Origin of the sequence: Streptosporangium sp. NPDC002524, from assembly GCF_040295985.1 — a bacterium.
Lineage (GTDB): Bacteria > Actinomycetota > Actinomycetes > Streptosporangiales > Streptosporangiaceae > Streptosporangium.
The window spans coordinates 54893-108560 of the sequence record NZ_JBEOWK010000026.1; the positions used below are offsets into that span (position 1 = coordinate 54893).

Genomic DNA, 53668 nt, shown 5'->3' on the forward strand with positions numbered 1-53668 from the left:
CTCGACGAGCGCCGCCCACAGGGGACGCAGGTCCCGCAGGGTGGCCCGCTGCTTCACGTTGGTGATGAGGGCGGGGAACTTGGAGATCGACGTGCCCACGCAGATGCCCACCACGGTGATGACGAACGTGATGCCGTGCAGGAGACCGGACTCGGTCGCCTGCCACTGGGGGACGATGAGGTCGGCCAGGTTGACGACCATGACGTGCCCGCGGTTGATCACCCCGGCCGCCATGCTGATCGCCGAGACGATCATCCCGATCTTCAGCAGCTTCGGCGCCGTACGGGCGAACCGGGCGAACAGCACCCCGGCCGCGCCCAGGCAGTAGATGAGCCAGGCGTCGAACACCAGCAGGTAGATACGGCCCGCCGTGGCGGTCTCGCCCGGCTGCCCCTCGACCCAGTAGATACGGGCGCCGCGCGCCCAGAACATCGCCACCAGCACGCTGGTCACCACGGCGGCCGCCGGCCAGATCCACCGGGCCCGCGACCGGCCGCCGGCCCCACGGGTGATCGACTCCACGAACGCCAGCAGCGACGCGGCCGACAGCAGGCCGCTCAGGTGGCGAAACAGCGTCGCCCACTCCCCGCCCGTCCACCCGATCATCCACTCCACCACTGGGTTCGCACTGAACACGCGGGAGACGGCGAGCGCGGTGAACGCGCCCCACAGCATCCGGTGCCGGTGGGAGCGCAACGCCGCGGGCAATCGCCACGCGGAGATGCCCCACAGCGACACCAGCACAATCCAATCGGCCACGCTCACGCGCGGTCACCACCCATCGGGTATCCCATGACATCTCCGAGCATCGACAGCTCATCGCCCTGGCCGGCCTGCTCCGGCTGGCTGGCGCGCGTGAGGATCAGCGCCGCGAGCATCTCGGCGTGCCGTTCCTCGTGGGTGTCGTAGCGCGAGCGGGCCAGCACGCCCTCGGCCTGGCCGCCGCCGTTCAGCAGCTGCGTCAGCGCCGCTCCGACATCCCCGGTGACTTTCCCGTGGCCGAGCAGCATGTGGCTGATCTCGTGCAGCAGGATGTTGACGCGCAGCAGGCCGACCGCGCCGGGCGCGACGAAGATGTGATCGCCCCCAGCGGTGGCGATCCACAGCCCGCAGATCGCGCCGACCGCCGCGGCGGGCAGGTCGTGCAGGTACACGCGTCGGCCCCGAGCCGCCTCGACTCGGCGGAGGTACTCCTCGAAGTCGAACGGGTGGTGGGGGACTGGGACGAGATCCAGGGCAGCCGACACGGCCGGGGGAATCCGCACGTCAGAAATAGGCCTTTCCGGGCGATAAGCCCGGTCAGACTACCCGCGATTTTTTGGATCGGTGGGGTTTTGTCCCTCGAGTCCCTCGACGATTCGGGCCTGTTCGATAATCTGCGCGATCGCGGTCAAGCTCAGCTGGGACAGGCCGAGCGTGCGCTGGGCGATGTTGAGCACGCCCAGGTCCTCCATGGTTTTGCGCACCTGAGCAGCCTGGATGTCGTCGGGCGTCTGGGCGGCTGCGAGTTCCTGGAGGTCGTCGAGCACCTGGATGGCGTCGGGCACCTGGGCGTCGTCTTCGCCGGCCAGCCAGCCGACCGTCTTGTGGAGAATCCCCGCGAGCGCCGTCACCAGCTCCAGCCCCGGGTTGGTGGCCTCGCCCCTCTTGAGCTGCCCGATGTAGCCGTGGCTGGTCTTAATGCCCATCGCGGTGAGGTCCCGCGCGATCTGCCTGTCCGAGATGTTCGCCTCGGACGTGGCTCGGGTCAGACGCTCAGCGAATGTCGCCAACCGTCTTACCTCCTACCTTGAGAGCAGCGCCGATCCCACGCGCCGCGACGGACGCCTAGAGTACACAGCTGACCGTACTGGCGAGCCACAGTTGACATCATTCCTCAAATAAGGACAGGATCAACGCCCACAGTGGATACTCCAGGCGACCAAGGCAGCAGAAAGCACTTACCCAAACACATATGGCCACGATGAGCGGTGGCGGCGAGCCTCTGAGCGGGCGCCCCGACAGCCGAGCATCTCCCCCCCTTCCTTGACGGAGCTCAGCGCGTTGAACCCCGAAGACCCGGACGCGGCCGCCGACCTGCTTCTCGATCTCGTCCTGTTGGCGAGTCACGATCCCCGCGCTGACGGCTTCGAGCTCCTGCGCGCTATCCGGCGCCGCCGGGAAGTCATCCAGCGCGAGAACGATCTGCTCAGCAGGTTCGAGGACTGGGAGGTCGCCCGCCTCTACAAGCAGGGCCGCGGCATCCCGGCCAAGGTGATCGCCCGCGTCGTGGACAGGTCGAAGTCCTGGGTCTCCAACCATGCCACCAAGGGGGGTGGCAGCAGCATCGACGAGATGCTGTCCAACTCCGAGAAGCGGCTGCGGCTCGTCGCCGCCGATGAGGAAATGCCGGCCCGGGTCCGTGAGCGCGCCGCCAACCGGGCCCGCAAGCTGGGGCAGATCCTGTACCGGATGGGTGCCCGCTTCAGTGGCGCGGCGGCGGTCCTGGGCCCGATGTGGCTGGCGGTCCGCACCACGCTGGAGTCGCTCAGCGCACCTGCGAACGGCGTAGCGACCCTGGACGGGGTGGCCACCCTGGGCGGGTTCGGCACGGTCGGCTCGGTCACCACGGTCGGCTCCGTGGAGGCCTTGGGCGCCACCGGCTGGACGGCGAGCAGCGGGCCCGTCACCGCCGCGGTGACGAAGTTCGCGGCCTCGGCCATCACCAGCGTCCAGCTCGTCGCCGGGGTGTCCGCACCTGCCGCCGCGACGTTCGTGGCCGGGGTAGGGGTGGCCACCACGACGCCGGTCGTGGCGATGATCGAGGAGAGGCTGCGTCCCCCCGCCCAGGCGCCGACCGCGCTCGGGCCCGGCGACCCTGAGATCGCGCAGGTGGCTTGGGTGCCGGACGAGATGACGCCGGAAGACTCGGTGGCGCCGTGGGCGCCGGTGCCCTCGTGGGATGTGCCGGTCGTCCCGTCCGAGGTCGCGACGCCGACCCCGGGGCCCACGGCGGTGCCGGCGCCGGCGCCGTCGACGCGTCCCACCTATCCGATCAGCACGCCGCCGGTGACCATGCCCTCCGCGCAGATCTCCGCGTCGGTCAAGGCCTCGCTCCCACACCCTGCTCCGGTTCCTACCGTGACGGTCAGCGCGAAGCTGGAGACGCCCGCCCCGGCCTCGTCCGAGATCTCGCTGGAGTCGACGCAGACCCCCACGCCCACTCCGGCTCCGGAGCCCACCCCGACGCTGGAGCCGACGCCGCAGCCCGAGCCCACGCCGACGCTGGAGCCGACCGCGGAGCCCACCCCGACGCTGGAGCCGACGCCGGAGCCGGGCTCCTCCCTGCCGGAGCCGAGCAGGCCCCCGGAGCCGTACGAGACGCCCGCCGCGCCGCCGCCGGAGCCCACCGAGGCCCCGCCGCCGGAGCCGAACGTCGGCTCGAGCGAACCGCCGCTGCCGGAGCCGCCGCTGCCTTCGTGATCAGCCGGCGCCGGTGATGCCGAAGATCGTGCCGATCATGCCGCGCACCGCGGCGAGCTGCCGCTCGCCGAGGTCGCCGACCTTGCCCTTCAACCGGGCCGTCGCCACGGTGGAGATGCGGTCCAGCATCGCGGCCTGGCCGTCGCCGACGTCGATGACGAACGCGGTGAGGGTGGCGGCCATGTCGGCGGGCTCCACGTGCGCGGTGAGCACGTTGTCGCCGTACAAGGTGTGATAAAAATCCCCGCTCACGATGAGCCGGACCTCCTGGCGGTCGCCGAGCTGGACCGCCCAGAGTTCGCCGAAGCGGTGATCGCTCACGCGGCGGCCCCGCCCGCGCGGCGCTCGTCGACGGCCTGGGCGATGTCCTCGGCCATGGCGTGTTCGTCGGCCTCCTGCCCCGGGACGGCGGCCTCGCCGTAGACGACGGCGCGGGCGCGCGGGTCGTGGGTCGCGGCGATCTCCCGCAGGATGCCGCGGGTGATGAGGGTGGACACCGAGACGCCAGTGCCCTCGGCGTGGCCGCGTGCGAGCGCCAGCACCCAGGGGTCGAGGCTCACGGAGGTTTTGTCTTTCGCCATGCCGGGAGTGTACCCGCGCGGTATTACGCCATGTATGCAGCTGGGGGAGTACTTTCGAGCGGTGAAATAGTTGAAGGTTGTCCTATGCGATTCCCGCCGTTTCGGCGCCGAAATCGGGGCTCTGTAATGGTCGTTGGCGGCCGAACTCGACGCGCCGCGTGACATTGGTCGCGCATGGAAGTCAGAGGCCCTCGGAGGCTCTCAGCGCTTTCGATCTTCCCGGCGGTCCTGTCGAGCCCGCGAATACTACCGGCGGGTAGCGCTATCGGCTGTCCCGCCGTCCCCCGAGGTCAGCGGGCCGCCACGAGCACATGACCCCTGCTCGGAGCCTCATAGGAAAACATATGTTCGGAAATCGAGCTCCATCTTCCCCAGTGAATTACCCACGGGAATCCAGATTCCCACAGGTAATTCGCTAAGATCAGGGGAGCAGCCCACCCGCGTCTATGCGATGGACCCGAACCGGCTGCTCAACGCCCCAGGAAACTCAGGAAGGATCCCCCGATGCACGAGCCCACGGTCCACCTCCCGATGTGCGGCTACTGCGGCCTGGAGGTGGACGAGGACCCCCAGTCGGGTCCCTGGTTCGCCACCTCGACCGGCAGCATCATCTGCTCCGCCTCGCGCACCCAGCGCCACCGCCCGCTCCCGGCCTGACCATGAACCCCGCGACCCAACACCTCAAAGACACCCTCATCGCCCTCGGCGTTCCGCGATGCACGATCGTCACCCGGACCGACCTCGGCCTCACGTCCGCCTCGATCCAGGACTTCGCGCACCGGCGGCTCGTCGCCGACCGCGCCGCCGAGCTCGCCGAGCCGGGAAGGTACGGCGTCTACATCACCCGCTACCCGTGCGGCTGCGTCCCCGCCGTGCGGATCAACAACGACCCGGGCCACGCCGGACAGGTGACCACGATCTCCGCCGAGCCCATCGGCCACATCTGCCCGGCGGCCGCCATCCCGGCGACGGCCCACGACGTCATGGACGCGATCGTCCGTGGCGCCCAAGACTTCTTCGCGTACGAGAGGCAGCGCCACGAGGCGTGGCTGGCCTCGCCCGAGCAGGTCGAGAAGCGGGCCGCGATCAAGGCGCGCCGCTCGGAGGCCGCGAAACGCGGTTGGGACACGCGCCGGGCCGCCCTGCAGCAGGAGAAGGAGGAGCAGCTCCGCGAGGAGGAGCTGGACGAGCTGGAGAACGCCGCCAGCCGCGACGGCCAGGCGTGCCCGGCGTGGGACCTCCCCGGGCCTCCCTACCGCGGGGAGGTCCCCTGCACCCTGTACGCGGGCCACGAGGAGCCGCACGAGAACGTGCGGTACGGGCTGACGTGGGACTGGGAGAACGCGTGATGGCGCGGCGGCGCGGCAAGCGGAAGAACCCGCCGCTGATCACCCGCAAGCACGCCTCCGCCCTGGCCGTCAGCGGACCCCGCACCGTCCTGGTGGTCCACGACAGCGGCCACATCACCCTCACCACCCCCGACGCGTTCCTCACCGGCGGGGCCGGCCGCATCGCGCTGTGCCGCGCCGACCTCGACGAGGCCGGGGTCCGCTTCATCGCCGACTCCGGCGGGCGGCTCGCTCGAGGCAGCGGGGAGATCCTTGACCCGCTCCTGGCCGACGTGAACGCCTACCTCGCCGCCACCTGGACGCACGCCCGCCCGCCGCACGTCACCCACGTCCTGGCCCGCGCCGTCCTGGCGCCGGACGGCGACTACACCGCCGTGGTGCTCGACGAGGACGGCGCCGTCACCCTCGCCACCGACGACGACCTCCCCGGCCGGGGGCGGGTCCTGCTCACCCGGGCCGAGCTGAACGCCGCCGGAGTCCAAGGCTTCGGCTCCATCTCCGGGCGGATCGCCCGAGGCAGCGCTCCCCTCTTCACCGCGTTCCTCGCCGACCTCAACACCCGGCTGGCCCAAGAGTTCGCCGTCCCCGCTCCCGAGAGCTTGAGCGACTTCCTCGCTACCCTGCGCCCGCGAGAGAGGACGCCCACATGACCGACCGGCCGTACTACATCGACGACGAGCTCGTGGACCGCCGCGCCCACCGGCTCATCATCGACATCGCCCCAGCCTCCTCCGAGGAAGCCGGGCGGCCCCTCTACATCGGCTCGTGCCTGTGCGGGCAGATGGACCCGACCCCGCCGTGGGACGACTACGCCGTGTGGGAGAGGTTCGACGCCCACATGTCCGACGTGCAGGACGTCGTGCACCGCGCCGCCGAGCAGGCCGCCTACATCAGCTCCTACTACGACGTGCCCGCCCAGCTCGGCGCCCGCGTCGTCGCGGACGGCAAGCCCGGCACGATCGTCGGGTTCGACGACGCCCGGCTCCTGGTGCTCCTCGACGGCCACACCGAGCCCGCCCCCCACCACCCGACGTGGCACATGGAGTACGTCAAGGACGACCAGTGAGCACCTGGGAGGAGCGCATGGCGCAGCGGGCCCAGGCCCGCCAGACTTCCGCGCTCGAGGCCGAAACCGAGGCGTGGCAGGAGTGGGAGCGCCGCGCGGTCGCCCACGGGGAGAAGACCATGCCCGCCCTGCCTGGCGAAGAACGGGAGCTCGAAGGCTCCCACGCCGGGCACCTCGAGCACTGGTGCGGCGTCGGGTTCAGGTGCTCGTGCGGCGCGATCAGCGGGGTGACGTCCTACATCCCCACCGAGGAAGACCCCGGGCCGTGTGAGATCTGCAAGGTCCGGAAGATCGCCGGAGCAGTGGACTCACCGTGACGGACACTCTCCCGGAGCTGGTCCCGGCGGGCGGCGAACTGCTGCCCGCCGGGCCCGGCTACGACTACGACCCCGCGACCGACCCCTACCGGGTCTACCTCGACAGCCTCGACAGCGCCGAGTCACGCCGTACGATGCGCGGCTGCCTCGACCGGCTCGCCCGCATCCTCTGCGACCGGCCCACCACGGACAAGACCATCACCGGCGCCGGCTTCCACTGGCACCGGCTGCGCTACACCCACACGGTGCGGCTGCGCGTCCTGCTCCAGGAGCAGAAGACCAAGAAGGGCGAACCCTGGTCGACCAACTACGTCAACAAGCACCTCGTCGCCATGCGCAAGGTCCTGGAACACGCGTGGCAGCTCGAACAGATGACCGCCGAGGACAAGGAGCGCGCGCAGAAAGTCCCCGAGGTGAAGGGCACCCGCCTTCCGGTCGGCCAGCACGTGCCCATCGAGACCATCGGCCTGATCCTCGACGCCTGCGACGCCGACACCAAGAAACCCGCCACCACCCTGGCCGGGCTCCGCGACGGCGCGCTCATCGCCACCCTGGTCTCCACCGGCGTCCGCCGCGCCGAGGCCGCCGACGTCACCATGGCCGACTACAACCCGCGCACCAAGACGCTGCGGGTCATCGGCAAGGGCAACAAGCAGCGCGAGGTCAACCTCGCCCCGTACGCCGTCATCCGCATGGAGAAGTGGCTCGCCCGCCGAGGCCGCGGACCCGGCGCCCTGTTCCCCCGCTTCAACCGAGGATCCCGCGCGAACGGGCCCAAGATCCGCATGCGCGAGGGCCGGGCCGTGCACGTCCAACCGCAGGGCATCGCCGACATCCTCGACGCGCGCCTTACCCAAGCCGGGGTCGACGCCAGCATCAACCCCCACGACCTCCGCCGCACCTTCGTGGGTGAACTCCTCGACGCCGGCGTCGACCTCGCCACCGCGCAGGAGCTCGCCGGCCATGCCTCCCCCGCGACGACGGCCCTGTACGACCTGCGCGACGGCCGCCGCCGTGCCGCCGCCGTCGCCCTGCTCCCCGAACCTCCCGCCGCCCCCACCGGAGACGCCGCACCATGACCGCCGACCCGCGCGACCTCGCCACCACGCTTCACGAGGCCACCGCCAACCTCCACGCCTACATCGAGCACCGCGCCGAGGAGATAGCCGCCCCGCGCATCGCCCAGGCCGAGGCCGCCACCGCCGCCCAGGCCGCCGAGATGAAGACCAACTTCGACTTCGAGATGCGCCGCCTTGGAGACCTCCGCGACGAGCTGCGCCGCCACCTCCTCGTCATGGAACAGCAGAACGAGCAACTGCGATGGCTGGCCCAGTACCTGCCGGAGCCGTTGAAGCCGCTCGCGCTCGGCGCCCGCACCGCCCCCCGCCCGCCGCAGACCCTGACCGCAGACTGGTTGGCCCTGGTCGAGAAGCTCGCCGGGGAGGTGCCCGGCGGTGGCTTGCTCGCCGGGGAGGTGCCCGGCGGTGGCTTGCTCGCCGAGATCGGCGACGACCGCGGCCTGCTGATCGAGGCGGCCGCGGCGGTTGCCCGCCTCTCGCAGACGTCGGCCCCGAGGATCCAGCGGAAGATCCGGGTCGGGTTCGCCAAGGCCGCGCGACTGCTGGACCTGCTGGAGCAGTGCGGCATCGTCGGCCCGCCCCAGGAGAAAGGAACCCGGGAGGTCCTGGTCAAGATCGAGGACCTGCCCGCAGTGCTGGAGAAGCTCGGCATCACCACCCCAGAGAGGAACACCACATCATGAAGTCCGACAACACCGCCCCGCCCGTCACCGCCTCAATACGGGACTACTCGAGCGGACAGCCCATCCCCCGCAACGAATACGAGATCTTCCTCCGCAACTGGATGGACAGGGCGGGGGGCAAGGGCCAACTTCCCCTGCTCGACGCCGGGGAAGCGCACGTCGTGGCCGCGCTCCTCGACGAGCTCGCGGGCGAGTACAAGGACGAGCCCCTCGGCCGCCTGGCCCGAGAGATGGCTGTACGGATCAACGACCGGATGGGCATCTGAACATGACCCGACGCGACAGGGAACACCAGGCAGCCCGCCGCCTCACCGAACGCCACGGCGACGAGATGCCCAAGAGGCTCGCCGAGAAGTTCGACGACTACGCCATGGGCCCGCTCGACGGACTCATAGCCTGCGGCGACGCCGTACGTCGGATCAGGGAGCCAGACCAGTACGGAGTATTCCCGCCCACCAACGACCAGGACGTCGACGACGGGCTCCTCCTCCTCGTGAGAGCCCGCTGGAGTTTCGCCGTCGACCAGGTAGCCATCATCGAGCAGGCCCGAGCCAACGGGCGCACCTGGGAGGAGATAGCCGACCTCATGGGAGTCCCCGTCAGCCGCGCGAAGAACCTCCTCACTCAACTCCGCAAGCAAGCCATGCCTCTTTCCTGAACCCCGCCCCTCCCCCTCCCCTCCACCACGGTTTCGAGCGTTTCGGGAGGGGTCTACGCGCGGGCGCGCGTGCGAGGGGGTGTGTGCGGGGCTGTGGGGTGCGTGTGGGGCTCGGGCCGGTTGGTCCGGGCCCTTCGTGTGTGTGGGTGTTGTGGCTGGTGTGGGGGCCGTTTGGATGCGGCGCGACGTTAACTCGGAAATGTGCTCCACTCCTCTCCCCGGTGAGGAGAGGAAGTAGATCTACGTGGCGAAGTCCCCCCCTGCGGCTGTCCCTGTGGCTGATCCGCCGATGCCTGAGGTGTTGCCTTCGTACGGCGGGCCGTGCCCGAAGTGTGGCCATCCTTCGGCGTCGACGGAGTATCGGCCGGCGCGCGATGAGCTGAGGCCCACGTGGGGTCCCGGGCTACTGCTGGTGGAGAAGAGGGCGCTGCCGGATCGGATGATCCGCCGGTGCTTCCGGTGCCGGCACGTGTGGGCCGAGGCGCCGCTCGACGCCGCGGTGGCGGGCGCCCAGTTCGGGGTTCGGTTCGGGTTCGCGACGGGGCTGCGGTCGCGTGGGTTCGCCCGGCGGGCGGTCTTGTACGGGCGGCGCCTGGGCCTGTCGGTGGAGCTGCAGCACGATCGCGGGCTGGTCTGGCGGACGTACGTGCTGACGGCGCGCGGGCCGAGGCAGACGGTGCTGCGGTACAAGCGGGTCGTCGGCCGGGTCATCGGTGCTCTGGTGGAGCAGCGCGGCCGGGGCCGGGGGCGGGGCCGGTGAGTCGCGAGGTTCGCCGGGTCCCCCTGGACTTCGATGCGCCGCTCGGCCAGGTGTGGTCGGGGTACGTGATGCCGGAGCACCTGTGTGAGCGGCGGTGTCCGGCGTGCGAGCACGGGGTGGCTCCGTCGCGGGCGTGGCTGGAGTCGATCGTTCACCTGCTGATGTTGCTGCCGGATGAGACGGGGGCGGCCGCGGTGCGGCGGACGCGGGAGGTCGGCCGGTCTGTGCCGATGCACCCGTACCTGCGGGCCGTCAAGCGCCGCCCGGTCGGGCGGCCGGGTGAGGACATCGAGGCGCTGACGGGCGGGTTGGCTGGTCGCCCCCCACGGGAGGGGCGGCACGACGACGTCGACCGGGGTCACGCCGTGGCGGCGATCCTCGGCGCGGGCGGCCTGGACCCGGAGACGTGGGGCATCTGCGAGACGTGCGGGGGCGAGGCGACGCTCGAGGTGTGGCCGGGCCAGCGCGAGGCCGCCGAGAAATGGGAGGCGACCGAGCCGCCGGCCGGGGATGGCTGGCAGCTGTGGAACACCGCCGGTGACCCGGCGCCGTGCACGCCGGTGTTCGCGACTGAGGCCGAGTTGGTGGCGCACCTGGTCGCCGCGGACGGGTACCGGCCCGAGGCCGCCGCCCGGCTGGTCGCTGATGGCGGGTCGATCGGGTCGTTCTGGCAGATGGCCCACCCGGGCGGCGGCCGCGGGCCCATGTACGACGCGGCGCGGAACGCGGACCTGATTCCTTTCATGATCCCGGCGCGGAACGCGCTGGCGGGCGGGGGTGTGTGAGCCATGGGGAACTGCATCATCAAGGTGAACCGGGGGCCGGAGGACCTGTACGTCCGGTGGACGTCGGTGTTGGAGTCGCCGACGCACATGGGTACCCGGGCGGAGCTGACCGAGGCGATCGTGGCCTTGCACCCCACGGTCAGCGTGACGGCTCTGGGGCTCGACCAGTGGTTCGGCCGGGCCGATGAGCTGGGGTCGTCGGCGGGGATCGCGTTCGCCCGGTGGGAGTCGCTGGGGTGGACGGTCGGCCACCCGCACCGGGAGAGGCGGTGGCTGCCCCGGGCGCGGCTCGCCGAGTACACGCGCGCCGTCCTGGACGGCGACGCCCGCGCCGGGTTCGCCGCGTTCGCTCTGACGTTCCCGCCCCGCTGGGAGCCGGACCGAGCCCCGGCCGCGGATGGGCCGGACATGGCCGCGTTCCTCGAGGCGCGGCTCGCTGAGTTCACCGGGGTCGAGCGCAACCACGGGACGGAGGGGTGCGACCTGTGCGGGCACACCCCGGCCGTCCCTCTGGCGATGGTCGCCGCTCAGCGCGCGGTGATCACCCGATACCTGCGTCAGCTGAACCTCCTGTCGGACGGCCTGGGCGGGCTGCTGACCCAGCACCTGGCCGTGGACCTGGAGACGACCCTCCGCGAGTTCGCCGTGGCGTTCCACACCCACCCCGGCTACCGGTACGAGTGGAGGCCCTGATGAGCAGCAGTCGGGAGCAGGAAGCCGCGATGGTCGAGTTCTACGCCGCCCGGCTGGCGGAGGTCGAGGACGCGGCCCAGAAGGTCACCGACGAGGACTGGGACGTGATGACCGCGCCGATGGCCTACCAGGCGGTCGCGCACGCCGTGGGGAACCGGCCGGCGCGGGTGCTGGCCCGGGTCGCGTCCGAGCGGCGGCTGCTGGAGGAGTACCGGCGGGCCGTGGTCGCTCACGAGAGTCTGCGGGGGATGCCGGACTCGGCTGCGTGGGCAGCGGAGCGGGCCCGGTACCGGGGATGGCGTCATGGGTTGTGCACGGCGCTGGCGACCTTGTGTGAGACCTACAGCGACGTGCCGGGGTACCGGCCGGAGTGGGCGGCGTTCACCGCGGTGAGCCGGGCCACGCCGCGGTGGCTGGAGGACATCGCCCACCAGTGGATGACCGGCGAGTCGGTCACGGCGCGGATGCCGGCCGGGGTGCGGCGGGTGTGGGTGTCCTACGTCATGCCCTTCCCGATGAGCCCGGACGAGCCGCGCGGCACTCTGCGGTTCCGGGCCCACGCGGTGCTCGACGACGGCACGGAGCTGTCCACGCAGGCTCGGGAGTTGGAGCAGGCGTTCGTGCTGCACGCCCCGAAGGGTTCCTCAAAGGAGCCCTCAAACCCGGGCGCGGCTGGTCAGCCGTCGCTCGCCGCTGCGGGGGTGGAGTGACATGGGCTGGGATGTGGTGACCTGGGCCGCGCTGTTCGCGTCGGTCGCGGCGGTCGTGAGTTCGGTGGGTCATTTCCACCGGGCCAAGAGGTCGGCGCTCGCCGCGCAGGCCTCCGCTGACGAGGCCGAGAAAGCAGCGGACGAGGCGGAGAAGGCGGCCGCGGTGGCGGCGGCCGCGCTGATGGTGGCCCGGCGGGCGGCCGCCAGGAGGACCCGCTGATGCCCGGCCAGAGCTGCCCCGTCGACGGCCCCGAGATGCGCGGGCAGGCCGCCGCGTGACGTACGGGCAGGTCTTCCTCATCTACCTCGCCGTGGCCGTGGTGACCATCCTGATCCCCGCCCTCGTGGCAGCCCCCGGCATGGGCCGGTGGTTCCTGCCGATCACGCTGCTCGCCTTCACGGTCTACGTCGCCGGGATGGGCATCGTGCTGCACCTCCTGAGGATCGGGGTCCTGCGGTGACCCCCTCCTCCCCTCCCCCTCACCTTCCCTCGGAAAAGAAGGCTGCGCCTGTGACCTCCCGGACCTCGGCCGTGCTCGTCCTGAGCATGATGACCACGCTCCTCGTCCCACCGCTTTTCGCTCAGGACATGTTCGCCGGCAACCTCGCCGCCGTGATCATCACCTACGTGGTGGGCTCGATCATCGCCATGATCGTCATCGCGGACCTGGTGGCGCTCGCCAACGACGCCGAACGGCCCCGAGAGCAGTCCAGGCGCTCGGTCCGCAGGATCCTCAGCATCTCCTACGCCGTCACCGCGGCGGCCGCCGTGCCCCTGGTCATCGCCACCCGGTTCGACGGTGCCGTCGCGGCCGCCGCCGGCATCCTCGGCGCGTTCGCCTTGGCGCTGCCCACCGCCCGCATCCTCCTGCGCCTGGCGGAGATGGCCGGCGCCGTCGCGCCTCCGCCCATCCCCGAGGGGTGCGACGCCTACCTGCCCCTGGCCGGGTTCACCGCGCCGCGCTGGTTCCGCCTCTCCCAGGCCCGGTGTGTCCGCCGGTTCCGCACGGGCGAGGAGATCCGCGTCGGCGACGAGCACGGCAACCGGGCGGTCGGCCGAGTCCTCGGCCCGCTCGGCAACGTCCACGGCAGCAGCCCGGCGGTGCGGGGCGTCCTGGTGGAGCTCACCTCCATCACGCAGGCCGAGCCCGCCCCCGCCCCCGCATCGGATGGAGCCGCGAAGTGACCAGCGAGCCCAACCCCACGCCTCCCCTGACCGAACAGGAACCGACCTTGTCCGCCACCTTCGCCAGTCTGCGCGACTCCCTGGCCACCCTCACGATCCACATCGCGGTGTTCTTCTTCCCCTCCGTCTACGTCGCCGCCACCTTCCCCGGGAGCCTCACCGCGCTAGTCCTCGCCCAGACACTCGGCGCCGTCTGGGTGATCGTCTTCGGCAGGGTGCACCTGATCCTGGCGCGGATCGTCGGGGATCCGGACGTCGCCCGCGCCTACGAGGCCACCGCCGAGATCCTGCCGATCCGCGACGGCCTGGTGCTCGTCTTCTCCGTGGGCGCCACGGTGCTCCTGCCTCTGGCGATCGCCGCCCGGGTGCCCGGCCCCGACACCAGCCCCCTCTTCATCGGCCTGGGTGTCGGTGTCGGGTGGGGCCTCCTGGTGGGTGTCGCTCTGCGGAACCTCCTCGCCGAGGCCCGCGACGCCATCCGCCAGGCCACCCAGGAGACCGCTCCGGAGGCCGCCCTGTGAGCGAGCCCAGCGCGGCCGTGGCCGCGATCCTCGCCCACCTCGACGAGGACGAGGAGACGGCCCACGGCGCCGCCGAGGAAGCCGGGGAGGCCGAGTGGTCGCCCGGCGGGGACTACAGCGACACCGTCCGCACCGAGGAGGCCGGGATCGCCGTGGCCGCCGGCCCCTGGTCGGACGGCTTCCTGCCGGACGGGCTGCGTGACCACATCGCCCGCCACGACCCCGCCCGCACCTTGCGCCTGGTCGAGGCCCTGCGCAAGCTCCTGGAGGCTCACCTGGGGTACTACGGCGACGGAGACGACGAGTACCTGCCCGTCCCGACGATCTCGATCCTCGCGGGCATCTGGGACGACGGCGGAGCCTCCCGGGGTCCGGTCGGCGCGGTGACCGGGTGAGCGGCCGTAACCCGCTGGCCGTGCTCGTCGCCGCGGTCCTGGACGAAGACGAGCAGCTGGCCAGGCTGATCGGCCACGGCGGGTTCCACCCGCAGACCTGGCACCTCGAGCCGTCCCGCAGCGGCAGGTGGATGCGGGTGTACAGCCGGTCGCGGATGCTCGGTGACCCGCCCGAGGCGGCCGACCACGACGGGGACCCGCCTGTGGCCCTGGTGACCACCGGCCGCGGTGAGCACGAGCACATCGTCCGCCACGACCCGTCGCGCGTCCTGGACGAGGTCGCGGCCAAGCGGCGGGTCCTGGCCCGGCACCCGGGCGCGACCGCGGACAGCGAGTGCCCCGGGTGCGGCGCGCACCTGGACGGCACCTGGGTGACCCCGCCCGGCGGGACGTGTCCGGAGCTCGCCGACCTCGCCGCCCCGTACGTCAGCCCCGAGGCCAAGCGGGTGGGCTGGTGAGGTGGCCGTGGTCGCGGCGGCCCGCGCCGGAGCCTTGGCTGCCCGGGACGAAGTGGCCGCCGGTGCACCGCGGGCCGGCGGCATCGCAGGCCGTGCGCACGACGCCGGACACCAGCCCGCTGGGGCCCCCGGACCCCCACACCGACCTGATCGACGCCCCAACCCCCCAAGGAGCCCCCGAAATGACTGTGTGTAGCCACAATGGCGAGGATGTGGGTTCTCGGCCCGGGAATCCTGGCACCCCCACCCCCGTTTCGGTCACGGATCGTGACAGGGAGGAGCGGGAGAGGCGCCTCCGGGTGCGGCTGGCCGACCTTGAGCAGGCCGTCGAGGACCGGCGGGCCGGGGTCGCGGAGCGGGCGCTCCGGAAGGTCGCGGAGCTTGCCGCCCAGCACCTGGCCAGCACTCGACCCCAGGGTGGCCGGCCTGCGGTGCTCGGCTTCCTGGCGGGCGGGCCTGCGGTGGCGCACCTGGCCGAGCTGGTGCTGGCCATCACCGGGCCGCCGCCCGGCCGCGCCGGGGCGGAGTTCGCCGACCTGCGTCCCCCCGACGAGCCGCCCCAGAGCAGCACCCCTGAGGCCGCCCCAGCTCACCCCGCCCCGGTGGAGAGCGTCGAGGAGGGGTGGGTGGACGTGACGCAGAGGCCGAAGTGGACGCAGGTCCTCCTCGCCGTCGAGAAGCGCTACCCGCTCATGGGCGAACTGTTCCTGAAGCACTGCACCGCGGCCGACATGGACGAGGGAGGAGCCTTCGCCGAGGAGCGCACGGTACGGGTCACGTTCGACAGCTTCGACGCCCTGGATCAGTGCTTCCTCCTGCGCGGTCATGCCCTCCTGGCCGAAGTGCTCCACGAGTTCTTCGGCCGGCGGTGGAAGGTCGAGTTCCGCATTGCGCCGGAGCCGTCCCAGAGCGGCCCCGCGGCCGCGCCCTCGCCCGCGCCCTCGATGCCCTTGTACACCTGGATGGCGGCCCTCGACGTCCTCAAGCAGCGCGAGCCGTGGGTATGGGCCTTCCTCGCCTGGTACTGCGTCGGCATCTCCGTGGGTACGGACGAGGCCCTCGACGACGGCAAGTCCAAGATGGTGCTCACCTTCGACCACCCCAACACCATGAACCTGTTCTTCCTGCGCAAGGAGGGAGAGCGCCGGTTCCCGCAGATCCTCGAGCAGGTGCTCGCCGAGGTCACCGGCTGGGAATGGTGGGTCGCCGCCGAGGCCGCCGCTCCGCCGACCGCCCCGGCTCCGGCCGACGAGGTGCTCATCAAGGAGCGGATGCGGCAGCGGCTGGCCGAGCGCGGTCAGCAGGACCCGGCCGCCGCCGCGCCGCCCGCGCCCTCGGCGTCGGTGGCTTCGGACACTTGGCTGGCCGCGCTCGACCTCGTCAAGCAGCGCGAGCCGCTCGTGTGGAACTTCCTCGCCCGGCACTGCGTCGGCCTGACCGCGGACCCGGGTACAGCCCCGGGGGCCGACCCGCCGAAGCTGATGCTCACCTTCGAGAACCATGAGGCCGCGCGGACGTTCTCCGAGCGCTTCGTCATCTACCCGGGCAGGGTCCAGGAGTATTGGCGGATCCTCGGCGAGGCGCTCAGGGAGGTCACCGGCCAGCAGTGGCTCCTGAGGGGCGCGGGGCCCACCGTGCCTCTGGTCTACAAGCTGGCCCAGCAGGAGCAGGCCCGCCAGGAGCAGGCCCGCACCGGCGGCGGGTTCGGCGCCGCCCTGGAGCAGCTGCGCGCGGGCCGGCGCGTCGCCCGCGAAGGCTGGAACGGCCACGGCATGTTCGTCGTCCTCCAGAAGGGCTACCCGGACGGCATTCCGATCAACAAGAACACCGCTGAGGCCACCGGCATGGTCGAGGGCACCGTGTGCGCGTTCCGGCCGTACCTGATGATGAAGACGGCCAACGACGAGTTCGTCCCATGGGTCGCCAGCCAGAGCGACCTCCTCGCCGAGGACTGGGCGGTCGTCGAATGACGAACACCACGGTCGGCATCGACTTCGACGTGCCCCTCCACCGCTACCGGCAGGGCTGGCACGACGGCACCATCTACGACGAGCCCACGCCGGGCGGGCTCGAGGCGCTGCGCACCCTCATGGGCCAGCACGCCGTGTTCATCTTCACCGCCCGCAACGACCTCCAGGCCGTCGCCGCGTGGCTGATCCGCCACGGCATCCCCGCCGCCACCCTGTACGACCTGCGCATGGCTGAGGGCCTGCAGTACTCGATCGGCACGTTCTGGACGCGGCGCGACGTCGTCCTCGTCACCGACCAGAAGTATCCCGCGGTCGCCTACATCGACGACCGGGGCATCCGGTGGGAGTCGTGGCCGCAGGCTCTCGCCGACCTGCGGGCCGTCCTGGGCGAGGATGACCGTCTCACCGCTGGGGAGCTCCTCGCCGCCGCCGCGCAACGGGTCATGGACGCCGAGGACGGGCCGACCGCCGAGGAGGTGGAGCTCGCCGCCCACCGGGTGATGCGGGCCGTCCTGAGCGACCGCGAGCTGAAGATCGCCTACCAGCGGCTGACGCTCGCGCTGCAGCGCTCCCAGATGACCGACTGGACCGCCGACTCGGGCGACGACGAGCTCGGCATCCTGCGCCTGTCCTGCGGCCACGCCAAGCTCTGGCACCCCAGCCTCGTGGTCGTCGACGGGACGACCCTGTGCGCGCCCTGCGGTGAGCAGCGCACCGCGACCCGCATCGTCCACACCCCCACCACCCCCGCCCCTGCCATCTCGAAGGAGACCCCCTGATGACGACGCAGCCGTACGAGCACACCAGCCCCGGCGGGAACAGCCTGACGGTCGGCCCCGCACTCGCGCCCACCGGCGGCCGCGCCGCCCTGCTGAGCGTCACCTCGAACGTGTCGGGGCCCCGGCAGAGCAAGAACATCCCCGCCGCCGACGTCGGCCAGTTGGTGGGCGCGCTGTACACGGCGGTCGGGCGCGACGTGATCGTCGCCGACCGCCTCCCCGAGAAGGAGCCCAACCTGTGGGAGGGCGGCGGCGGCACGGCCCGCGCCAGCGGCGGCAAGGTCCACTTCCAGGTCGACGACGATGACGACGACATGGGCGACGACGACGTGAACATGACGCTGGAGCCCGACGAGGCCGAGCAGGCCGGGATCGCGCTGATCCTCGCCGCCCGCGCCGCCCGCCGGCAGCCGTCCCCCCACCGGGTCCTGGACCTGGCCCGGACCCTCACCAGCCTTGACCCCGGCTGGCCGAGCGCCGCGCCGGGCGAGCGCCACATCACCGTGGCCGAGGGGCTCCTGACGAACTTCGAGATCCGCGCCCGGGAGGACGTGTGACCATCCCCGCGGCTGCTCAGAACCCGTTCATCACCCGCGCGGAGTACCTCCGCTCCCTCAGTGACATCGCCGCTTCCACCCCCTCACAGGAGATCCCCCGGATGACCCCGGCCGCCACGGACGACATAGAGCCCCTCCTGGCCTACAACACTCCTTCCGACGTGAACGGGCTGGAGGTGCTCGTCTCGCCCTCGGCCTACAACAAGGGCGCCGTGCTGAGCGTCGTCTCCGGCGACAAGGTGGACAGGCTGAGCACGATGGTGCTGGACGACGACCTCGACCGGGTCGTGACCACCATGTACAAGGCGGCCGGCCGCGACGTCGTCATCACCGACCGCGTCGCCGAGATCGAGCCCGGGGCCTGGAGAGGCGGCGGCGGCGCGGCCAGCGTGTCCAACGGGGCGGTGCGCTTCAACCACGACCGCGTCGAGTGGGACATGCACCCTGATGCCGCCGAGCAGATGGGGGCCGCGCTGATCCTCGCCGCCCGCGCGACGCGGCGGCGGCCGCCGTACGCAGCGATCCGCGAACTGGCCACGGCGCTCGCCCGCAGAGACGAGCGCTGGGACCTGGTCGAGCCCGGGGACCATCACGTGAACATGGCCGAGGGGATCCTCCTCGCCTTCACCCTCACCCCCCGGGATGACGTGTGAAGCGGCCCGCGACGCACAGCTACAGGATCCACGTGGAGAAGGTCGGGCTCATCACCTGGCGGGCCCAGGTGATGTTCTCCGGCTCGCCGGAATGGAAGCTGCGCGGCGGCTTCCCGGGGCGTCACGGCTTCACCCGGACGCAGGCGCTCCGACGTATTCATCGGCTGTGTGACCGCAACGACGCAGCTCCAGCGCGTGTGATCGGAACCGTCTACTACGGCGGGGAGGACGTGTGATCTTCGCTCTGCAGGTCCTGTTCGTCTGGGTGTGCGCGGTCCTCGCGCTGTTCTCCATGATGGGCTGCCTCGGCCTCGGCAACCTCGTGCTCTCGGCCTCCGGGCACGGCACCTGGCGGACGCATCTGGCGCTGTGGGTCACCTGCCTGGTCGTAGCCCTCACCTGCCTGTCGGTCATGCCTCGCTATATCGGCGACAGCCCGGACGGGGACCGGTGGGTCTTCTGCGACACGCGGCCCTGCCCGCCGGTGGAGGGATCATGACCGTCATCGCTGGACTCGTCCACGAGGACCGCGTGCTCCTGGGCGGCGACACCGCGCCCGCGTCCGCGCTGGAGGAGCTGCGCCACCTCGCCCAGCCGAAGGTGTTCGGCCTCGGCCCGTACGTGCTCGGGTTCACCGGCGCCTACCGGCCGGAGACGATCTTGAAGTACATGCTCAAGGAGCGCGAGCGGCGATACCTGCTCGCAGCGCCCCCTGAGGGATCGGCCGAAGACGTCCACCACTTCGTGATCACGAAGCTCGTGCCCGTGCTGCGCAAGTGCCTGAGCGGCGCCAGGGACGCAAACAAGGAGGAGCGCAAGAGCCGGACCGAGGGGACGTTCCTGCTCGGGGTCCGTGGCCAGCTGTTCACGATCGAGGCCCGCCACGACGCCGAGTACGAGGTCGAGGAGTGCACCGAGGAGTTCACCGCCCTCGGGGCCGGCGCCCCCGCCGCGCTCGCCGCGCTCCACGCCACGGCCGGTCTCGGCCTGGGACCGACAGACCGGCTCAGCCGGGCGCTGTCGGCCGCCAACCGGTTCGCCGACGAGGTGCAAGGTCCCTTCTACGTGGCGATCGAGGCTCGGTGAGGACGCGGTGCCCGGAGTGCGGGGCGGCCCGGCCCGAGGAGGGGCACCGGCCGGGCTGCGTGCGGCTGTGCCCGCGCTGCCTGTCCGGTGACCTGGTCGAGTGGTCGTGGTCGATGCACGACTGGAGGGGCCGCTACCGGTGCGGGCACGTCGTCCACCTCGACCTGGCCCAGCTCTTCGAGCACGCCGAGGAGAACCGGCGGCGGCGCGCGGAAGCCGAGCGGGCCGCCCAGGTGCGGGAGGCGGCGCGGATCATCCGCGAGCACCTGGACGCGACGCGGCTTCTGGTGCTGCTCGGGTTGCTGTCGCCGGGGGAGGCGCTCGAGCCGACGTTCGGGGCGGACCGGACCCGCTGGTCACAGCGGCTGCCCGTCGCGTGGCCGTGGAGGTTGGGCCGGGGTGAGCCGCTGCGGTCCGGGGCCGGGTGGGTGGAGAACACGACCGGGCGGCCTGAGCCGGTCTTCGCCGCTGGTCACCCTCTCCTGCGGGGGAGCCTGTCCGACCCCGCAGGTTGACCTCGCGAACTCGATCAATGTAAGCGCCATAGGCCAAAATCAGTGTAAGATGAGGGGGGGTGTTCTGTGGCCGTTCCGGTCCTGGGCCGTCCAGGCAGGCACCCCTCTCCCTTCCTGCAGAGATGGAGCGCACCCATGACGCACGACCAGGACGTCCTCGACGACTACCGCCGCCAGGAGCAGGCCGCCCGGCTCGGCTGGACGGCCGCGCACGCCGCGGCGGTGAGCCTGGCCGCTGCCGGCGAGCTCCACCAGGACGGGCGCGGCTTCTACCGCAGCGGCGTGCGCGGCGGCCGGGGCCGGGCGGTGTCCCGTACCCGGGTCCAGGTCCTAGAGGCCGCGGGCTTCCTGACGACGGGCGGCGGCCCGGTGACCCTCACGGCGGACGGCCGGCAAGCGCTGATCGCGTGGAACGCCGTCGACGTCGCCCCGGCCGCCGAGGAGGCCAAGGAGCTGCCGCCGCTGTACGGCGGGCAGGAAGCCGCGCGCCGCTACCAGGTGTGGCAGGCCAACATGGCGCGCGGGGAGGCGGAGTCGCGCGCCCGGCTGCAGGAGGCGATCGCGGTGGCCGAGGCGAGCTACCAGGCCGAGCAGGTGCTGCTCGAGCAGCGCGCCGCCGAGCGGGCCGGGCGCCGGTTCGCCTCCGCGGCCGCGGCGTGGGATGCGATCAACGGCCCCGCCGAGGCCTTCGTCTACACCGACGACGGCACCGTCGAGACCCACACCGGCGTCTCCCCCGAGGACCTGGACGCGCACACCGTCCCGGCGCCGCGCGTGGCGCCGGTCGCTCCGCTGCGCCGCCTCCTGCCGACCCGCCCCGCGCGTCGGCCGCTGGTCCGCCCGGCCGCCGAGCAGCGCCGCCCGCGCACGCTGACGCGCACCCACCCCGGCGGCCACCGCGTCGACCGGCCCCACCGTGGCCAGCCGCCCCGCCTGGCCACCCGCTGACCTCCCCTCGGGGTGCCGGCGCCTTCACCCGGGCACCGGCCCCGGGGCTCCGTGCAACCCACCGACCAGCCGAGGAACCGACATGATCGCTACCGCTCCCCCTCCTCCTGACGAACGGCCAGGGGAGAAGACCCTCACCATCATCTGCGCCTTCGACGGCGCCGAGGCCGAGCAGGTCCGCCGCGAGGCAGGCCTGACTCGCGGCAACTCCATCTACCCCGTCTCCGCGGAGTCCTTCCACGGGCTCTTGCGGGTGGAGGTGTACGTGATTGAGACGCCCCGCTTCTGCGAGCGCCCGGACGCCGGCCTCATCCTCCGGCAGCTGCGCTCGTGCTGCGCCGTGCAGAAGCCGCACCCCAGCCAGAGAGAGAAGCGATGACCACCGACATGCCGCCCCGCCCGCTCGCCTACACGGCGATCTGCGCCTTCGACGAGGCCGAGGCCAGGCAGGTGCAGCGCGTGCTCGACCTCGACGACTCCGAGGCTGGGTACGTACGAAACCTGATCGCCGCGCAGGCCATCCACGTCCTGGGCCTCAACGTGATCGAGACCCCGAGCTTCGCCCAGCGGCCGGATGCCGTCGAGATCCGCCAGGCCCTGCGCGTGGCCGAGGAGCTCGGCACCACCACCATCGTGGCCACCGTGGTGGATCTTGAGACCGACCCCGGCCGCGCGATGGTCGCGTTCTTCGCGGCCCGGCTCGACGAGCGCCAGGCCGCCGCGGAGAAGACCAGCGACACCGAGTACGCCTGGAACGTCGACCGCTCCATCACTGACGGCTCCGTCAAGCACGCCGACCTGTATCCCCCCTCCTGGGCGTTGCGTGACATCGCCGCGGGCCGGGAGCTGATCCGCCAGTACGAGGAAGCGCGGGAGTACTACGAGAAGCGGACGAGTGCCCCGGCCGGGGAGCTGCACGGCTTGTATGCCGCGCTCGCGCTGCGGGTGTCGGTCTACCGCGGGCAGCACCCGGCCTACGACAGCAGTTGGAAGCCGTGACGCCCGCCGAGGTGATCGCCGGCGTTCTGCGCCACGTCGAGGGTGAGGGGATCGGCTACGCCGAGGCGGCGGCGCTCGCGGGCGACGTCCTGCGCGCCCTCGCCGTACGGGGCATGGTCGTCGTGGACCGCGCCGAGCTCTCCCAGACGATCGACGAGGCTGAGACCTTTCGCCACGACTGCGGCGGCGACGCGGAGGACGAGGCCCGCCTGGAGCGGCTGCGCGCGGTGGTGGCCGCGGCTGTCGTCAGCGAGGACGAGCGGGCCCTGCAGCAGGACAGGGAACGTTCGGTCTTCCTGGAGACGCTCCGTGCGGCCATAGACAAGACGCTCGCGGGGCCGGTGTACTCGCCGGCGCTCTTGACGGAGCCCATCAGATGGATGTCGCCTGCGGAGTGGGCGCGTCACTCGGGTCCGCCGGAGCCGCGCCCGGCGCCCCTGCTCCTGGCGAAGGCCGTGCAGACCTGCTCGGCGTGTCCATCGGAGTGGAGTGCCTGGACCACGGCAGGCCAGTACCTCTACCTGCGCTACCGGTCCGGCATCGGGACCGTCGACGCCTACCCCGGCCCCGACCCCAGCACCTGGGCGGACGTCCCGAATGGTCTCCTCGCGCGCTTCGGCGAGCCGGGCATGGACGGGGACATCGCCCTGGAGGACTTCCTCGCCGCCTCAGGCCTGGAGCTGGCGCCGGGAGCGGAGATCTCCAGCGTGGTGCGGGTGCCCATGGGTGAGTGGCGCCATGCCCGCGATCCGCAGGGCCGTGTCGTGTGGGTGACCTTTGGCGATGGGGGCGTGCTGGGGGGCGTCGAACTGCTCTGAGGCGCGGGTGTGGGCCAGGTCACATGGTTTGTGCACTGGCGGTGCTGAAGCCGACCGAAGCCGATCGGACACTGATGAAGCCGATCGGAGGCTCATCTCGGCAGGGGAGCCGGGGGCCGTTGAGCGGGTCCTGCCCGCTCCCGTCTCTTCTTCTGCCGATGGGCTCACACACTTACACCCCTCGCCCCCCGTTAATTGGACATTCGTAAGGATCATATGCCAATATACGTGTGAGCAAGAGGGGTGGGCGGGTCCAGCGCCACAAGCCCCCCTGCACACCCCCGCCACTCCCACACCCGAGGTGAGACCACGTGAGCCGCGCCAGCGACGTCGACCAGCTCGTCCGCAAGGCATGCAAAGAGCACAAGTTCGACGCGGTCAAGCTCGGCCGCGAGTGGGTCGTCACCAACTCGGCCACCGGCCGGACGGTGACCGTCCCCTTGAAGGCCATCGGCCAGAACCTGAGCAGCTACCGCAACCGGCTCACGCGCCTGGCCCACCCCCTGGAGGCGGACGCCCCCACCACCGCCGACGACGACGCCCAGGAGGACCTCGACATGGCGAGCCCCATCCAGACCCTGCTTGAGCGCGCCGACGCCTCCGGCGTGGCCGTCCGCATCCGCGGCGGACTCCTCCAGGTGTCCGCCGCAGACCCCAGCGGCGAGGCCTTGGCCCGGCTGATCCGCGACCGCGCCCCCGAGGTCTACGCCCACTTCGCCCCCGCCACCCACACCGAAAGCGAAAGCATGCCCACGATCATGGAAACCGCCCACATCACCCCGGCCACCCCCGCCCGGGACCTGCTCACCGACGCCCGCCTCGTGTGGGACCTGGTCCGCGACGAAGCCGCCGACCGGGGGGACAAGCCCGGCAGCAACGCCGGGCAGCCCGGCGTGCTGTGGCACGGCGCCATGGGGCAGCAGATCCGCACCCTGTGCCCGGAGTGGGACGACGAGTACGTCCGGCAGATCAGCGTCTTCCTGACCAACGCCGGGCTGTGGAAGTGCCAGGACAAGCAGGCCAAGCCCTCCCCGATCTGGTGGCTGCGCAACGAGTGGCGCGACGTCCCCGCCAGCGAGCGCAGGCCGGTGCCGACCCCGCCCCCCGCCAAGGCCGCCAAGGCCGCCAAGACGACCAGCCCCGCCGCTGCGGCCCCCGCACCGCCCGCCCCGGTCGACGATGCCGAGATCACCCGCGTGATCGAGATCCTCAACGCCGCCCGCGCCGCCACGGCCCGCATCACCGTCCTGGAGGACGACATCGTCGCCAGGACGGTCCGCATCCACGAACTCAGCGACCAGGTGACCGCCCTGGAAGAGGAGGTCACCGACCTGCGCAAGGAAAACGCCGCCCTCGCCGACGAGGCGGCCAAGGTGCCCGCCCTGGAGGCCAAGATCAGCCGCTACGAAGCCGCCGCCGCGATCTTCCGGGGCGACCTTCCCTGACCCGTCACCACCTCGTACGGGCGGCCCTGACCGGGGCCGCCCGTACCGGCATTTCCCCACCGAACCGGAAGGAAGAACTGTGAGCATCCTCAAGGACCTGGAAGGGCTGTGCCCGCCCGGGACTCGCCCGTACCGGTGGGCCCGCGAGATCGTGGCCACCGACCTCCTGGCCCAGGACCGCGACAGGGCTCTCGCCCGCGTGACCGAGCGGCTCGCCGAGCTCCTCGACAACCAGCCCTTCATCACCTACGTCCATGACCTGACCGACGACGACACCGCCGAGGGCGGCGATCTGGAGTGGGCTCTGTGGTCGCTGCAGAGCGGATACACCGCGGTGTACGCCGTAGCCCTGCGCGCGGTCCCCGGCGCCACCGAGCAGATCGTGTACCGGGCCGCGCCGGACGTGCCGAACGGGTGGGTGCCGGAGGGGTGGGAGGGCCGGTGGGTCGACCGGGCGAGCATGAACGGTGAGCCGCTGGTAGTCGTGCCCCCGGTGGACGGATGGGGGTACGGTGTCGGCCGGCCGACCGGCCGGGTCGAGTTCAACGAGGGTGGGCAGGTGGCCGAGGTGTACGAGGTGACCAAGGACGTGATGGTGTGAGCCGTATCTACTTCGCCTCCCCCTCGGGGCAGGCCGAGCTGCTCGGGCCGGAGTACGCGCGGCTCAGCAGGCTGTGCCGGCGCATCGCGGAAGGACTGATGGACCCCAGAGGGGTCGACATCCTCGAACGGCTCCAGGAGATGGTGCCGCCCAGCCACTCCTTGTCCCGGCAGCGCGTCACCGATACCGATCTGGAGCAACTCGACCGGTGGGCGTCGTCCTACCTCACCGCGTTCCACCTCGGTGACGATGGGCTCATGGTGTACGGCAGGCACCCCGGCCAGGCCTACGGGGGGCGGCCGGTGGCGACGTTCGACCTGGCGTTCAACACGGCGCTGCAGGTCGGCTCCGACACAGTGAAGCTCGCCGCCCGCATCTACGGCCAGGCCGAGATCCACGGCTACGTCGAGGGTCCGAACCGGGCGTGGCTGGCCGGTCTCATCGACCGAGGCTTGGCCGAGGGCGTGCTGCGGCGGGGGTTCTCCGTCACCAGCGGGAGCGCCACCTCGTGGCTGGAAACCGGGTGGCGGGAAGTCGCCGAGTTCCTGCGCTCCCGCGACGACGAGCCGGTCGTCATGAACGGCAGCTTGGCCGGCAACTTCTTCCCCTCCGTGGCCACCTCCGGCTGGACGCCGCCGGAGGGCACCGACCCGATCCCGGCCTCCTGGCGCGACTACCCGGCGGCGTGGGAGGAGCTGGGGGAAGACGAGCGCGACAGCTACCGGGAGGAGGAGCGTGAGGAGCTGTTCGACGCCCTGGACGTCGCCGAGCAGTGGCGGGTCGGCATGCAGGAGCTGCGCCGCCTGTCGAAGACGCAGCGGCTGGAGCTGGAGCCGGACGGGTGGGATGACTTCCGGTACGGGCACCGCCTGTCGGTCCTGGATCTGCAGGCCGAGGACTGGCGGATCCGGTTCGAGCGGGCGCTGGACGCACAGGCCGCGCAGGTCGCCTCATGAGCGCGGCCGCCGGAGTCGAGTGGTTCGGGCCGCAAGAGCTGCGCGAGCTCCTGGCCGCGGTCGGGGAGCACCTGGGCGCCGCACGCTGGGAATCCCGGTATGAGTCCGGCGCTGTAACCCTGTACGGCCAGGCGTGGCTCTCCCCGAGGGACTACGAGCGGCTGTCGGCCAGCGAGATACGGCGGGCCCTGTACGACAAGGCCGAGCGGGTACTCGCCACGGTGGAGACATGCGGGTGGCCGCCGGTCGCACAGCCCCATGTGGAAGTCCTGCCCCTGCCCGTGGACGCGCCGATGTGGGGTGCGAGTCGTCCCGGCCTGCGGATGACGTTCTACCTGGCTTCGCGCCGTACGGTGAACCCCCCGGATGAAGGATCGGAGCGCACCCGATGAGCCGCTACGCCTGGTCCACCCGCGAGGAGTGGGCCGCCGCTGCCGAGCATTCGGTGCGGAGTTTCTGCCTGCCGTTGGAGCGCGTCCCGGCCGGGCACGAGCACTATCTCACCGCGGCGGAGCTGGCCGAGATGGACGCGCTGTACGTGGCGCTGTCCACGGCTGTGCGAGCTCCCCTCACCGCGGAGATCCGGCGGCTCAAGGCCCTGCTGCCCGCGCCGATCCCGGCGAAGCCACTTGATCGGGCCCGATGGTACGACGGCCTCACCGTCGAGCAGCAGGCCGCGTGGCAGAGCCTGCGGGACCTGCGGAACGCCCGGCTCGTGATCGGGCGCCGCGCGCAAGGGCAGACCTACCAGCTGATCGGGTGGGCGCGGTTCCCGCTGTCGTTCAGCGTGCTGTCGCCCGAGGTCGCCCCGTTCGTTGCCGACGCCGAGGGCCTGGCCCGCCTCGCCGAGCTGGAGGGAAAGTACACCCGGCTCCGAGAGCAGGCCGCCCAGGACGCGCTCGATGCGGCGATCGCCGAGGCGGTGAGAGTCCGAAATTCTGACGAGGGCTGGGCCGTGGAGGTGGAGCGACGTCGGCAAATCGACGATGGCCCGCTCCTCACCTACCAACGGCCGGCCGATCCCCGCGAACGGGGAGACAGCCGCCCAGCCGATGGTGAACGCTGACCCTGGCGGGCACCGCGGCCCGCCCCGTACCCGCTCTGGAGGATCCTGTGACCGACACTGAGACCGAGACGTACCCGTACCGGGTGGTCGACGGCAGGGGAGACGGCTGGCTGTCGGTGAAGCCGCACACCGAGGAGGACAAGGCGCTCGGCGTGCCCGTCGTCTACCAGGGCAGGCCGGGCCAGCCGAACACGACTCTTGAGGCGCTGACCGCCGAGCGGGGCCCGGTGCGCCCGGTCGTGCTCCCCTCGGACGACGACGACGAGGCGCTCCGCCAGGCGCTGACCGGCGCGGGCAGGAAGGCGGCGGGCACGCTGGCCGCCGCCCTGTACCGGGTCGCTTGCAAGGCCTCGGACGCGGCGGGCAGGCGGGCGCCGGACCTTCTTGTGGCGGGGCGGCCCGGGTCGTGGGAGTCCGCCTCCATGCGGCAACTGACCTGGGAGATCGGATCCGACATCAAGCCCAAGTGGGTCGACGCCGCGGCGTTGGGCGTGCTCGAGGAGATCCTGACCCGGTGGGTCCTGAGCCCCGACTCCTTCGTGGAGGTCGCTGAGAACCTCGCCAGCGTGTTCGGCCCCGTGGTCGACGCCGCCGGCGGGTGGGAGAAGGTCGCTGACCAGTGGCTGGTGGCCGCCGACGCCAAGGCCGGCGGCGCCTTCCGCAACTATCTGGCCAGCTGCGCCGACACGTACGGGCCCAGTTCCTGGTGATCAGGTCCCCCGGCCCGGCCCGGTGTCTGCTGTGCGGGCTCCTGGGCTATGCCACGCCGGTGTCCGGGGATGCGGGCGCGTTCCGGTGCTCGCGGTGCGAGGGGATCACCTACACGTGGGTGGACCCGCTGCGGAGGCGGGCGCCGCGCGACCTGGTGTGGGATCCGGGCATCACCTACCGGTGCCCGTTCTGCGGGGAGGAGGGCCACTTCGCCGCGGCTCACCCGTTCGCCTCGTCCGCTCCGGTGATGGAGGCCCCGCCGCGCGGGCACACGGTTGTGGTCCTCGATGAGCGGACGGGGCTGCAGGCCGACTTCTGCCCGGTCAACAACCCCGCCTCGGCCCGGTACGTGCCGCCGCCGCCCGCGTTTGAGTAGTTCAATTGGGTGCCGCCGCGGTGTATCAAACTGCGGTCAGGCCCGGCGGGTGAGGAGCCAGGCGGTCACGGTGGTCTCGTGCCACTTGGGCTTGCGGCTGTTCTTCCCGGCGTCGGGCTGCGGGGCTTGCTCGCGTGCGACGTAGCCGGTGAAGGTGGTGGTGGCGATCCTCGCCCGGTCGGCGACTTCCTGGGTGTCGAGCATGTGGTCGCCGAGGTCGATGTTCTGCTCGGCGAGGGCGGCGAGGATCTCGGCCCGGTTGTCGAGGAAGTTCGTCGCGTAGTCGCGCAGGTCGCCGACCTGGCCTAAGAGCTCCATCGTCGCGGCGGTCACGTGGCGTCTGCGCTGGTCCTCGCGCAGGTTGTAGGAGGGGGTGCTGCGCGTCGACCACGCGCCGTCCAGGCTGAGGCGCAGCGCCGCGGCGGCGATGGTCTCGTCGGTGTCCCACTCCAGGTGCCCGCTGGCCGCGCCGATGGCCAGCAGCATCATGACGGTCGGGGCGGCTTCGTGGGCGCCGGCGATGAGCTTCCCGTAGCGGTCGCCGTCGCCGAGGCTCGGGTAGATCGCGGCGACGACGTCCCAGATGTTCGCCCCCCACTTCAGGCCCTCGTCGTTGGTGGGGCTGCTGGCGCGCAGCAGGGAGGTCTGGAGCTCGATGTAGCCGTGCTGGTCGGCCAGGTGGCCGTGGTATTCGACGGGGCCGATGCGGCGCCAGGTGAGGATCTCGTCGCCGTCCTCGGTGGTGTCTTGGGCGGTGATGGCGTAGATCGTCACGGAGCTGGTGGCGTGGGCGGCGAGGTCGGCGAGGATCGCGGCCGCGGTGTGCTTGTGCCGGGCGAGGAGGCGGTCGTGGTCGCGGCGGGCCTGGTGGTGGGCGGCGATGAGTGGGTGGCGCGGGTGGCTGATCTTGGTGGGCTGGGAGGTCATGCCAGCACCGTACAGTGCTACCGCTGTAGAGCACAGTGGTAGCACTGTAAAAACTCGGCAGCTGCAAGATCAGCCATCCGGATCCATCCGGATGGATCCGGAGTCGTCCCACCTTCCCCCGAGCACTCCGGATCCATCCGGATCTATCCGTAGCCGTCCCATCTCCTCCGGAGCGCTCCGGAGCCGTCCCAGGGCAGGCCTCGGCGCCGGGGTCAGACGGCTTCCTCGCACACCGCGAACGGCTTCTCGCACACGCCGCACAGGACCGGCCCGTCGTCGATGACCTTCGGGGTGAGCTGGAGCTTGCGCGGCGGGATGCACCCGCACTCGACGCCGTAGCGCTGGCCGCTGCGGTGGGGCTTCTGAGGCGGCTTCGGCGGCGTGACCTCGCCGAGCTCGACGGCCCCCACGACCTCTCCCCCGCCCTCGTCGCCGTCGCCTCCCGAGACGGTCCCCAAGGTGCCGTCACGCTTGCCGCTCGCGATCTCGGCGATCACGATGTCGATATCCGGGAGATGGGCGACCGCCGCGGCGGCGTCCAGGGCGGCGATGGTATCGGCGTAGACCATGGCGGTGCCGTCGCCGAGCCTGCAGTTGGAGTACCCCCGATCCTTGGTCGGCTCGGCTGGCGCTGTCAGGCCGAGCTCGACGGCCAGGTTGCGGAACCTGCCGTTGTGGTAGCGCTTGCCGGACCGGCTGGTGTCCTTGATCTTCCGGACGGCGGCGAGGGCGTGGGCGGCCTCGTGCAGCATCGTCTCGAGTGTCCGGCGGCCGCCGTGGTGGAGGAGTTCGCCGGCCAGGAACAGCTCGGGGACGCGGCCGGAGCCGTCCGTGAGGGTCCAGCGCTCCGCCCAGTGGTATCCCCACACGTCGCCGCCTCGCTGCGCGGACGGGCCGGTGATCATCACGACGTCGGGCACCTCGGAGTGCTTGTTCTGGATGTCGGCCCATGCCGCCTCCAGTGCGGTGATGATCCGTGATCCGACGTCCGGCATGCTGACCCCTCTCATTATTGGCATGTACATGCCAACACTATCGGGGCGAACGGCGCCGGAGAACAAAGAACCGGCTGACCCGCGCTCCCCACGGAACGCGAATCAGCCGGTCCTTCGGGGCTGTAGCAAGTCAGCCCAGGCCGTAGCAGGTCGGCCGCGCGCCCCTCATGGCGCTCATAGGTGACGCCCATCGGCCCCGCGAGGTTCACAGCCCACTCCACCCGATACGGATCTCTCCACCAGTTGGCATGTACACGCCAACATCATCGGGGTGAGCGGCGCCCGCGCCGGAGACCGCGAGATGCCGGCAAGACGGTAACCCGCCGATGGTCTACTGTGCGATCCGCGCTTCCACGCTGGGCATGCGTGCGTCGGCGAGGCACCCGGGCACGGGCACGCCTGCTGACCGCTGACGGGAGTCCCGGGAACTTCCGGAGGGTGAGGGTTCGTAGTCCCTCGGGCGCTCCACAACGCGCGCCGCGCGGCGCGCGTTGTGGAGTACGACGTGCGCCGCGTACGCGGGCCAGGCCGCCGGGATCGGCGGCGTCCCAGGGGCAGAGAACAGCTGAAATCGTCGCCGCCGCCGGGTACTATCCGGGGTGGGAGTCTCACGCCTTCCTGCCTTCTCGCTGGAGCCAGCGCGCCTACGCCGCGCCCGGTGACGAGGACAAGTCTTCTCAGAAGTCCGCGTGTGTTCCCCGCTGAGCCATGGTCATGTCGTTGACGATCCTGCGCGGGGGTGCGTAGGGCCTTCGCCACAAAGGACATCACCATGACCGGCAACAAGAAGCTCTATGACGCCGCCAAGGCGCTCGCCGCGGCAGAGGGCATCCCTTTCACCCGGGCCCGTACCCGCATCCTGGCCGACCTGGCGGCGGCGAAGCAGAGCGGCCACCAGCAGAGCGGCCACCAGCATCCCGCTTCGGATCTCGGCTTTCTGGCCGATGCGCCGTACGAGCAGGCGGACCTGGAGCTCGCCGCCGCCCTGGTGGGCGCGTGCCGCGCCGGCTGCTCGTCGTGCCAGGCCACCCTCATCCCGAAGGTGCTCGCCGGCAACCGCGCCACGGTCGGCGCCCTGGCCACCATCTCCGCCCTGATGCCCGCCCCCATGGGCCTCAGCAGCGCCGTCCCCCGGCCGGTCCGGGAGTGGAACCCGCTCGCCCGCCAGGCGCTCGAGGACGACAACGGCGCCGCGGCCCTCGCCGCCCTGGAGGCCATGACGCCCGACGACCTCGACACCATCCTGGACTTCACCCTCAACATGTGGGCCTTCAGCGGCGCCAGCATCAAGCCGGTCGTGCTCGACCTGGACGACCCGGACGTCGAGGACGAGCTGGGGCCGGTGTACACGCTGCTGCCCGGCATAGAACAGACTCCGCACGGGCCGCTGCCGCTCCTGCTCCTGGAGCCGGAGACCAATCCCGCCGGCGCCGAGGACCTGAGTACCCGCTGCGCCTGGCCGCGCTGGGACGCTCCCCCGGTGCCCGGCTCAGATCCCGTCTTCCCCGACCCCGACCCCCGGTGGCGGGTCCGGTTGAACATCGGAGGTCGGGCCGTCGAGGAGATAGCCCGTGTGGATGACGAGGGGTTCGACGACATCACCGTGTGGAGGGCGCCCGAGCCCCTGGTGCGGATGCCCGACGAGTGGTGGGACCTCGTGGATCGCGTTCAGCATGTGCTGCTGTGCGGGCCGGTCTTCGCACACGGGCGTGCTTCTGCGGCCGAGGCGCTGGCGGCAGCCGCCGCTACTAGCACCGGCGTGATGGCCGTGCTCGCCACGACGAGCTTCTGGTGACCACCGAACAGGCGCCCGCTGTGGCTCGGCGCCGGACCACCGCCCACAGCGCCACCCAGCTCCGCCTCGCGCTGGGATGGACCGAGGACCAGCTGAACCGGGCCCGCGCCGCCGCCCTCATCCCCGACCCTGACCTGAAGACACCGCGGTGGTCTGGCCCGGTCGTGGACGACCTCGTGGCCCGACGCGCCGACCTCCTGGAGCAACTCCCCGACGACCTGTCCGACTCGCAGTTCATGACGTTGCTCGGGGTGGGGTACGGGGACTGGCGGCGTGGCCGCGACGCCGGGCTCATCCCCGACCCCGACCGGCACCCGTACCCGTATTGGACGCGCGCCCTGGCCGAGGAGGTGGCTGGCCGTTCCCAGGAGATCCGCCAGGCGATCCCGCCGCCGCCGATGGGAGCTCGGCGCTGCGCCGAGCTGCTGGGGGAGCTGACCGGCCTGGAGGTCACCTACGACGACATCACCGACCTGGCCAAGCGTGGCCTGGTCACGGCGGTCGGCGAGTACAAGGGGTGGGCCTTGTACGATGTCGCCGAGCTGCGCACCGTTGCGACCGACCCCGAGCGGCTGGCCGTGCTCACCGAGGTGATCGGCGCCCGTACGGCGTGGCTGGCCGACTCCATCCTCCCCGCCGACGCCGCCGCCTGGCTGCGCTGGCAGGAGGACGACCTGGCCCGGGTGGCCGACGAGCGTGACATCGAGCTGGGCCGGTTCGGCCGCTACAGCCGAGCCGACATCGCCCTGTTGTCGGGGGATGAGGAGTTCGTCGAGCAGGTCCGCCGCGAGCGTCTGCTCGGCCCGAACGAGTCGGCCGTCCATTTGGAGATGAGACGGACCGATTTCGACTACATCGTGGCCGCCGGGTGGGTGGAGCCCAGCCTGTACGTCACCCGCGAGGTGGGCAGGCGCAGCACCGTGGAGGTTCCGCTATATGCCGTGGGCGACCTGGAGGACGTCTTGGCCGAGGTGCCCGGTGTGGACTGGGAGGCGGTCCGGGCGGCTAAGCCCGGGGAGCCGTCGCCGCTGCGTGAGCACACCCGGTTGCCGGCCACCCGCGCGGCGGCGATCCGCGCCTTCTGCGGCGACCTCGGCCACACCTACTCAGTGGAGGTGTGGCCCTCTTGGCGACGGCTGCGCCAGCGGTGGACCGTCGACTGGGAGCAGCGCGCGGACGGTCACCCCACCGAAGAGGAGGTCGCCGCCGCGCTCGCCAAGCACCGCGGTGCCGGCCCGTACGCAGAGGAGATCATCCTGTCCACCGCAGTGGGGGAAGTGGTCCGCTGGGCCCGGACCTGCCAGCAGCCCGGCGAGGCGGTGATCCTCGACACCGAGACCACCAGCTTGGACGGCGTTATCGTCGAGATCGCCATTGTGGACGCGTTCGACGGCAGAGTCTTGGTGAACGCCTTGGTTAACCCGGGCGGGGTGCCTGTGGAGGCTGGGGCGCGCGCTGTGCATGGCATCACCGATGCGGCGCTGGCGGGTGCGCCGTCGTGGGAGCAGGTGCTGCCCGACGTCCTGGCGGCTGTCGGGACACGCCGGATTTTGGCCTACAACGCGTCCTTCGATGAAAAGGCGGTGCGGGCCACTCACGCCCACGCCGGGCTGGATCCCGCGGTCCTGCCCGCCGCCGGCCGGTGGGAGTGCCTGATGGAGGCGCGCTCCACCTGGGCCCGCGTCAGCCGATGGTTCCCGCTGAACGGTGGCCACCGCGCGCTCGGCGACGCCCAAGCGGCGCACAAGGTGCTGATGAGCATCGGCACGCCCTGCTCATGACGAGGTCCGGCCGGGAGACGACCGCTCTCGTCTCCCGGCCGGACCGGTCGCGGCCGGTGTTGGCTACGCCTTCACCATCCGGCGGGCGTACGGCCGCGTCTGGCCCCGCGAGCGTCCCCCTCCGACGCCCGCGGGGTGGTCGGTGTGGGGCTCAGTGGTCGCGGCCCAGCAGCATGTGAGGGTAGCCGCGGGTGACGAGCTCGCCTCGGGGTCGGCGACGGGGCTCTCGTACTCGTCGGCGTGGGTCTTGGCCACGGCGTCGACGGGGTGCCACAGCTTGAAATTGACGGACGAGCCGCCGTTGGACTTGCGGACGCGCAGCCACTCGGAGACGACCTCCTGGTCCAGAAAGTCGCGGTGGGGCGCGTTGTAGTAGGTGTCCACCTGGTGGCTGATCGGGCCCGGCTTGGCGTCCAGCGCCATGAGGGCGTCTTGGAGGGCGGTGAGGGCGGCGGGGTCCTCGATCTGGTACTTGCGTTCGACCTCGATGTGCTTCACTGGTGTCCTTCCTGAACGGGTCCGCTGGTCGTGGGCAGGGTAGGCGGTATCGGCCAGGTGCCAGGCCGAAACCGGGGAAGGGAGTCGACGACCCGCGCGGCCTCCTCGGTGACGTTGCGCAGCAGGGTCACCTCGTCGCTGGTGAGCGGGGCGCCCAGGCAGGTGAGGTTCATGCTGATCTGCGCCGCGTCGCGGAACCCGACCAGGACGGGCGCCTGCGGGGCGTGCTGCAGGGCGTAGCGCAGCGCGACCCGCACCAGGTCGGCGCGGTCAAAGCTGAAGAACGCGGCGACATCGGCCAGCGCCTCGTGGACGGCGCGGATGACGGCCGGCTGGAACTGCGGGTCGATGCTGCGGTGGTCGCTGCTGGAGACGTTGCGGATCAGGTCGGGGGTGTGGGAGCCGGTGAGGAGTCCTTGGGCGAGCGGCTGCTTGATGATCACTTCGACGTCGTGGGCCGCCGCGAACTCGAAGACGTCGGTCTCCCCGCTGTGGTATCGGCGGGAGAGCAGGTTGTGGCGAACGGCCAAGACCTTCGGGCGCAGCGTGAAGAACAGGTGCAGGAACCGGCGGGCCTGGCCGGCGCGGCCGGAAAGCTCGGAGCTGACCGTCCACTCCTCGGCCCATTCCTGGGCCCACGCGTGCGGGGCGCGCATCCCGACCGCGCCGATGAGGCCTTCTTCCTGGAAGGCGCGCATCTGCTCGGCCGCCGCCCCCAGGTAGCGGTCCCCGGGCCCGAAGTCGGCCGAGTGCAGGAAGTACACATCCAGCCGGTCCAGGCCGAGGTTGGTCAGGGTCGTCTCCAGCTGGTGACGCATCTGCATGGGGGCGTACGGGTGGGCGGCGGTGCCGGCGAAGTAGCCGACTTTGCTGGAGATCACCACGTCCTTGCGGGGCAGCTGCGTCAAGAGGCGCTTGAGGAGGCGCCCGAGGAGCCGTTCGGAGGCGCCGAGGCCGTAGACGTCGGCGGTGTCGAAGAAGTTCACGCCGAGCTCGGCCGCGGCCTCCAGAGCGGCGTAGGCCTTGTCGGGGTCGACGCCGTCCCAGCCGATGGGGACGCCGCGGTTGGTGGCCGATCCGCCGATGGTCCAGCAGCCGGCACCGATCGCCGAGACGGTGCGGCCGGCGAGGCGGCGGGGCTCGAAGGTCAGGAGAGAAGAAGGAGTCACGGTGCCTTTCCAGATCGAGAGGGGTCAGGTGCCGCAGGGGTGCCTGCGTTGATGAGATGCCACGGCCGGGAGGCGGCGGCCCACTGGTCGTACTGGTGGGTCAGAGCGGCGGCCTGGGCGGTGGGGAGGGCGGCGCACACCTCGGCCACCGTGGTGGTCATGCGCTGCCGGAGCCGGCCGAGCGTGCCCTCGCAGAGGCCTTCGCAGATGCGATCCAGCGTCGTGAGGGAGACGACGTCGTAGCCGCCGTCCAGGACGGCCAGCATCCCGTCGAGCAGGTCGGCCGCCGCCTCTTTGAGGACGTCGCGGGCTTGGCGGACCGTGTCGCGGGCGGCCCCGTCCAGGACCTGCTCCAGCTCCTCGAGGGTGTGGTCGAGGGGGAAGTTGCGACTCACCCACCGCTGGGCCCATTCGGTGAGGATCCCGATCCGCGCGTCGGCGTAGGTGTCAGGCATCGTCGTCTCCTGGCATTCCCGGTCGTCGGGGTGCGCCGCGTCCTTCGTGTGGCGGGGATTTTCCTGGGGGCCGCGCCCCGGTGTCCTGCCCTTCATCACCTGCGCTCCACTCACTCGCTTGGCGTCTGAAAGTCCGGGACGCGGCTCTCCCATCTGGCAGAACCCCCCGGCCCTGGGATGGGGGCCGGTTACGACGGGGACCTGCCAGAGCCGAACAGCCGGGAGCCCGCAGGGGCATGCGGGCTCCCGGCGCCCCTTGAAACCAGATGACCTCTGGTGTTCCCTTCAAGGGGCCTTTTCGGGTGGTCACATGAGGGAGGCCAGCCAGTCGCGGCCCACGAGGGCGGCGCGCGTATTGGCTTCTCGGTTGCCCGGCGGGCCGAACCGGGCCTTGTGGATGCGCCGCAGCGTCCACAGGGCGGCCAGCGCGGCAACAGGGCCTCGGGGGGCGTCTCGCCAGGCGGGTACCGCCTGCAGCAGCGCTGTGGCCTGCGAGGCGGAGTGGCCGGCCATGATGAGGCGGGGGCACAGCATCGCCGCGTCGAGCCAGGCCGCGCCGCGCGCCGCGAGCATCCAGCTGGTGACGTAGGCCCGGTTCTTCTCGTTGCGTTTGCGGCCCTTGACGATCCGCAGGTTGCGGCTGCTGAGGTTGTAGTGCAGCAGCGTGTCCCCGTCCAGCGCCTGGGGGGTGAACCCGTCCAGTGCCGTCTTGAAAAGCGTCCGGTACTTCGGGTCCTGGATCGGCCCGCTGAGCACCTCCTCGGCCTGAGACATGATCAGGGGGAAGTTCTCGGCGATACCCGGCGCTTCTTCCCGTGCGGGGCAGGGGGTGAGCATCTGGTTGAGGGTGGCCACCGCTTCGGTGACGAGCGGGATGTCCGGTGAGCCGGGGGTGAGGTCTGCGGATCGGCCGCTGAGTTGTTCGTGGATGAGCAGCAGCCAGCTTTCGGCGTCGGCCGACCACAGCATCTTCGCCACCGGTAGGTCCGGCGGGAGGCTGGCGAACACCGTGCCCGCCCACCGCGCCCGTCCGTACCGGGGCGCGTCGGGGTCGTTGTCCAGGAGCGCCGTGAAGAACACGCTGTCGTGCTCGGTGTGCAGGCGGACCGCGACGCCCCGGCCGGGGTCTCTGCCCACGGACTCGGCTTTGAGAATCGGGCCGATCCGCTGCTCGACGGCTTCTCGCACCGTTGGGGGCAGGTCTTCCCACTGTGGTCTCACACGGTCCTCCAACGAGTTCGGTGGTGAAGGGGTGGTTCACGGGCGGGCCCGCTCGGTTCCCGTGACGGGCCCGCCCGCTTCGTGTGCCTCCCTCGCCCGGATCGGCCGAAGGCGCACGAGTGGGACAGCGCGGCGACCCGGGCATGCCCTGCGCGGGTCGCCGCACTGCGTTCAGGGGGTCTGCAGCTGCTCGTCCGTCAGCCTGCGGCGCACGGCGAGCTGATCGGCGATCTGGCCGGCGGCGGCGTCTATCTCGGCCTCGGTGTCGGCGGGCGCCTCGAACTTCGCGCTGCCCGCGTCTCGTTTCCGCCAGCAGTAGGACAGGCCTTCCACGCTGGCCTTGGGCTGGACATCTATCTCGTCGACGTACAGCACGGGCTCCCCTCCGTGGTAACTCACCGTGGGGTAGAGCCTTCGGGTGTGCAGGCGGTCGCGCAGGCGGTTGAGGGCGTGGCTGGCGTCGACCAGGTTCAGTTTCCGGTCTGCCGGCGCCGTGCGGTGGGTCGGGGGCGTCGTGCGGTAGGTCGTCACCAGAGATAGCCCTTTCTGCACAAGAAAGACAAGGAAGACAAGAAGCCGAAAAGGCGCATAAGCCATCAGGCGGGCATAAGAGGCGCGTTCGGTATTGCCTTAGGTGCCATAGTGGAGGGACGCCCATCGCCCATCTAGAGCCCTGTATTGGCTGATCGCATTAGCCAAAATGGCCAATACAGCTGGGAGGCCGCCATGCCCCGTCGCCCGGACCCGGTTGACCCCACAACGTCCCCCGCTGCCCTTTTCGGCGCAGCCTTACGGCAGTGGAGAAACACCTTTGGGGGGTCCCTGCCGAGCGTCGCGGAGGAAATCAACAGCGATTTCTCGGTACTCGGCCGGTGGGAACGCGGCGAGCGCCTTCCTCCGATCGAAGCCGTGGAACGCCTTGACCGGCTTTATCGCGCTGGCGGCTTCCTGACCTCTCTGCATGGGCTCGTCTACGCTGCCAAAACCAGGTCGGTGCCGCTGGCAGGAACCTCCGCCGTGCCTGATCCTGTCGTCATGGACTCAGCACGAAGACGTCTACTTCTGGGGGCCGCGACGGCAGGCGTGTCAGCTGCTCTACTCCCAGGTCTGGAGCAGCTACGCACCATCGTGGACGACCGGCTCGGCGGTCCTGACCTGGACGCCTGGGAAGACATCGCGTGGGAGCACGCCCACAGCATCACCCTCCGGCCCCTGGCCCAGGTGATCGGCGACCTGTCGGTCGACCTCCTGAACCTGCACCAAGTCCTGGCCTCGGTGCCTAGCCGCGAAGCAGCCAGCTGGGCGCGGGTCAACGCCCGGCTGACGTTCCTGCTGGCCCTGGTTCTCGGAATCGCCGGACACGCTCGCGAGTCACGGGACTGGTGGACATCTGCTCGCCGGGCAGCTGCTCAGACCGGCGACGACGAGTTCGTCGCCGCGGCTTACGCCTACGAGGCTGTGCAGGCGCTCTACGAAGGCCGGCCTTTGGCGTTGGTGGTGTCGCGCGCAGATAAGGCTCTCGCTCTCACCGTTGACCGGCCGGGCCGTGCCGCAGCCGAGGCGTTCGGTGCCCGTGCTCACGCACTCGCGCTCATGGGAGATCACGCAGGGGCGCGTGCCAGCGTGGACCAGCAGGCTGACGTGTTCGCCACGCTCCACGAGTCCGTCACCGGCGATGAGACCCTGGAGGGCTGGGCGGAGCTCCGGCTGCTGCACACCCGCTCTCTGGTCCTGACCCTGACCGGGGACTCCGCAGCAGCGTCCGCGCAGCAGGAGGCACTTCGCTCCTACCCGCCCAACCACAAGCGGCAAATCGCGCAGATTCGTCTCCACCAGGCAACATCGGCAGTCCTGGACGGAGACGTCATCGAAGGGCTGAACCATGCCGCCGCGATCGTGGGGAGCATCGCCCCGGAGGACATGTCACCATTTGTGCTGCACGTCGCTCGCGGTGTGGCCAACGCCGCCCCGCCAGACCATAAGGCGCAACCCGCCATATCCGCGTATCGAGAGCGGCTTTCCCTGACAGCAGCAAAAGAGGACTCGTGACCGATATCGAATACCAGTACTTGACTGGCAAGGACGCAGCTGTGGTACTCGCCGAGGAGTACGTGAGCCTGTACCGGGAGAATTACGCCGAACCGCCGTATTTGTCCGGGCCGCTCTACAGCCGCGAGAGGTTTCTTGAGCGCACGGGCCAGCAGGTGACGAGCGACAGTTTCACCCTGGTGTCGGCGCGATCCGGGGCAAAGCTCGTGGGCTTCAGCTTCGGCTTCGCGTTCGCGGCGGGCCGGTGGTGGGGCGGAGAAGCCACCGTCCCCGCCCCGGAAGTCGTGGCCGCGCCGAAGTTCGCGGTGATCGAGCTGGACGTCCACCAGGACTACCGGCGGCGCGGTATCGGCCGGCAGCTCCTGGAGACGCTGCTCGCCCAGCAGCCCGCGCCCTACGCGACGCTGCTGGCCGATCCCGACGCTCCCGCGCACGCCATGTACCAGCGGTGGGGATGGCAGTTGGTAGGCCCCGTACGGCCCGCTCCCGACGCCCGAGCTTCCGACGCCATGGTGATAGCCCTCGGTTGAGAACCCTCATGCCCCCGCGCCCTGCACGGCCTCGTCCCGCCCTCACCGTCCCCGCAGGCACTCCCCGCGAGGAGATCGAGCGCCTGGGCGTGCTGCACTCCCTGGCCGCGCTCGGCGAGGGCATCTGCCCGGCATGCGGAGAAGACCTCCGCCCGGCGGTCGGCGACTCGCAGCAGACCCCCGGCGCCGGGCGGCTGCGGCTGTACTGCCGCTCCTGCCCGTGCTACTGGCAGGCCGACCACGAAGCCCAGGAAGTGACGTGGGAGGCCCTGGGCTCCTAATGGGGGCTTGGACACGCGGAGTCGTTTTCCCCTCGCTGCTCGCAATCTGATTCTGATTGCGCTACGTTGTCGATCACTAGTGACAGGAGGAGCAGGAGATGGCGCAGCCACACAAGGGCGACCGGTCCGTCACGACGTTCCGCACAGCCGAAGATCTGAAGACCCGCATGGTGGCTCAGTCCAAAGCCACTGGCTCTGCTGACATGACTGCCTACCTGGACCGTCTGATGTCCGCGCTGCACCCTGACCCGAAGCGCCACCCCGAGGCGGCCGAAGCCGCCGGGTCGGTGGTAGCCGCGCTGCTGGCCGCTGCCCGCGACATGGAGACCAAGGACCTGCTGGCTGCCCGCGACCAGCTCACCCTGTCACTGTCCGACGATGACCACGCGGCGGCGTAGCCGCTCGTAAGGAGACTCAAGACCAGCCGGGGACGGCGCACAACTTCATACGACCAAAGGAAAAGGCCCCCGCGCCAAATGCTTGCCGGCTACCGGCGCGAGGACCTTCTTAGGTAGACATCCGGTCCGGCTCGTGTCGGCCGAGGCTTTTTCGTGCCGTGCCGGTGTCCAGAGGTCTGGGGACCATGGTAGACGATGGATTCCCGGGCGGGAAAGTCATGCCCGAAATCGGCGTGTCCCACCTTGCCCGGCTTACGACCGGACCCTCCGTCGTCGCGTCGACGTCGGCGGGGATGTACGACCGTCTCGACCCGGACACGGTGATCCCTGATCACCTGTCGCGGGCGCCGTCGCGGGCGTTTTGGCTGCGCGTCGTCGAGGAGCTCGACGACGCCGGTTCCCGGCGCGCGGACTGGTGGGCCCGCACCAGGGCGGTGGTGTGGCAGGTGGCCACGCGTACCGGCGCCGACCGGGTGACGTCCCCGCGCCTGGGCGCGACCTGGGCCGTGCTCGCCGAGACGTCCGGGGTATCTCGGTCCACGCTCGCCGATCGGCTGCGGTGGCTGCAGGCGCGCGGCCTCCTGGTCGTGCTCACCCCCGGCTCCACGGTGCGCTACCGGCGCGGCACCGCCTCCGGCCTGATCGACGACGGGCTCGGCAATCTCGCCGCCGAGTACATCCTGACGGTGCCCCTCGAGGCCTTCGCCGCCCTGGACGACGCCGACATCGCCGAGCTGTTCCCCATCGAGGAGGCCCCCCCTGCCGATGACTGGCGGGACGTGCCCTGGCCTGCGGAAACGCTGCCTGTGGATCTAACTCGGACCCCCACAAGCCTCTCCGGGGTTGCTCTGAGCGAAGAAAGTGACGCCTCCCCGGGCGCGGGCGCGCGTCGTACGCCCGCGATACCACGCCCGCAGTGGTCGGCCACCGCAACGCCCGGCACCAAAAAGGAAATGTTGCTCGCGTGCGAGCGGCTGCGGGCCGAGGACCCGATGCTGCGCAAGCTGTCGGCGCTGCGGCTCCGCTCGCTGCTGCGGCGCTTGTTCGGCGCCGGGGCGACGATCCGCGACGTGTGGCACGTCCTGAACCACCAGCCGGACGGGCGGGCCTGGACGGTCTCCCGCGACCTGTACTCGGTGCCCGGGTGGGTGCGGTGGAGGGTCCGAGCGTGGCTCGACAACGACGGCGCCCTGAAAGCGACGCTGCCGTCGTTGCGCAGCGCGGCCTGCGCCGCCGCACAGCTCGCTGAGCAGAAAGCCCGGCGTGCCGACTTCGCGGCCCGGTCCGCGAAGAGTCTGGGTGGCCCCATCCCGGCACAGCCCCGTCTGTCTCGGGCCGAGGCACTGGCACCGCTCACCCAGTCCGGGTCGATCACATCGGCAACCAACGACTACCTGGCAGCTCGGGCCACGATGGAGGCTCGTCTGGCGGAACGGAGAACCTGTGCCTGAGAATCCCCCTCCTCGGTTCAACAACGTCAGCGACGCCGCAGCTTGGGCGCGGTACCTGCTGGTAGCCAACTCGCCCAGGGCCGAGAAGATGATCCGGCACCGGCAGGCCGAAGCGCAGCGCAGAGCAGTCGGCCGCGATGCCGACCCTCTGCGGTGGCAGAAAGCCGACGCCGCGGCGCAGGCCTCCATCGAGAGCCAGCGGTTGTTGTCGGAAAGCGGAGTGCCGCCGGTTGAGGAAACCGTTGACGACGCTGAGCAGCAACGGCGCCTGTCGTTGGCGCGAGCTCGTACCCGTGCCCGGATGGAGCGAGCCAACCGCACCAGCGAGCCCGAATAGGGGTGTGCGACGTGCCGCCCTTTATGACGTAGATCACAGCAACTCCCAGTGCTGGGCGATGCTGGCAGCAACTGGTAGTTGGAATGCGCGGGCCCCGGGCCCCGCCAGTACGGCGGGAGCTCCCGGGGCCCACTTCCGGACGTCACCGCAGTGCGCCGGCAAGCACTCCCCTGGCCCCGTTGTATCCGCGGGTGGCCTTGAGCTACGCGAGTCGGCCAGACTCGCCAGGGGGCGTTCGCAGGAACGCGGGACGTCGGGCGGCCGGCCCAGCTGCCCCGCACCCACCGTCAGGGTGACCGGACTCGAACCGGCGACCTCCGGGCCCCACGGCCCGGCGCGCTAAGCCACGCTGCGCTACACCCCTTGGGAGCGCCCGTCTCTCCCCGGTTCGACGTTCCAGGCCTTCACGGCGCGGGTGACGTCCCCCGCGCTGCCAGGGTCCTGCTATCAGGCGATCTCATGCTAGCCGCTCCGGTCACCTGAGGCCTGGGGGGAAATTCGCGAGGGGAACGCCCGCCCGATAGGTCTGCAGGAGCCGCTCGTTGCGCTCGTTGAGGCGCTGCTCGGCCTCGGCGACCGTAGGGGTCCCGTACACGACGCTGCGGAGGATCCGCTCGCGCTGCTCGGGGGCGATCTCCTCGTCTTCGAGGATCACCTCCAGGCGGGTCATCAGGTCGCGGATCTGGTTGAGCTGCTGGAAGTACACGGGCTCGCGTCCGTACATCTCCGCCGCGCCGGTACGCCGCAGGTAGCTCTCCCATATCTGCCTAGCGCTCACGCCTGTCTCCCTCGGGGTGGTTGCCGGCTCGTCGGATCCCTATCGGACCACATCGCCGGGCCGCCGGGGAACCGCAGCGTCGGGCAGGCGCCCGGGCGGCGCTGGCGAGGCTCTGACCTGGGGATGCGACGTTAACTCTCCTTTGTGCTTGTCTCCGCCTCGGCTTCGTACCGCGCGGGCGGGCCCCGGGGATCCCGGGACGACGGCACGCGCAGAAAAAGCCACCCCCGTAGGCGTGCAAAGGATTGGAAATCGGTAAGCGTGCTATACCATAAGAAGTGCTTCGGTGAGGGACTGCGATCTCGCCGGCCGGTTTCCCGCCCCCAGGAAGGCCACTCCCATGACCCTCTTCAACCAGCAGCTCGGCCCCATCACGGCGAGCGCTCAGGAGTTTTTCGACCTCACCGTCGCCGAGCGGCTGATCGCCGCGGTGTGGACCCTGAAGCAGGAGGCCGGGCACGACTGCCCCGGCTGGAGGTTCGACGCGCGCGACCCGCGCATCATCTGCTCCTGCGGCACCCCCCTGTACGAGGTCACCGCCCCGGTGCTCGCCTCGTAGGCCCGTGAGCCGCGAACCGTGCTGGCTCAGCGACTGCTCCAGACCCCACCACGCGCGGGGCCTGTGCAGCCCCTGCTACCGCCGGTTCGCGGCCAACGGCATCCCGTTCCCCCGCCCCTCCCGGGCGGCCCCCGCCGCGGCCGCGCCGCCGAAGCGCTCCGGAGCGGCCGACCGCTACCGCCGGTTCCTGGAACTGGACGGCCTCGGCTGGAGCGCCCGACGCATCGCCACCGAGATGAACCTCTCGACCCGCACCATCAAGCGCTACCGGGCCGGAGCCCGCCAGAGCACCCCACCCAAGGAGGTGACAGTGACCGCGAAGCAGGACCCGATCCCCGGACTCGGCCTCGACCTGGCCGACGCCCGCCACCGCGACAACCTCGCCCGCCACCTGCTCAAAGTCGCCCTGCACCTGGCGTGCATGGTCCGCGACGAGGAGCCCGCCGCCGTCGCCGCCTACCTCTCCGAACTCCCCCAGGTCGAGCGCGACCACCTGCCGATCATCCTCGCCGCCCTGGTCGACGTCGACCGGACCGAGGAGGAGCTCCTGGCGTGGATCACCTGGGACGCCCACGGCCGCGCCCTGCCCGGAGCGCCGGCCACCCCGGCGCCGCCGACCGCCGAGCACGCCCGGCCCCGGCCGCTGCGCCCGATGAAGCCCGTCGAGGCCTGCCCCAGCCTGGCCGCCGCCAAGCGGCACCGCGAGCAGGGCGAGCCGCTGTGCGACGGCTGCCGCGAGACCGAGACCGCCTACAACCGCGCCTACGAGCGCAACCACCGCAAGCCCCGAAAGCCCCGCAAGAAGCAGCGCGCCCGCACCACGCGGGCCCGCACCACGTAGTCCCATCCCGATCTACCAGGAGACACACCGCATGAACCGCTCGTTCCTCGTCCGTATCGCCCTCGTCGGCGTGATGGTCCTCGGCCTCCTGGTGGCGTGCGCCGCCACCGAGGAGCAGCCCGCGTGCGCCGCGACCGCCGCCGGTCCCGGCCCCGGCGGACCTGGCCCCGGCTCCAGCTCCAACTCCGGCGGCAACCGCAGCACCAGCGGCGGCGGCGGTAGCACCGGCGGCGGCGGAGGTAAGCCGGCCCTCGTCACCTCCGTCCAGAAGCCCGCCAACAACGCCCCGCCCAAGACGACGTATCAGTCCAACCAGCAGGTGGCTCCGCCCAAGACCATCATCCAGCGCGACACGACCGGGCAGCGCAGCACCGCCCGGGAGCCGCGCCGCGTCTATCCGCCGCAGCCGACCCCCGCGTATCGCGGTGACCTGCGCTACTACGCTGGGTGGCCCGGCTACTACGTGGTCGGCACCTGGCCGATCGGCTATGCCGAGCACTACGGCTGCACGGTGACCGGCATCGAGTCTGCCCCCTTCACCCCGGACTTTCCTTAATCGTAAGGAAGGTATACCTTTGGTTGCGTGAGCGAGGGGGAGCGATCCTCTCGCCCCGGCCGCCCCAACAAGCCCGCCAATGAGCTCCGGAGCGTTCCCCATGGCCCTTGCCTCTTATCTGCACCCCGCCCAGTCCGAAGTCCAGCAGGTCGTCACCCGCATCCAGAACGACCCGGACCTGAGCCTGATGGACGACCCCGAAGACCTGGCCCCCGTGGTCACCGCGATCATGCGCCGCTACACCCTCACCCCGCGAAGCGACGGCGTGAAGCACTCTCCGGCCTCTCCCCCCTCGCCCGAAAAGGCCTTCACGCTCGTTCCCCGCAGCTGGTTCGGATGGTTCATCGTCTCCTGCCTTGGCTGGCTCCTCATCCGGATCATCCACGACATCCTCACCTGACACCGCCCCGGCGGCGGGCCGCCCAGCCCGCCGCCAGCACCTTCCCTCTCCCGTCCCGAAAGGCCTCCCCCGTGTTCTTCCCCCGCGGCTGGATCGCGTGGTTCCTCTTCGTCACCGTCCTCGCCCTGGCCGCCCTCGGGGTCCTCGGCTGGGGGTTCATCGCGATCGTCAACCACGTCACCGGCTGACACCCTGGCCCGCCCGCCGCCGGCCTCCTCCCCCTCCCGCCCTGAGGAGAGATCACCTTGGACCAGCCCCCCGCACACGACACCCCCGACGAGCCCCCCGTCACCCACCTCGCAACCCTCCAGTTCGCCAACGGCGGCCTGTTCGACTCCATCCCGGTCGGCAACGTCTGCCTGGTGCGCCGCACCCGCCAGGGCACGCCCGGCCCCACCCTGTGCGACATCGACCGCTTCGACGACGCGACGCCCGGGTGGAGCGTCGGCGGCGGCTGCCACGCCCCCGGCATGGTCCACACCCCGTGCCCGGGATGCCTCGACGTCGCCCGCCAGGACTACCCCGGCCTGCCCGTGGCCGGGTTCCTGCCGCTGGCCGAGCCGTTCGCCGAAGCCCTCGGCGTGACGGCCTACGGCCACAGCAACAGCGTCCCGACCACCAAGGAGGTCACCGCCGATGCGTGACTCGTACATCTATCCCGACAAGCACGGCACCCGCCTGGCCATCGAGGAGACCACCCTCGGCGATGCACTGCTGACCTTGAGCAGAGACGGCGAGCACCCCGCGTCCGTGAGCGTCATCGTGCCCGCCCGGGACGCGGTGACCGTGGCCGACGAGATCCTCAAGGCCTCCGGCGCCCCGCGGTACATCCTCCTGCCCCGGCCGGACGCCGAGGTCGCCGACCGGGTCAACACCGCCTTTGGCGTGCTGAAGGCCGAGGGCGGCAAGGTCGTCCACGAGTGCGGCAACTGCGGAGAGCCCTCCGGCGACGCCGTCGACCCCGAGACCGCCCGGCAGATCGCCGCCGCGCTCGCCCTCGTGTCCATGCACGCCGAGGCCAACCCCGAGCCGGAGTTCGCCCTCGCGCTGCACTTCCACGCCGAGCTGTGCAGGGGCTCCCACATCGGAGTGCGGGCCTGCGGCTGCCTGGTCTACGCCCGCCTCGCCATCGCCGCCCTCACCGAGAACAAGGACCTGATCCGATGAGCACCGAGCACACCACCGAGACCGTCGCCGCTGTCATCGCCAACCACGACGGCGCATACGACTACAGCGCCGACGTGTGGGTATCGGCCCGCAGGATCGGCGACACGGTCGAGATCGGCCTCCGCCCGGCCGTCAAGGGCGAGACGACCCCGTTCCGGGTGCACGTCTTCCCCGTCACCCCCGAGCCGCCAGTGGCCACCGACCCGGTCGACCTCGACCCCACGATCGCCCGCGAGCTCGCCTACGCCGAAGTCGGACAGACCCGCGAGGGCTGGACGGTCATCGAGCGCCAGGACACCGGCCAGCCCCAGGGAGAGTTCCGCTACTGGCTGGTCATCAGCAACGAGGCGGGCCAGCACTTCGGCGCCATGTACGGCCAGATCCGGGCCGGGTACCACAGCGCCAAGCTGTGGGAGTACCGCGTCCCCACCCGTTTCGACCCGGTGGTTCGCCACACGAAGGTCGTCCAGGTCGACTCGTGGCTCACCCGCCCCGAGCTGATCAAGATTCACACCTGGGATGAGCTGGTCTTCGGCGGGTTCATCTGCACGTTCTGCACCCCTCCCGAGGGTGACCCGGACACCACCGTCATGTGGCCGTGCCCGCCGCTACGCCTGGCGGGCATGACCGACAAGGAGGCCATCGACCTCATCGTCGCGCACCGCGCGGCCATCGAGGAGCAGGCCCGCCGCGCCGCTCAGAAAGAGGCGAAGGCCGATGACTGAGCCCCTGTCCGGCGACCGGCTCGCCGAGATCGAAGCCCGCGATGAGGCGGCCACGGACGGTCTGTGGCAGCACGACGGCCCGTACTGCTGCCCGTTCGACACGAGCGCCACCCCGCACATGACCGGTGTGATCACCGCAGGCGAGGAGCGTACGCCCGTGCTGGTCCCGGCCTGCAGCAACCCGCGCGGCGAGCAGGACCTGGCCGCCGCTGTGCACGCCCGTCGAGACGTGCGGGACCTGCTGGCCGAGGTGAAGCGACTCACCCGCGAGCTCGCCGACCTCCAGGGTCAGAACGCCCAGACCGAAGCGAACTTCGAGGTCTACGTCGAGGACGCGATCTCCCGGGAGAAGGAGATGCGCGCCGAGGAGCGGGCCCGCTGCGTCGCCGAGCTCCGCACCTACTCGGCCGAGGAGATGGACCCCGCCGTGGTCCAGTACGGCGCCGGCAACGAGGGCGCGCTCGCCACCATCGCTTACGCCGCCACGATGGCGAAGGCCGCGCGGCTCCTGGAGACCGGAGAGCTGCGCGCGGCCGCCGACGCTGATGTTCGTCTGGTCGACAGCCCGAACGGTGGTGGGTGATGACGCTCACCTCCCCCACCCAGCTCGCCGGAATCCGGAAGCGTGTCGCCGAGACGGCGAAGACCTGCGCGCTCACGGGCGGCCAGCCCAGCCAGATGGCCGAAGACCAGGAGCAGCTCCTGGCCGACGTCGACCAGCTCCGCGCCATCCTGGAGCGGCTCATCCCCTCCGCCCACGACACCGACTCCTCGGCCTGCCGGGAGCGTGCCGCCCGCCAGGAGCGGCTCAGCCCCTGCCAGCAGAGCGAGGCGGAGTACGACGACGAATGCCCGGCGTGTGAAGCGCTGACCGTCTTGGACCCGAGGGTGCGTCGTGGCTGAACGGCGCCCGGGAGGCGGGAACGACCGCGAGAAGTACACGGCCGCGGTGGGTGCCGTTCTCTCTGCTGGCCTGCTCAAAGACGCCCAGGCCGTCACCGCGAACCTGGCCCGCAACATCGGCGAGCAGGCCGCCGTCTGCCTCGTCCACACCGGCGCGCTCCTCCAGCACGCCGCCGGGGCCGGCCTCATCGCGCCCGCCGGCGACCTGGCGGCCGACGCCGAGCAGCTCGCCAGCCTCCACCCCGGCCTCGCCTCGCTCGTCGACCCTGCGGTCAATCCCGCGCTCCACACCGACACCGCGGCGATCGGCGACCTGTGGGCCCGCTACGACGTCACCGACCGCCCCTACCGGCCTGATGGCTACCTGATCGGCGACCTCTACCAGCAGCTCAGCGTCGAAGCCAGAAAAGGCCGGGCGCTCTGCCAGACCCCGCAGTTCGTCACCGAACTGCTGCTCGACATCAGCTTCGACCACGCCTACCGCGAGCACGGCCCCCACATCCGCATGATCGACCCCACGTGCGGCACCGGCCACATCCTGGTCGAGTCCCTCGTGCGCGCCAGCTCACTGCAGCAGTTCGGGTTCGGCCGCGCCCAGGCGCCGGCCCTGCCCGTACGCACCGAGCCCTTGGCGCGAATCACCGCCGCCCTGGCGACGGTCCACGGCGTCGACCTCGACCCGTACGCCGCCCTCATCGCCCGGTACCGGCTCCTCGTCATGGCCCGCGCCATGCTGCGCGCGCACCGCTACGAGCCGTCCCCCGCGGACCTGGCGGGCCTGCCGCTGAACGTCGCCGCCGCCGACTCGCTCCTGGCCGTCGACGAGCCGCTACTGGAGCGCGGCACCTACCACGCGGTGATCGCCAACCCGCCGTACATCACGGTGAAGGACGCCGCCGTCAACGCCGCCATCCGGGCCCGCTACCGGGAGGTGTGCAACGGCAAGTACTCCCTGGCCCTGCCGTGCCACGCCCTCATGAACGATCTCCTCGTGCCCGGCGGCTGGTGCGCTCAACTCACCGCCAGCTCCTTCATGAAGAGGGAGTTCGGCAGGGCGTACGTCGAGGACTACCTGACCCAGTACGACCTGCGCTGGGTCATCGACACCTCGGGGGCGTACATCCCCGGGCACGGCACCCCCACCGTCATCCTCGTCAACCGCAACCAGGCTCCGACCAGCGACACCGTCCACACCATCCTGGGCAACAGGGGCGAGCCCCGCCAGCCCGAAGACCCCGCCCGCGGCCTCGTCTGGCAAGCCATCGCCGAGAGCGTCCGCAGCCGGGAAGCCCAGGCCCGGTTCGAGCAAGCCCTGGATGCGCTCCGCCCCGCCGCCGAGCCGCCCGCGCCCGCCGCCCCGGCGCCCGCCGCGCCCCGCGCCTACACCCAGCCCACCCTCTTCGACCTCACGGAGCGAGCAGCATGAGCGACCGCGAGAAGTACCAGGAGGCGCTGCGCAAGCAGCAGGAGGCCGGCGAGCTGTCCCCCACGCCGATCCCCTGGCGGATCACCACGGCGCTGGACGCGCGCAAGCTGTACGGCCCCGAGGTCGACCGCGCCCTCGGCGGCGAGGAGCCCATGGTCGACCAGTGGGAGAGCGGCGAGCTGGTCCCCACCCCCGAGCAGATCGTCAAGCTGGCCCGGCTCACCGGCTGGCCGGTCGGGTTCTTCTACCGGCCGCTGGTGGCCCACGAGCGCATGACCGCGACCGTGTGCCGCCGCACCGGGCCGCGCAGCACACGGTGCCAGCGGGTCACGCTCGGCCCGCCCGAGCCGGTCGCGCCGGTCATCCCCATCGCCCAGCAGCCCCGCCCGCAGACGCCCGCCCTGCTCTCGCTGCGGCCCGCGTACTGGCGCTGCCTCATCCCCGGGTGCCGGACCCGCGGCCGCCCCCAACCGGCGCCGACCGGGCCCGCCGCCGGAGCCACGTTCGCCAGCCACTACCAGGACTTCCACCAGGCGGCCGAGCAGAACGCCGCCGCCCCCTCCTGACCGCTCGCGGGCGGTGCGGATCCTCCCCGCCGCCCGCGAGCTCCAACCCGTTTTCTGGAAGGACACGCCGCGTGGACGATGTGGCCTGGGTGCACACCCTCGTTTTCCCGCCGGGCCTGGAGACCATGAACTCCAACCACCGGCGTAACCGCTACGAGGCCAACCGGCTGACGCAGATGTGGAAGGGGACGGCGATCACGCTGGCGCGGGCGGCGCGGATCCCCCGGCTGGAGCGGACGTTCGTCGTGTCGGAGTTCCGGCCTCCACGCCAGGGGACACGCGACGCGGCGAACCTGTATCCCACGGTCAAGGCCTGCCTGGATGGGATAGTGGTGGCCGGAGTGCTGGCCGACGACAGCCAGACCTACGTGCAGGGGCCGTTCCCGAAGCTCGGTCTGGTCTTCAAGGACCGCGTCAGGGACCCGCTCAAGCGAGGGCAGATGTTGATCCACCTGCATCCGTGGCGTGACGACATGACACACGTCACACCCCTCTAAGTGACACATCGTTTCCGTAATTAGTAAGTGACGTATACCATGAGGCGGGGAGCGCGGGGTCGCGTCCCCCGCCTCGCCCCGTTTATACGGGAGGATCACCACAGCCCCAGGAACCGAAGGACCGCCATGACCACCGCCAAGACCACCAAGCAAGTCGTCGACCAGATCGCCGCGGCGCACAAAGCCGTCAAGGACGCCCGCGACAAGCACGCCCAGGCCGCCCACCAGCGCAACCTCGCCGGCCTTGTCCTCGTGCGCCGGCACAAGCACAAGCCCACCCACGTCTACCAGAGCATGGGCGTCTCCAAGACCATGTGGGACCAGCGCATCGTCCCCCGCGCGCCCGTCGACGACAAGCTCCCCAAGTGGTCGGAGAAGCAGGCGAGACAGATCATCGCCACCAAGGTCAAAGAGATCCTCGCCCTCTCCGCCGACGAGGCCGAGGCCGCCAAGAAGCGCATCGCCGGCGTCCACGCCCTCAGCAGCGGCAAGATCGACAAGGTCCGGTGGATCAACTCCCAGATCGCGGCCAGCACCGGACTGACCAAGACGCAGGTCGGCGACGACCTCAAGGCCGACCCGCCAGCGGAAGTGCCTCACATGGAAGCCCGCCGCGACGAAGAGGAGACCACCGGGCAGTGGGTGCCGTTGCCGGCCATGGCCGAGCGGCTCGGTACCCCGCTCGAGCGGCTGGTCGCCGCCCTGGAGGAGGCGCGCGCCCTCGGCGAGTCTGTCCCCGCCTCCGGCCGGGGCCGCGGGCGCCTGCTGGTGATCGACGCCGAAGAGACGACCACCTGGTGGGTCGAGGGCAAGTTCGGGTGGTGGACCACGCGCGACTTGGCCGTCGAGCTCCCCGGCGCGACCTACGACAAGGTCCGCGGCCGCCTGCGCACCGCCAAGGCCAACGGCACCGAGCCCGAGCGCGCGCTGGTGCACGGCGTCACCCGCTACGAGCCCGACGCCGCGCGGACCTGGTGGGCCGACAGCGAGACCAACCTCGGCCGCCGCGCCACCGAAGGGCCCGACCAGCGAGGCCTGACCATCACCCAGCTCGCCGACAAGCTGACCGAGCTCACGCACACCGCGGTGAGCCGCGACCAGGTCAAGCAGCGGCTGCGCGCGGCCCGCGCCAAGGACGCCGAGCCCAAGCACACGGTCAACGAGGCCGGGCACCGCCTGTACGACTGGACCGCGATCCTGAAGTTCTGGCAGGGGTTGACCCCGATCGCGCAGGCCGACCCCGGCCAGGAGGGATCCGACCTCTTCCTGTCGCCGCGGACCTTCAACTCCCTGACCCGGGCGGACATCCACACGATGGAGCAGCTCGCCGCACTGACCGAGGAGCAGCTGCTCGACATCAAGAACCTGGGCCCGGCCCAGATCGTCGAGATCAAGCAGGCGCTGGCGAACAAGGGACTCCTCCTCGCCTCCGGCGGCTAAGCCAGCCAAGACCTTCAGCGACAGAGCCCCGGGTGGACCTTAACCGCCCGGGGCTCAACCATGTCCGGCCGTGCTCACCAGCGACGTCCGACCCGCGCGCCACCCCGGTGTCTACGCTCGCACCTTCACCCCCGCCACTACGGCGGTGCGTCGGCACGGCGAGCGCCCATGACGCTGCTGGTCACGCCCACGGCGATCGCCGAGCCGGGCGACAATCACTCCAAGCTCGCCAAGCACATGTTCGACGAGCTGATGAGTTTGCCGCCCGAGGACCGGCGGCCCATCCTCGAAGACCTCGCCGAGGAAGAGGCGCGGCAGGTCTACGCCGCCGCCTACCGGGTGGCCGGCACGTCCTTCGCGCTGTGGGTGGACGACCCGGTCGGATTCTGCCAGCAGATCCTCGGCTCCTCGGCGTGGTCGGTGCCGCGCCAGTTCATGACCGCGCTGACCGAGCACAAGCAGGTCGCCGTCCCGTCCTGCTTCGGATCCTCGAAGACCTTCTCCTGCGGGCAGATGGTCCTGTGGTTCTCCCTGGTCAACCCGGTCGGCTCCACCACCGTGGTGACGCTCGCCCCGCTGTGGCGCCAGGTCTCGCGCCAGCTGTGGCCTGAGGTCCGCGGCGCCCACACCCGCGCCGGCATGCCCGGCATCGTCGACACCGCGCAGTACAAGCTCCCCAACGCCGCCGGGGTCGAGACCGTGGTGGCGTACGGCATCGCGGCCGCGCCGTACAACGAAGCGGCGGTCCAGGGTATCCACGCCGCCCAGCTGCTCCTGGTGGTCGAGGAGGCCGGCGGGATCGCCCACACGATCGGGGACAACCTCGCGGGTCTGATGGTCGGTGACGGCGCGCGGATGATCTGCATCGGCAACCCGCCGACCGATGAGCAGGGGTCGTGGTTCGAGAAGTACTGCGAAGACCCCGACGTCCACACCATCCCCATCAGCGCGTACTCCACCCCGAACCTGACCGGTGAGCAGTTCGGCGAGTGCGGCAGCTGCCCCGGAGGCGGCCACTCCCCGGCCAAGCACATGGTCGACCGCACATGGATCGAGCGCACCACCCGCATCCACGGCCCGAAGAGCAACTACGTCAGAGCCAAGATCCACGCCAAGTTCCCCAAGGGGGTCGCCAACGCGACGATCCCCGCGGACTGGGTGGTGGCCGCCCGCACCCAGGACGAGCCCGAGGTCGGCGTCCGCCTGTGCGACCTCGGCCTGCCCGACGAGACCGACGAGTGGAAGGTCCAGCACGGCGACTGGGTGCGGCTCGGCGTGGACGTCGCCGCGGCCGGCGGCGACGAGATGGTCATCGCGCGGATCGTCGGTGATCTGTGGACCGTCGAACACACCAGCTCCGGGCCGGAGAACGCCGACCCCGTCCAGGTGGCCGGGCAGATCCTGACGCAGATCCGCCGCGCCCAGGCGCTGCGCGGGGCGCTCGGCACCTACGAGCCAGTCCGTGTCAAGATCGACGGCATCGGGCTCGGCTGGGGTGTGGCCGGTCTGCTCGCCGCGTGGGGGCGCGAGGACCACCACCAGGCGGAGATCGTGTCGGTCATCGTGTCGGAATCCCCCGAGGGAGAGCCGGACGAGGCGACGCTGCGGCCCATGCTCAAACGGGACGAGATGTGGCTGGGCGGTAGAACCCTGGTGCAGCCCGATCAATACGGGGTGACGTCCGCGCGCCTGCGGGTGGACGACATGACGGCCGCGCAGTTGTCGGCGCCGAAATTGTCG

General features: G+C 71.1%; 74 protein-coding genes and 1 tRNA gene (2 of these 75 cut by a window edge). 61 read left to right on the plus strand and 14 right to left on the minus strand.

Translation table 11 applies throughout. The features are described 5' to 3' along the window. The 3 genes in view from ABT053_RS34280 to ABT053_RS34290 are tightly spaced (at most 57 nt apart) and all read right to left on the minus strand, a layout consistent with a single transcriptional unit that may run on beyond the window. Positions 1-759, minus strand: partial view of an MAB_1171c family putative transporter gene (locus ABT053_RS34280; RefSeq protein ID WP_350974851.1) — the 5' portion only. It extends 345 nt beyond the left edge of the window; 759 of the gene's 1104 nt are visible here — the first part of the coding sequence; the start codon lies at positions 757-759; its stop codon lies beyond the left edge, outside the window. A 2-nt stretch (positions 760-761) separates the two neighbouring features. Beyond that, complete coding sequence (locus tag ABT053_RS34285; RefSeq protein WP_350974853.1) at positions 762-1247, minus strand: hypothetical protein; 486 nt, start codon at positions 1245-1247, stop codon at positions 762-764. A gap of 57 nt (positions 1248-1304) precedes the next feature. Further along, a complete protein-coding gene (locus tag ABT053_RS34290) occupies positions 1305-1772 on the minus strand; it encodes a hypothetical protein (protein WP_350974854.1) in 468 nt (155 codons plus the stop codon). A 271-nt stretch (positions 1773-2043) separates the two neighbouring features. On the opposite strand from ABT053_RS34290, the gene ABT053_RS34295 reads away from it, so the two are divergent. Then, positions 2044-3462, plus strand: a complete 1419-nt coding sequence (locus ABT053_RS34295; RefSeq protein WP_350974855.1) for a hypothetical protein — start codon at positions 2044-2046, stop codon at positions 3460-3462. On the opposite strand, the gene ABT053_RS34300 is transcribed toward ABT053_RS34295, so the two are convergent. Then, complete coding sequence (locus tag ABT053_RS34300) at positions 3463-3783, minus strand: type II toxin-antitoxin system PemK/MazF family toxin (protein WP_350974856.1); 321 nt, start codon at positions 3781-3783, stop codon at positions 3463-3465. It lies immediately after the preceding gene. Continuing rightward, entirely contained in the window at positions 3780-4043 is a 264-nt protein-coding gene (locus ABT053_RS34305; protein ID WP_350974857.1) for a hypothetical protein, read from the minus strand. Before ABT053_RS34305 ends, ABT053_RS34300 begins: the two co-directional genes overlap by 4 nt. Positions 4044-4547: 504 nt before the next feature. On the opposite strand from ABT053_RS34305, the gene ABT053_RS34310 reads away from it, so the two are divergent. The 38 genes from ABT053_RS34310 (at position 4548) to ABT053_RS34495 (ending at position 28183) form a co-directional block, all read left to right on the plus strand. Further along, positions 4548-4700 (plus strand): hypothetical protein, encoded by a 153-nt coding sequence (locus tag ABT053_RS34310; protein WP_350974859.1) that lies wholly within the window; start codon positions 4548-4550, stop codon positions 4698-4700. A 2-nt stretch (positions 4701-4702) separates the two neighbouring features. Next, the gene (locus ABT053_RS34315) at positions 4703-5392 is read left to right on the plus strand and encodes a hypothetical protein (protein ID WP_350974861.1); all 690 of its coding nucleotides are present in this window, start codon (positions 4703-4705) and stop codon (positions 5390-5392) included. Next, the gene (locus ABT053_RS34320) at positions 5392-6042 is read left to right on the plus strand and encodes a hypothetical protein (protein WP_350974863.1); all 651 of its coding nucleotides are present in this window, start codon (positions 5392-5394) and stop codon (positions 6040-6042) included. The genes ABT053_RS34315 and ABT053_RS34320 overlap by 1 nt, the downstream gene beginning before the upstream one ends. After that, entirely contained in the window at positions 6039-6458 is a 420-nt protein-coding gene (locus ABT053_RS34325; protein ID WP_350974865.1) for a hypothetical protein, read from the plus strand. Before ABT053_RS34320 ends, ABT053_RS34325 begins: the two co-directional genes overlap by 4 nt. Continuing rightward, the gene (locus ABT053_RS34330) at positions 6455-6775 is read left to right on the plus strand and encodes a hypothetical protein (RefSeq protein ID WP_350974866.1); all 321 of its coding nucleotides are present in this window, start codon (positions 6455-6457) and stop codon (positions 6773-6775) included. Before ABT053_RS34325 ends, ABT053_RS34330 begins: the two co-directional genes overlap by 4 nt. Next, positions 6772-7854 carry a tyrosine-type recombinase/integrase gene (locus tag ABT053_RS34335; RefSeq protein WP_350974867.1) on the plus strand — a complete coding sequence of 361 codons (1083 nt, stop codon included), beginning with the start codon at positions 6772-6774 and terminating at the stop codon, positions 7852-7854. The genes ABT053_RS34330 and ABT053_RS34335 overlap by 4 nt, the downstream gene beginning before the upstream one ends. Beyond that, positions 7851-8537, plus strand: a complete 687-nt coding sequence (locus tag ABT053_RS34340) for a DNA translocase FtsK (RefSeq protein WP_350974869.1) — start codon at positions 7851-7853, stop codon at positions 8535-8537. Before ABT053_RS34335 ends, ABT053_RS34340 begins: the two co-directional genes overlap by 4 nt. After that, complete coding sequence (locus ABT053_RS34345; protein ID WP_350974871.1) at positions 8534-8803, plus strand: hypothetical protein; 270 nt, start codon at positions 8534-8536, stop codon at positions 8801-8803. Before ABT053_RS34340 ends, ABT053_RS34345 begins: the two co-directional genes overlap by 4 nt. Positions 8804-8805: 2 nt before the next feature. Further along, a complete protein-coding gene (locus ABT053_RS34350) occupies positions 8806-9195 on the plus strand; it encodes a hypothetical protein (protein ID WP_350974873.1) in 390 nt (129 codons plus the stop codon). A 412-nt stretch (positions 9196-9607) separates the two neighbouring features. Next, positions 9608-9955 (plus strand): hypothetical protein, encoded by a 348-nt coding sequence (locus ABT053_RS34355; protein WP_350974875.1) that lies wholly within the window; start codon positions 9608-9610, stop codon positions 9953-9955. After that, positions 9952-10740, plus strand: a complete 789-nt coding sequence (locus ABT053_RS34360; RefSeq protein ID WP_350974876.1) for a hypothetical protein — start codon at positions 9952-9954, stop codon at positions 10738-10740. Before ABT053_RS34355 ends, ABT053_RS34360 begins: the two co-directional genes overlap by 4 nt. A gap of 3 nt (positions 10741-10743) precedes the next feature. After that, complete coding sequence (locus tag ABT053_RS34365; RefSeq protein WP_350974878.1) at positions 10744-11433, plus strand: DUF6221 family protein; 690 nt, start codon at positions 10744-10746, stop codon at positions 11431-11433. Continuing rightward, complete coding sequence (locus ABT053_RS34370; protein WP_350974880.1) at positions 11433-12143, plus strand: DUF6221 family protein; 711 nt, start codon at positions 11433-11435, stop codon at positions 12141-12143. Before ABT053_RS34365 ends, ABT053_RS34370 begins: the two co-directional genes overlap by 1 nt. Before the next feature lies 1 nt (position 12144). Continuing rightward, complete coding sequence (locus ABT053_RS34375) at positions 12145-12363, plus strand: hypothetical protein (protein ID WP_350974882.1); 219 nt, start codon at positions 12145-12147, stop codon at positions 12361-12363. 55 nt (positions 12364-12418) lie between these two features. Further along, the gene (locus ABT053_RS34380; protein WP_350974884.1) at positions 12419-12604 is read left to right on the plus strand and encodes a hypothetical protein; all 186 of its coding nucleotides are present in this window, start codon (positions 12419-12421) and stop codon (positions 12602-12604) included. Positions 12605-12654: 50 nt separating this feature from the next. Further along, positions 12655-13329 carry a hypothetical protein gene (locus tag ABT053_RS34385; protein WP_350974885.1) on the plus strand — a complete coding sequence of 225 codons (675 nt, stop codon included), beginning with the start codon at positions 12655-12657 and terminating at the stop codon, positions 13327-13329. After that, positions 13326-13850 carry a hypothetical protein gene (locus ABT053_RS34390; protein ID WP_350974887.1) on the plus strand — a complete coding sequence of 175 codons (525 nt, stop codon included), beginning with the start codon at positions 13326-13328 and terminating at the stop codon, positions 13848-13850. Before ABT053_RS34385 ends, ABT053_RS34390 begins: the two co-directional genes overlap by 4 nt. Then, on the plus strand, positions 13847-14245 hold the full coding sequence (locus ABT053_RS34395; RefSeq protein WP_350974888.1) for a DUF6221 family protein: 399 nt from the start codon (positions 13847-13849) through the stop codon (positions 14243-14245). Before ABT053_RS34390 ends, ABT053_RS34395 begins: the two co-directional genes overlap by 4 nt. Continuing rightward, positions 14242-14703, plus strand: coding sequence for a DUF6221 family protein (locus ABT053_RS34400; protein ID WP_350974889.1), 462 nt, complete (start codon positions 14242-14244; stop codon positions 14701-14703). Before ABT053_RS34395 ends, ABT053_RS34400 begins: the two co-directional genes overlap by 4 nt. Positions 14704-15002: 299 nt before the next feature. Then, complete coding sequence (locus tag ABT053_RS34405) at positions 15003-16673, plus strand: Thoeris anti-defense Tad2 family protein (RefSeq protein WP_350974891.1); 1671 nt, start codon at positions 15003-15005, stop codon at positions 16671-16673. Beyond that, positions 16670-17452 (plus strand): hypothetical protein, encoded by a 783-nt coding sequence (locus ABT053_RS34410; protein ID WP_350974892.1) that lies wholly within the window; start codon positions 16670-16672, stop codon positions 17450-17452. Before ABT053_RS34405 ends, ABT053_RS34410 begins: the two co-directional genes overlap by 4 nt. After that, complete coding sequence (locus ABT053_RS34415; protein ID WP_350974895.1) at positions 17452-18009, plus strand: hypothetical protein; 558 nt, start codon at positions 17452-17454, stop codon at positions 18007-18009. Before ABT053_RS34410 ends, ABT053_RS34415 begins: the two co-directional genes overlap by 1 nt. Further along, a complete protein-coding gene (locus tag ABT053_RS34420) occupies positions 18006-18662 on the plus strand; it encodes a hypothetical protein (protein WP_350974897.1) in 657 nt (218 codons plus the stop codon). The genes ABT053_RS34415 and ABT053_RS34420 overlap by 4 nt, the downstream gene beginning before the upstream one ends. 32 nt (positions 18663-18694) lie before the next feature. Continuing rightward, positions 18695-18898 (plus strand): hypothetical protein, encoded by a 204-nt coding sequence (locus ABT053_RS34425; protein ID WP_350974899.1) that lies wholly within the window; start codon positions 18695-18697, stop codon positions 18896-18898. Then, a complete protein-coding gene (locus ABT053_RS34430) occupies positions 18895-19161 on the plus strand; it encodes a hypothetical protein (protein WP_350974901.1) in 267 nt (88 codons plus the stop codon). Before ABT053_RS34425 ends, ABT053_RS34430 begins: the two co-directional genes overlap by 4 nt. Beyond that, on the plus strand, positions 19158-19748 hold the full coding sequence (locus ABT053_RS34435; protein WP_350974903.1) for a hypothetical protein: 591 nt from the start codon (positions 19158-19160) through the stop codon (positions 19746-19748). The genes ABT053_RS34430 and ABT053_RS34435 overlap by 4 nt, the downstream gene beginning before the upstream one ends. Then, a complete protein-coding gene (locus ABT053_RS34440; RefSeq protein ID WP_350974905.1) occupies positions 19745-20263 on the plus strand; it encodes a hypothetical protein in 519 nt (172 codons plus the stop codon). Before ABT053_RS34435 ends, ABT053_RS34440 begins: the two co-directional genes overlap by 4 nt. A 135-nt stretch (positions 20264-20398) precedes the next feature. Then, positions 20399-21211 carry a hypothetical protein gene (locus tag ABT053_RS34445; RefSeq protein ID WP_350974906.1) on the plus strand — a complete coding sequence of 271 codons (813 nt, stop codon included), beginning with the start codon at positions 20399-20401 and terminating at the stop codon, positions 21209-21211. A gap of 82 nt (positions 21212-21293) precedes the next feature. Next, entirely contained in the window at positions 21294-21590 is a 297-nt protein-coding gene (locus tag ABT053_RS34450) for a hypothetical protein (protein WP_350974907.1), read from the plus strand. Then, positions 21587-22210, plus strand: a complete 624-nt coding sequence (locus ABT053_RS34455) for a DUF6221 family protein (RefSeq protein WP_350974909.1) — start codon at positions 21587-21589, stop codon at positions 22208-22210. The genes ABT053_RS34450 and ABT053_RS34455 overlap by 4 nt, the downstream gene beginning before the upstream one ends. Then, complete coding sequence (locus tag ABT053_RS34460) at positions 22198-23028, plus strand: hypothetical protein (protein ID WP_350974910.1); 831 nt, start codon at positions 22198-22200, stop codon at positions 23026-23028. The genes ABT053_RS34455 and ABT053_RS34460 overlap by 13 nt, the downstream gene beginning before the upstream one ends. A 311-nt stretch (positions 23029-23339) precedes the next feature. Then, entirely contained in the window at positions 23340-24473 is a 1134-nt protein-coding gene (locus ABT053_RS34465) for a hypothetical protein (RefSeq protein WP_350974911.1), read from the plus strand. Positions 24474-24552: 79 nt separating this feature from the next. Next, a complete protein-coding gene (locus ABT053_RS34470; protein WP_350974912.1) occupies positions 24553-25074 on the plus strand; it encodes a hypothetical protein in 522 nt (173 codons plus the stop codon). Then, the gene (locus tag ABT053_RS34475) at positions 25071-26030 is read left to right on the plus strand and encodes a hypothetical protein (protein ID WP_350974914.1); all 960 of its coding nucleotides are present in this window, start codon (positions 25071-25073) and stop codon (positions 26028-26030) included. Before ABT053_RS34470 ends, ABT053_RS34475 begins: the two co-directional genes overlap by 4 nt. Continuing rightward, positions 26027-26422: a hypothetical protein gene (locus tag ABT053_RS34480; RefSeq protein ID WP_350974915.1), complete on the plus strand. Its 396-nt coding sequence runs from the start codon at positions 26027-26029 to the stop codon at positions 26420-26422. The genes ABT053_RS34475 and ABT053_RS34480 overlap by 4 nt, the downstream gene beginning before the upstream one ends. Beyond that, entirely contained in the window at positions 26419-27096 is a 678-nt protein-coding gene (locus ABT053_RS34485; RefSeq protein WP_350974916.1) for a hypothetical protein, read from the plus strand. Before ABT053_RS34480 ends, ABT053_RS34485 begins: the two co-directional genes overlap by 4 nt. A gap of 47 nt (positions 27097-27143) precedes the next feature. Next, positions 27144-27806: a hypothetical protein gene (locus tag ABT053_RS34490; protein ID WP_350974918.1), complete on the plus strand. Its 663-nt coding sequence runs from the start codon at positions 27144-27146 to the stop codon at positions 27804-27806. Positions 27807-27865: 59 nt separating this feature from the next. Further along, positions 27866-28183: a hypothetical protein gene (locus ABT053_RS34495; protein WP_350974919.1), complete on the plus strand. Its 318-nt coding sequence runs from the start codon at positions 27866-27868 to the stop codon at positions 28181-28183. 36 nt (positions 28184-28219) lie between these two features. Here ABT053_RS34495 and ABT053_RS34500 read toward each other — a convergent pair whose 3' ends face one another. Beyond that, positions 28220-29110 (minus strand): hypothetical protein, encoded by an 891-nt coding sequence (locus ABT053_RS34500; protein ID WP_350974920.1) that lies wholly within the window; start codon positions 29108-29110, stop codon positions 28220-28222. 212 nt (positions 29111-29322) lie between these two features. Beyond that, positions 29323-30105, minus strand: a complete 783-nt coding sequence (locus tag ABT053_RS34505) for a hypothetical protein (RefSeq protein ID WP_350974922.1) — start codon at positions 30103-30105, stop codon at positions 29323-29325. A gap of 772 nt (positions 30106-30877) precedes the next feature. Between ABT053_RS34505 and ABT053_RS34510 the strand changes: the two genes are divergently transcribed. Then, on the plus strand, positions 30878-31900 hold the full coding sequence (locus ABT053_RS34510) for a hypothetical protein (RefSeq protein WP_350974923.1): 1023 nt from the start codon (positions 30878-30880) through the stop codon (positions 31898-31900). Next, complete coding sequence (locus ABT053_RS34515) at positions 31897-33681, plus strand: 3'-5' exonuclease (RefSeq protein WP_350974925.1); 1785 nt, start codon at positions 31897-31899, stop codon at positions 33679-33681. Before ABT053_RS34510 ends, ABT053_RS34515 begins: the two co-directional genes overlap by 4 nt. A 63-nt stretch (positions 33682-33744) precedes the next feature. Here ABT053_RS34515 and ABT053_RS34520 read toward each other — a convergent pair whose 3' ends face one another. From ABT053_RS34520 to ABT053_RS34540, 5 genes are all read right to left on the minus strand, one after another. Next, a complete protein-coding gene (locus ABT053_RS34520) occupies positions 33745-34179 on the minus strand; it encodes a CYTH domain-containing protein (RefSeq protein ID WP_350974928.1) in 435 nt (144 codons plus the stop codon). Further along, positions 34176-35348, minus strand: a complete 1173-nt coding sequence (locus ABT053_RS34525; RefSeq protein WP_350974929.1) for an aldo/keto reductase — start codon at positions 35346-35348, stop codon at positions 34176-34178. The genes ABT053_RS34520 and ABT053_RS34525 overlap by 4 nt, the downstream gene beginning before the upstream one ends. Continuing rightward, positions 35345-35803, minus strand: coding sequence for a hypothetical protein (locus tag ABT053_RS34530; protein ID WP_350974931.1), 459 nt, complete (start codon positions 35801-35803; stop codon positions 35345-35347). The genes ABT053_RS34525 and ABT053_RS34530 overlap by 4 nt, the downstream gene beginning before the upstream one ends. Before the next feature lie 306 nt (positions 35804-36109). Further along, a complete protein-coding gene (locus ABT053_RS34535) occupies positions 36110-37024 on the minus strand; it encodes a hypothetical protein (protein ID WP_350974933.1) in 915 nt (304 codons plus the stop codon). A 171-nt stretch (positions 37025-37195) separates the two neighbouring features. Beyond that, a complete protein-coding gene (locus ABT053_RS34540) occupies positions 37196-37555 on the minus strand; it encodes a hypothetical protein (RefSeq protein WP_350974935.1) in 360 nt (119 codons plus the stop codon). A gap of 195 nt (positions 37556-37750) precedes the next feature. On the opposite strand from ABT053_RS34540, the gene ABT053_RS34545 reads away from it, so the two are divergent. The 6 genes from ABT053_RS34545 to ABT053_RS34570 all read left to right on the plus strand — a co-directional run bounded on the left by ABT053_RS34545 (position 37751) and on the right by ABT053_RS34570 (position 42070). After that, positions 37751-39073: a helix-turn-helix domain-containing protein gene (locus ABT053_RS34545; RefSeq protein WP_350975004.1), complete on the plus strand. Its 1323-nt coding sequence runs from the start codon at positions 37751-37753 to the stop codon at positions 39071-39073. Beyond that, on the plus strand, positions 39070-39603 hold the full coding sequence (locus ABT053_RS34550) for a GNAT family N-acetyltransferase (protein WP_350974937.1): 534 nt from the start codon (positions 39070-39072) through the stop codon (positions 39601-39603). The genes ABT053_RS34545 and ABT053_RS34550 overlap by 4 nt, the downstream gene beginning before the upstream one ends. Positions 39604-39611: 8 nt before the next feature. Continuing rightward, positions 39612-39884 (plus strand): hypothetical protein, encoded by a 273-nt coding sequence (locus tag ABT053_RS34555; RefSeq protein ID WP_350974939.1) that lies wholly within the window; start codon positions 39612-39614, stop codon positions 39882-39884. 98 nt (positions 39885-39982) lie between these two features. Continuing rightward, positions 39983-40282: a hypothetical protein gene (locus ABT053_RS34560; RefSeq protein ID WP_350974940.1), complete on the plus strand. Its 300-nt coding sequence runs from the start codon at positions 39983-39985 to the stop codon at positions 40280-40282. Positions 40283-40500: 218 nt separating this feature from the next. Beyond that, positions 40501-41733, plus strand: a complete 1233-nt coding sequence (locus ABT053_RS34565; protein WP_350974942.1) for a hypothetical protein — start codon at positions 40501-40503, stop codon at positions 41731-41733. Beyond that, a complete protein-coding gene (locus ABT053_RS34570; RefSeq protein ID WP_350974944.1) occupies positions 41726-42070 on the plus strand; it encodes a hypothetical protein in 345 nt (114 codons plus the stop codon). The genes ABT053_RS34565 and ABT053_RS34570 overlap by 8 nt, the downstream gene beginning before the upstream one ends. Before the next feature lie 287 nt (positions 42071-42357). On the opposite strand, the gene ABT053_RS34575 is transcribed toward ABT053_RS34570, so the two are convergent. Both ABT053_RS34575 and ABT053_RS34580 read right to left on the minus strand, forming a co-directional pair. Beyond that, a tRNA-His gene (locus ABT053_RS34575) sits at positions 42358-42434 on the minus strand. 111 nt (positions 42435-42545) lie between these two features. Then, entirely contained in the window at positions 42546-42848 is a 303-nt protein-coding gene (locus ABT053_RS34580; protein ID WP_350974946.1) for a hypothetical protein, read from the minus strand. Between the two features lie 286 nt (positions 42849-43134). Here ABT053_RS34580 and ABT053_RS34585 point away from each other — a divergent pair, with 286 nt between their 5' ends. The 14 genes from ABT053_RS34585 to ABT053_RS34650 form a co-directional block, all read left to right on the plus strand. After that, entirely contained in the window at positions 43135-43407 is a 273-nt protein-coding gene (locus ABT053_RS34585) for a hypothetical protein (protein WP_350974948.1), read from the plus strand. Between the two features lie 4 nt (positions 43408-43411). Further along, a complete protein-coding gene (locus ABT053_RS34590) occupies positions 43412-44248 on the plus strand; it encodes a hypothetical protein (protein WP_350974949.1) in 837 nt (278 codons plus the stop codon). A gap of 31 nt (positions 44249-44279) precedes the next feature. Further along, positions 44280-44804: a hypothetical protein gene (locus ABT053_RS34595; RefSeq protein ID WP_350974950.1), complete on the plus strand. Its 525-nt coding sequence runs from the start codon at positions 44280-44282 to the stop codon at positions 44802-44804. A gap of 100 nt (positions 44805-44904) precedes the next feature. Next, on the plus strand, positions 44905-45204 hold the full coding sequence (locus ABT053_RS34600) for a hypothetical protein (protein ID WP_350974952.1): 300 nt from the start codon (positions 44905-44907) through the stop codon (positions 45202-45204). Positions 45205-45449: 245 nt separating this feature from the next. Further along, positions 45450-45848: a hypothetical protein gene (locus tag ABT053_RS34605; protein ID WP_350974954.1), complete on the plus strand. Its 399-nt coding sequence runs from the start codon at positions 45450-45452 to the stop codon at positions 45846-45848. Beyond that, positions 45841-46371 carry a hypothetical protein gene (locus ABT053_RS34610; protein ID WP_350974955.1) on the plus strand — a complete coding sequence of 177 codons (531 nt, stop codon included), beginning with the start codon at positions 45841-45843 and terminating at the stop codon, positions 46369-46371. Before ABT053_RS34605 ends, ABT053_RS34610 begins: the two co-directional genes overlap by 8 nt. Continuing rightward, positions 46368-47096 (plus strand): hypothetical protein, encoded by a 729-nt coding sequence (locus ABT053_RS34615; RefSeq protein ID WP_350974957.1) that lies wholly within the window; start codon positions 46368-46370, stop codon positions 47094-47096. The genes ABT053_RS34610 and ABT053_RS34615 overlap by 4 nt, the downstream gene beginning before the upstream one ends. Continuing rightward, positions 47089-47679, plus strand: a complete 591-nt coding sequence (locus tag ABT053_RS34620) for a hypothetical protein (RefSeq protein WP_350974958.1) — start codon at positions 47089-47091, stop codon at positions 47677-47679. Before ABT053_RS34615 ends, ABT053_RS34620 begins: the two co-directional genes overlap by 8 nt. Next, positions 47679-47999 carry a hypothetical protein gene (locus ABT053_RS34625; RefSeq protein ID WP_350974959.1) on the plus strand — a complete coding sequence of 107 codons (321 nt, stop codon included), beginning with the start codon at positions 47679-47681 and terminating at the stop codon, positions 47997-47999. The genes ABT053_RS34620 and ABT053_RS34625 overlap by 1 nt, the downstream gene beginning before the upstream one ends. After that, positions 47992-49425, plus strand: a complete 1434-nt coding sequence (locus ABT053_RS34630; protein WP_350974961.1) for an Eco57I restriction-modification methylase domain-containing protein — start codon at positions 47992-47994, stop codon at positions 49423-49425. Before ABT053_RS34625 ends, ABT053_RS34630 begins: the two co-directional genes overlap by 8 nt. Continuing rightward, positions 49422-49991 carry a hypothetical protein gene (locus ABT053_RS34635; protein WP_350974962.1) on the plus strand — a complete coding sequence of 190 codons (570 nt, stop codon included), beginning with the start codon at positions 49422-49424 and terminating at the stop codon, positions 49989-49991. The genes ABT053_RS34630 and ABT053_RS34635 overlap by 4 nt, the downstream gene beginning before the upstream one ends. Positions 49992-50062: 71 nt before the next feature. Continuing rightward, entirely contained in the window at positions 50063-50488 is a 426-nt protein-coding gene (locus ABT053_RS34640; protein ID WP_350974963.1) for a RusA family crossover junction endodeoxyribonuclease, read from the plus strand. 126 nt (positions 50489-50614) lie between these two features. Beyond that, positions 50615-51928, plus strand: a complete 1314-nt coding sequence (locus tag ABT053_RS34645) for a DNA-directed RNA polymerase subunit alpha C-terminal domain-containing protein (protein WP_350974964.1) — start codon at positions 50615-50617, stop codon at positions 51926-51928. 168 nt (positions 51929-52096) lie between these two features. Then, positions 52097-53668, plus strand: the 5' portion of a protein-coding gene (locus ABT053_RS34650; protein ID WP_350974965.1) for a hypothetical protein. 147 nt of this gene lie beyond the right edge of the window; only the first 1572 of its 1719 coding nucleotides appear in the window; the start codon lies at positions 52097-52099; the stop codon falls past the right edge of the window.

Bases quoted from the DNA above. Each gene is read 5' to 3' on its own strand.
- ABT053_RS34305 (WP_350974857.1), bottom strand. From the start codon at position 4,043: ATGGCGAAAGACAAAACCTCCGTGAGCCTCGACCCCTGGGTGCTGGCG.
- ABT053_RS34310 (WP_350974859.1), top strand. From the start codon at position 4,548: ATGCACGAGCCCACGGTCCACCTCCCGATGTGCGGCTACTGCGGCCTG.
- ABT053_RS34315 (WP_350974861.1), top strand. From the start codon at position 4,703: ATGAACCCCGCGACCCAACACCTCAAAGACACCCTCATCGCCCTCGGC.
- ABT053_RS34320 (WP_350974863.1), top strand. From the start codon at position 5,392: ATGGCGCGGCGGCGCGGCAAGCGGAAGAACCCGCCGCTGATCACCCGC.
- ABT053_RS34325 (WP_350974865.1), top strand. From the start codon at position 6,039: ATGACCGACCGGCCGTACTACATCGACGACGAGCTCGTGGACCGCCGC.
- ABT053_RS34340 (WP_350974869.1), top strand. From the start codon at position 7,851: ATGACCGCCGACCCGCGCGACCTCGCCACCACGCTTCACGAGGCCACC.
- ABT053_RS34345 (WP_350974871.1), top strand. From the start codon at position 8,534: ATGAAGTCCGACAACACCGCCCCGCCCGTCACCGCCTCAATACGGGAC.
- ABT053_RS34350 (WP_350974873.1), top strand. From the start codon at position 8,806: ATGACCCGACGCGACAGGGAACACCAGGCAGCCCGCCGCCTCACCGAA.
- ABT053_RS34365 (WP_350974878.1), top strand. From the start codon at position 10,744: ATGGGGAACTGCATCATCAAGGTGAACCGGGGGCCGGAGGACCTGTAC.
- ABT053_RS34370 (WP_350974880.1), top strand. From the start codon at position 11,433: ATGAGCAGCAGTCGGGAGCAGGAAGCCGCGATGGTCGAGTTCTACGCC.
- ABT053_RS34375 (WP_350974882.1), top strand. From the start codon at position 12,145: ATGGGCTGGGATGTGGTGACCTGGGCCGCGCTGTTCGCGTCGGTCGCG.
- ABT053_RS34410 (WP_350974892.1), top strand. From the start codon at position 16,670: ATGACGAACACCACGGTCGGCATCGACTTCGACGTGCCCCTCCACCGC.
- ABT053_RS34415 (WP_350974895.1), top strand. From the start codon at position 17,452: ATGACGACGCAGCCGTACGAGCACACCAGCCCCGGCGGGAACAGCCTG.
- ABT053_RS34435 (WP_350974903.1), top strand. From the start codon at position 19,158: ATGACCGTCATCGCTGGACTCGTCCACGAGGACCGCGTGCTCCTGGGC.
- ABT053_RS34445 (WP_350974906.1), top strand. From the start codon at position 20,399: ATGACGCACGACCAGGACGTCCTCGACGACTACCGCCGCCAGGAGCAG.
- ABT053_RS34450 (WP_350974907.1), top strand. From the start codon at position 21,294: ATGATCGCTACCGCTCCCCCTCCTCCTGACGAACGGCCAGGGGAGAAG.
- ABT053_RS34455 (WP_350974909.1), top strand. From the start codon at position 21,587: ATGACCACCGACATGCCGCCCCGCCCGCTCGCCTACACGGCGATCTGC.
- ABT053_RS34480 (WP_350974915.1), top strand. From the start codon at position 26,027: ATGAGCGCGGCCGCCGGAGTCGAGTGGTTCGGGCCGCAAGAGCTGCGC.
- ABT053_RS34485 (WP_350974916.1), top strand. From the start codon at position 26,419: ATGAGCCGCTACGCCTGGTCCACCCGCGAGGAGTGGGCCGCCGCTGCC.
- ABT053_RS34500 (WP_350974920.1), bottom strand. From the start codon at position 29,110: ATGACCTCCCAGCCCACCAAGATCAGCCACCCGCGCCACCCACTCATC.
- ABT053_RS34505 (WP_350974922.1), bottom strand. From the start codon at position 30,105: ATGCCGGACGTCGGATCACGGATCATCACCGCACTGGAGGCGGCATGG.
- ABT053_RS34510 (WP_350974923.1), top strand. From the start codon at position 30,878: ATGACCGGCAACAAGAAGCTCTATGACGCCGCCAAGGCGCTCGCCGCG.
- ABT053_RS34530 (WP_350974931.1), bottom strand. From the start codon at position 35,803: ATGCCTGACACCTACGCCGACGCGCGGATCGGGATCCTCACCGAATGG.
- ABT053_RS34545 (WP_350975004.1), top strand. From the start codon at position 37,751: ATGCCCCGTCGCCCGGACCCGGTTGACCCCACAACGTCCCCCGCTGCC.
- ABT053_RS34555 (WP_350974939.1), top strand. From the start codon at position 39,612: ATGCCCCCGCGCCCTGCACGGCCTCGTCCCGCCCTCACCGTCCCCGCA.
- ABT053_RS34560 (WP_350974940.1), top strand. From the start codon at position 39,983: ATGGCGCAGCCACACAAGGGCGACCGGTCCGTCACGACGTTCCGCACA.
- ABT053_RS34565 (WP_350974942.1), top strand. From the start codon at position 40,501: ATGCCCGAAATCGGCGTGTCCCACCTTGCCCGGCTTACGACCGGACCC.
- ABT053_RS34595 (WP_350974950.1), top strand. From the start codon at position 44,280: ATGAACCGCTCGTTCCTCGTCCGTATCGCCCTCGTCGGCGTGATGGTC.
- ABT053_RS34600 (WP_350974952.1), top strand. From the start codon at position 44,905: ATGGCCCTTGCCTCTTATCTGCACCCCGCCCAGTCCGAAGTCCAGCAG.
- ABT053_RS34610 (WP_350974955.1), top strand. From the start codon at position 45,841: ATGCGTGACTCGTACATCTATCCCGACAAGCACGGCACCCGCCTGGCC.
- ABT053_RS34615 (WP_350974957.1), top strand. From the start codon at position 46,368: ATGAGCACCGAGCACACCACCGAGACCGTCGCCGCTGTCATCGCCAAC.
- ABT053_RS34620 (WP_350974958.1), top strand. From the start codon at position 47,089: ATGACTGAGCCCCTGTCCGGCGACCGGCTCGCCGAGATCGAAGCCCGC.
- ABT053_RS34625 (WP_350974959.1), top strand. From the start codon at position 47,679: ATGACGCTCACCTCCCCCACCCAGCTCGCCGGAATCCGGAAGCGTGTC.
- ABT053_RS34635 (WP_350974962.1), top strand. From the start codon at position 49,422: ATGAGCGACCGCGAGAAGTACCAGGAGGCGCTGCGCAAGCAGCAGGAG.
- ABT053_RS34645 (WP_350974964.1), top strand. From the start codon at position 50,615: ATGACCACCGCCAAGACCACCAAGCAAGTCGTCGACCAGATCGCCGCG.